The following is a 56,628-nucleotide window of genomic DNA, read 5'->3' on the forward strand; positions in this document are numbered from 1 at the left end:
GCGCGCGGGCGCCGCCGCCCCCCCCGCCTACCATGGGGGCCCCCCCGGGGGGCCCCCCCCCGGGGGGGGGGGCCCCCGCCCGGGGGGCCCCCCCCCCGGGGGGGGGGGGGGCCCCGCGCACCGCCCCACCGCTTGCCGAGGAGGAGCGTCATGGGCAGGAGCACGCAGGTCGGGCGCGCGCGGCCGGGCAAGCCGGTCGCGTCGCGCCCGCGCTGGGCGTCGGTCACCGCGCTGGTGACCGCGTTCGCGCTCGGGTTCGCGGTCGCGTTCCTGACCGGCTCGTGGACGTCGGGGCCGGACGCGACTCAGCGCCGGATCGCCGAGTTGCAGCAGGAGGAGGCACGGCGTGACGTCGAGCAGGTGGGGGCGTTGATCGAGCTCGCCAGGGGCGGCCGGGATCGCCTGGCACCGGTGCTGGGAGCGATGGCGGCGGAGAACGCGCCCACGCTCGACGACGTGCGCGGCTGGCGCGACGTGGTGGCCGCGGAGGTCCAGCGCTACGCCGAGACGCCGTCCGCCGGCAACGGGGTGAACGTCGCCCGCACCGGGCTGCGGACCGCCGTCGAGCAGCTCGCCGCCGCGGTCGACGGTTTCGCCGCCGCCGTCACCGCGTCCCCGCCCCTGGCGGACGACCTGCTGGGACTGGCTCGCGCGCAGCGCACGCTGGCCCTGCGCACCTGGTCGGTCGCCGCGCTGCAACTGGACGTGATCAGCATCGACGCCGGGAAGGGACACGTGCACGTCCACCTGCCCGCCGGACCGGACGCCGGCACGATCCCCGCCGACACGGCCCCGGAAGGCAGCGGGTGACCCACCCTCTACCCACCACACAGAACGGAAGCACACCCGTGTCACAGGACAATCGCCTGCACCGGGTTTGGACGTCGATCGGTGCGGCAGCCGTGCTGCTGCTGGCCGGCACCGACGTCGCCCGAGCCGAACCCGCGCCACCGGAGACCGTCACCACCGCGGCCGCGACCGCGGGGTGCGGCAAGGCCCCGACCCTGCGCAGCGGCACCCACACCATCCAGAGCGGCGGCAAGAGCCGCAGCTTCATCCTGAGCGTCCCCGACAACTACGACAACACCTACCCGCACCGGTTGGTCTTCGGGTTCCACTGGTGGGGCGGCACCATGAACGACGTCGCCTCGGGCGGGACCGACGGGGACGTCTACGCCCACTACGGGCTCCGCCGGCTGGCGAACAACACCGCGATCTTCGTCGCACCCCAGGGCATCGGCAACGGCTGGGCCAACTCGGGCGGCGAGGACGTCACGTTCGTCGACGACATGATGAGGCGGATCGAGGACGACCTCTGCGTCGACGCGGCGCAGCGCTTCGCCCTGGGCTTCAGCTACGGCGGGGCGATGAGCTACGCGCTCGCGTGCGCGCGGGCCACGTCGTTCCGCGCGGTCGCGGTCATCGGCGCACCCAGGGAGCTGAGCGGGTGCACCGGCGGCACCCAGCCGATCGCCTACATGGGCATCCACGGCATCTCGGACAACATCGCGTCCGGGCGGGCGTTGCGGGACCGGTTCGTCCGCAACAACGGCTGCACGGCGCAGAACCCGCCCGAGCCGGCGGCGGGCAGCGCCACGCACATCAGCACCGCCTACGCGGGGTGCCGGACCGGGTACCCGGTCGTCTGGGCCCCGTTCGACGGCGGGCACCAGCAGGGACCGGTGGACGGGTGCGCGGGCTGCGAGAGCGGCGCCCGGAGCTGGGTGAAGGCGGAGGTGTGGAAGTTCTTCACCGGTGAGCAGGCCCCGGTCCCGACCACGTTCCGACTGCGCGGCGAGGCGAGCGGCCGGTGCCTGGACGTCAACGGGGCCAACTCCTCCAACGGCACGCCGATGATCGTCTGGGACTGCACCAGCGGCGCCAACCAGCAGTTCACCCGCAACGGCAAGGCGCTCCAGGTGCTGGGCAAGTGCCTCGACGTGCCGACCAACGCGGCGGCGGGCGCGCGGGTGCGGATCTGGGACTGCCAGGGCGGCGCGAACCAGCAGTGGGACCTCAACGGCAATGGCACGATCAGCAACGCCCAGAGCGGGCTGTGCCTCGACGTCACCGGCGCCGGCACCGCCAACGGCACCGCGGTGGTCGTGTGGACCTGCCACACCGGCGCCAACCAGCGCTGGACCCGGGCCTAGGAGCCGGCGGCCGGCAGGGGCCGCCACCGGTCGGCGTCCCGGTCACCCCTCGTGGCCGGGACGCCGACGGCTCGGGTCAGGGCCGCTCCGGGTCGTCGAGCGGGCCGTGGTCGAACCAGTCGAACCAGGCCGTGCCCTCGGTGGCGTACATGCCGATCACCCGGCCCGTGAAGCCGGTGGCGACCTCCGTGGACAGGTACCTGCCGTCGAGCTCGGCCAGCGGCTCCGGGTCGTCCCCGACGTGGAAGGCGAGGTAGTCGGGCGCGGCGACGTGCAGTCCGGGCGACTCGCGCGACCACTCGCGGGCCGGGCGCGTCGTGATCGTGAGCGTCACCGGACCGGGCGGCACGGCCCGCGAGGCCACGCTCTGGCGCAGCGGGCCGATGCGGGCGATGACGTTCGCCTGCCCGTCCGCCACCTCCAGGTCGTAGTGGTGGCCCTCGTCCAGTCGCACCGACAACCCGGCACGACCGGGACCGTGGTCCAGGAGCACGGCGGTCCGGCTCTCGGGGTGCTGCTGACGTCGACCGATGAACGTGCAGCCCGGTCGGTCCAGGGTCGGGCCGGTGGCGTGCAGGGCGAGCCACCCCGGCCGTTCGGTCAGCGACCACGAGCCGGCCGGGCGCGACCGCGGCGAGATCCACCGGGGGTCGAGGTGGAGGGCGTCGAAGTCGTCCCGCCCCGGCGACACCTCCGCCGGCCGCGCGCCGCCGGGCGCTCGTTCCCGGAGGTTCACCGGACCGACCCGGGGCCAGCCGTCCTCCCACCGCACGGGCGTGAGGAACGTTTCCCGGCCCAGGACGTGGAACTTGGGGCTGTACCCGACCGGACGCGTCGCCAGCAGCACCATCCACCACTCGCCGTCCGGGGTGGTGACGAGGTCGGCGTGACCGGTGCTCTGGACGGGCTGGTCGGTGCTGCGGTGCGACAGGATCGGGTTGCCCGGGGCCGGTTCCCAGGGACCGCGCGGCGAGCGGGCACGCGCCACGGCCACGGTGTGGCCGCGTTCGGTGCCGCCCTCGGCGATCAGCAGGTACCACCACTCGCCGATGCGGTACAGGTGCGGGGCCTCCGGCCACTGCAACCCGGTGCCCGCCCAGGCCGGCACCGGCCCTTCCAGCACCTTCCCGGCCTCGGGGTCGATGCGGGCGACCTGCACGCCGGAGAAGCTGGGCCCGTGCGCGCCCGCGAACGCGCACCAGCAGTTCCCGTCGTCGTCCCACGCCAGGTCGGGGTCGATGCCGGGCAGGTCGATCCACACCGGGTCGGACCAGGGTCCTTCCGGCCGCTCGGCGGTGACGGTGAAGTTGCCGCCGTGCGAGGTGTTCGTGGTGATCAGCCAGAAGCGGCCGTCGTGGTGGCGGATCGTCGGGGCGTAGATGCCGTCGGACGCCATCGCGTCGGCCGGCAGCGGGAGCTGCGACGGGCGGTCCAGGACGTTGCCGATCTGCCGCCAGCCCACCAGGTCGCGGCTGTGGAAGATCGGCACGCCCGGGAAGTACTCGAAGCTCGAGCACACCAGGTAGTAGTCCTCGCCCACCCGGCACACGCTCGGGTCCGGGTGGAAGCCGGGGATCACGGGGTTGTCGTAGTACGACACCCCGCGCTTCGGTGGAGTCATCGTTTCCCTTGTTGTGCGGAGGCTTCAGCCCTTGAACGCGCCTTCGAGGATCCCGGCGACCATGCGGCGGCCCACCAGGACGAACAGCACGACGAGCGGGATCGTGGCCAGGAACGAGCCGGACATGGCCAGGCCGAGGTCGATGTCGAGGCTGTTCTGCAGCGCCTTGATGGCGATCTGGGCGGTGTAGCGCTCGGGCGACTTCAGCACGATGAACGGCCACAGGAAGTCGTTCCACGCGGTGACGAACCCGAACAGGCCCAGCACGAACGCCGCCGGCCGCACGATCGGGAACGCGATGCGCCAGAACACCTGCCCGGTGCTCGCGCCGTCGATGCGGGCGGCCTGCATCAGCTCGTCGCTGATCGTGGCCGAGATGTGCTGGCGCATCCAGAAGATGCCGAAGGCGCTGGCCAGGCCCGGGACGATCAGCGCCTGGAGGGTGTCGACCCAGCCCAGCCGCGACATGATCATGTACTGCGGGATGACCGAGAGCTGCGTCGGCACCGTCATGGTGAGCACGACGACGACGAACAGGGCGTTGCGCCCCCGGAAGCGCAGCTTCGCGAAGGCGAACCCCGCCAGCGAGCACAGCACCGCCTGCCCGACGCCGATCGCGGTGGCCACGGCGAGGCTGTTGAGCAGCGATTGCACGAACGGCACCGTGTTCAGGACCAGGCCCAGCAGGTGGAAGAAGTTCCCGCCGGGCACGATCTCCGGCGGCATCTTCGTCGCGGTCGCCGTGTCGGTCGTGGCGACGATGAACATCCAGTACAGCGGGAACAGGCACACGGCGGCAGCCACCGACAGCAGGAGGTAGGTCCACCAGCGGACCCGGCCGGGGCGCCGGCCACGCGTCGCGGTGCTCGTCATCGGTCCGCCTTGATCCGGGTGGACAGCACGAAGTTGATCGCGGCGATCACCACGACCATGACGAACAGGGCCACCCCGATCGCCGAGCCGTAGCCGAACTGGAACTGCCCGAAACCCTGCTCGTACAGAAACAGCGTCAACGTCTGGCACTGGCGCACCGCGCCGCAGGTCAGGCCCGAGCCGGTCAGCAGCGGCTCCGTGAAGACCTGCAGGCCGCCGATGGTGGACGTGACCACGGTGAAGATGATCACCGGCCGCAGCGAGGGGATGGTGATGTGCCGGAAGCGCTGCCACGGCCCCGCGCCGTCGATGGCCGCCGCCTCGAACACCGCCCGCGGCACCGACTGCAACGACGCCAGGTAGAGCAGCGTGGTGTAGCCGAACCACCGCCAGGTCACCATCGTGGCGATCAGGACGTGGCTGCCCCAGGTGGACTGCACGAAGTCGATCGGCTCGACGCCGACCAGCCCGAGCAGCCAGTTGAGCAGGCCGTAGTCGCGGTCGAAGAGCTGGGCGAACACGATCGCCGTGGCCGCGACCGAGGTGATGTAGGGGACCAGCACCGACATCCGGAAGAACAGCGCGAACCGCAGCCGGGCGTGGTTGAGCACGTGCGCCAGCACCAGTGCCAGCAGCAGCTGGGGGATGGTGGACAGCGCCCAGATGCTCACCGTGTTGCCCGCGGCGTTCCAGAACCGGGGGTCGGCGAACATGCGGGTGAAGTTGTCCGTGCCGATGAACACCTGGTCGCCGATGGGGTTCCAGTCGAACAGCGCCACGTAGAAGGTGAACGCGAGCGGGAACAGCCCGAACACGCCGAAGAGCACGAAGAACGGAGCGACGTAGGCGTAGGGCGACAGGCGCTCGGCGAGCCCCCTGCCTCGAGGCGAGGCAGGGGGCGGCAGGGCGGCCGAAGGCGCCGGGGTGAGCGTGGCGGTCACGGTCGTCACTCGCCGATGGCGGTCTTGATGTTGCGCACCGCGTCGTCCCAGGCGGTGGCCGGGTTGCCACCGCCCTGCTCGACGTTGGTGATGGCGTCGAGGAACTCCTGGCCGATGGCGGCGCTGTCCGGGCCGATGTAGAACGGCTTGAGGCCCAGCAGCGCGTCGGTGTAGATCTTGCCGGTCGGCGCGTCGGAGAAGAACGGGTCCTTGCTGTCGGCGAGCTTGGGGTCCTGGTAGACCGAGGGGGTCGAGGGCAGCGCGCCGACGCGGGCGAAGTGCTCCAGCTGACCGGCGGGCGACTGCATCTCCTTGATGTAGTTCCAGGCCGCCTGCGGGTTCTTCGCGCCCTTCGGGATGGCCAGGTAGCTACCGCCCCAGTTGCCGGAACCGCCGGGGATCCGGGCGATGTCCCACTTGCCCTTGGTGTCGGGGGCGGTGGTGCGGATGCTGTTCAGCATCCACGACGGCGCGGACACCGCGGCGTACGCGCCCTGGCCCATGCCGGCGCTCCACGCGCTCTCGAACGACGACTGCCCGGCGGTGATACCCGAGGTGGCCGCCTTGATGCCCAGGTCGAACGCCGCCTTCACCTGGGGGTTGGTGCTGTAGACCAGCTTGCGGTCGGCGCTGTAGTACTTCTCCGAGACCTGGTTGACCGCCTGGTAGAACACGCTGGTGGCGGCGTTGTCGGTGAACGCCTTGCCGGTGGCCTGCTTGTAGCGCTTACCGGTCTCGATGAACGCCTCCCACGTCGGCCACAACGCGCTCACGGCCTCGCGGTCGGTGGGCAGGCCGGCGGCGGCGAAGAGGTCGGTCCGGTAGGCCACGGCCATGCCACCCACGTCGGTGGGCACGCCGAGCACCTCACCGCCCTTAGCGACGCTCTGCTTCCACACCCAGTCCAGGTAGTCGCCCTTGATGTCGTCGGCCCCCAGCGTCCGGAGGTCGACGAAGTTCTGCGGCTGCTCGACGAACTGCGGCAGGTTGTCGCCCTGGATGAGCACCAGGTCCGGCACCTTCCCACCGGCCAGCGCCGTGGTCAGCGACTGGGCGGTCTCCGTCGAGGTGCCCACCTCGGTCAGCTTGATCTGCACGTCCGGGTGCTTGGCCTGGTAGGCGTCCACGGTGAGCTTCTGGTTGATCGCGGAGAACGACCAGAACTCGAACGACTTGCCGTCCCCTCCCCCTCCGCCTCCCGTGCCGGGTGTGCAGGCAGCGAGCAAGGCCAGGACCGCGGTGGCGCAGAGCAGGGGCAGGCGCAGTGACACGACGCTTCTCCAAGGTTGTGCGAGGAACAGGAGGCTCCGCCGCCGAACGGCCGGCCGGTGCGTGTCGGCGAGTGCGGGAACCCGGGTAGCGCGCCCGGCGAACCGCCGGGTCGAAAGTTTCGATCCAAACTCCGATTGTTAGCGCTCACGACAGTAAGCTGTGTCACAACCTTCGTCAAGAACCGTTGCACTACTTGGGTTTCCGCCAGGTGGAGCACTCCAGGCGTCGGTTCATCACCTCTCTTTGTGAGCGCCAACTTTCTAAGGTCACCGAGGTAAGGAAGCGGGGCCGTCGCTGCGGCTACGCGGTGAACTGCCACCAGTTGACGTTGAACAGGTAGCCGCTGCCGCCGGTGAACCGCAGGTACAGGTCGTGGGTGCCCGTCGCGCCGCTGATCGGGCACGACACCGTGGCCCAGCTCTGCCAGCCGCCGGTGCCGGTCACCCCGCAGCGCCCCACGACCGCGCCGCTCGCGCTGTCCAGCCGCACCTCGATCGTGCCGCCGGAACCGGCCGACGCCACCCGTGCGCTGAACGACCTCGCGCCCGAGCCGAACGCGACGCCCTTGACCTTGGTGTGGTCGCCGTTCTCGATCCAGCCGATGTTCATGCCGCCCTCGGTGGACGGTTCGGTCTCGATGCCCGAGCCCCAGGCGATGGTCTCGGCCTCCTGGCGCACGTAGGGGTTGAGGGTGCCCGCCTGCGGTGCGCCGCCGGTGGTCATGGTGATGGTCGGGATCGTGCCGTCGGCGTTGTAGTTGAACTTCTCCACCGCCACGGACCGGGTGAAGCCGCCCCCGCCCGGCAGGGCGCCGTTGTGGTAGAAGAAGTACGAACTGCCCTTGAAGTCCACGATCCCCGCGTGGTTGGTGAAGCTGCTACCCTGCGTGGGCATCACCGTGCCGCGGTAGGTCCAGGGTCCGGTCGGGCTCGGCGCGGTGGAGTAGGCGATGAACTCCGAGCAGCACTTCGCCGCGAACACGTTGTAGTACAGGCCGTTGCGCTTGTACACCCACGGCCCTTCCTCGTAGAGCGTGGGCCGGCTGGCGTCACCGGTGCGGGTGCCGAAACCGGCCGTGGTGAGCGGGATGCGGGTCGGGCTGCCGGAGAACGACGTCATGTCGGCGTTGAGCCGCACGTACCACAGGTTCGGGTTGCCCCAGTACAGGTAAGCCTGGCCGTCGTCGTCGATGAAGACGGTGGGGTCGATCTCGCCGTTCTCCACCAGCGGTCGGCCGATCGCGTCGCGGAACGGTCCGGTGGGGCTGTCGGCCACGCCCACGCCGATCGCCATGCGGCCGGTCGCCCGGTTGACGACGGGCACGTACCAGTAGAACTTGCCGTTGCGGTGGATCGCCTGCCCGGCCCACGCGTCCTTGCTCGCCCAGGAGAACGTGCCCACGTTCATCGGTGAGCCGTGGTCGGTCCAGTTCACCATGTCGTCGGAGGACCAGACCCGCCACTCCTTCATCGTGAACCAGGTCGAGCCGTCCTCGTCGTGCCCGGTGTAGAGGTACACCCGTCCGTTGTGGACCAGCGGCGCCGGGTCGGCGGTGTAGATGTGCTGCACGATCGGGTTGTCGGCCCTGGCGACCGCCGGAGCGAGGGCGAGGGCGCAGAGGATCGCGGTGAGCACGGCGACCGCCCGGCGCGGGTGGACTGACGACCTGGCCTTCAACGGAACCTCCGGGGGAGATCGGGCAGCGCACCTGAAGCGGGACCGTCCTGACGTCACGCCCATGCAACTACGACCCGCGGTTCGCGGTCAAAGCTAAAGTTGTGAGCGCTCACTTTAGCGGACCGTTATTCCGCTCCCGCCGGTTCCGCCAATAACCGCAGATGCCGACCGGGCTCGCCGAATTGCTCCGTTCAGCCCCTTGAACCGCACTTACGCATCGCTTCGGCTTGTGAGCGTGAACAACAGCGCGCCGGCCGGCTCACACCGAGGGTGCGCGCACCGACCTGACCGAGCCGCCGACCTGGACCGACATCGGCACGCGGTGCACGACGGGCGCGGCCTTGGAGCGCACGGGCCGCTCCGACGTCGCGAAGAGCACCTCCACCGCCTTCACGCCGAGCTCGTGGTGCGGGAGGGCGACGGTGGTGAGGCGCGGCCGGAGCCAGGAGGCGATCGGGTGGTCGTCGAAGGAGACCACGGAGACGTCGTCCGGCACGGACAGCGCGGCCTCGGCCAGCGCCTGGTAGGCGCCGAAGGCGAGTCGGTCGTTCAGGCAGAGCAGGGCTCCCGGGCGGTGGTGGCGCAGGATCTCCCGGGTCGTGTCGTACCCGTTCTCCGGCATCCACTTCGGGCACTGGTGCGCGCTCACCACCCCGACACCCGCGGCGGCGAACACCTCGCGCATGCCGATGAGCCGTTCCCGGGCGGCGATGCTGTTCGGGGGGACGTCGTCCAGGCCGGGGCCCGCGCCGATCACGTGCACGCCGTCGCGGTGGCCCGCGTCGACCAGCACCCGCGCGGCGGCCCGACCGGCTTCGACCTCGTCGGGCAGCACGGCCGGCATGGCCGAGCGCCCCGCCGGCAGGGCGTTGAGGAGGACGGCCGGGCCGTCGTCCAGGCCCTCGGGCAGGACGACCCGGCGCGTGTACATCGCGGCGAAGACGATGCCGTCGACCTGGCGGTCGCGCATCGCTTCGACCAGGGCGCGCTCGACGTCGGGGTCGCCGCCGCTCTCACCGGCGAACAGCATGAACCCCCTGCGGTGGGCGGCCTCCATCGCGCCTCGGATCATGTTCCCGGCCAGCAGCGAGCTCGCGACGGTGTCGGACACGAACCCGATCGTCCGGGTCCGCCCCGTCCGCAGGCCGACCGACAGGGTGTTGCGCCGGTACCCCAGCTCCTGCGCGGTCGAGCGCACCCGGTGCTCCACCTCCGCGGAGATGCGCAGGTCCCGGCCGCGGCCGGACAGCACGAGCGACACGGTGGTGGTCGAGACACCGGCCGCCTTCGCCACGTCGGCCAGCGTGATGCGTCGCCGTCCCACCCGCTCCTCCGTCCTCATAGGACCGCGCGGTGCTTGACACCCGACCGCGCCGTCCCGAAACTCCGGGAGGCTAACACGATTTAGCACGCCCGAGGGAGACGACGTTGTCCCGTGCACGACGAGTCCGCGCGCTCACCGCGACCGCCTTGGCGACCGCGGTCCTGGCCGGTTGCGCGCCACCCGGCGACGCGCGCCCGGCCGTCGCCGGCCCGGTCGCGACCGCGGTCTCCGCACCGGGTTGCGGCAGCTCGCCGGTCACCCTGCGGGCCCGTTTCGAGACCGGTTTCCCCTTGGCGAAAGCCCTCACCGAGGAGTTCACCCGGCAGCACCCGCACGTGACGTGGGACGTGCGGGAGGAGCAGTTCGCGGTGCTCACGCAGAACGCGCCGCGGCTGCTGGCGGACAACCCACCGGACCTGGCACGCCTGCCGCAGGTGTCCGACCTGGCGGCCGACGGCCTGCTGCGCGACCTGGACGGCTACGCGGCGTGGTTCGGGTGGGACGACTGGCCGGCCGCGCAGCTGCGGCCCCTGCGAGTCGGCCCGGGAGGACGACCGCGCGGCGAGGGCCCGCTGTACGCGATGGGCTTCTCCACGAGCGTGACCGGCGTGTTCTACAACAAGGACCTGGCCGCGCGGATCGGGTTCCGCGAGCCGTCGACGCTGGCGGAGTGGGACGACGCCCTGGCACGGGCGAAGGACGCCGGTATCACGCCGCTGGCGGGGTTCAACACGGGCGCGGCGGCCGGGCTCGCGTTCCCGTTGCAGGGCCTCATGGCCGCTCACGGCTCCCCCTCCGACGTCGACGCCTGGACCTTCCAGCGGCCCGGGGCGAGGATCGACACCCCGGCCAACGCCGAGGCCGCGCGGCACCTCCGGCGCTGGCTGCGCGCCGGGTACTTCGACCCCGACCTCAACGCGACCGACTACGCGCGGATGATCGACCGGTTCACCTCCGGCCGGGCGTTGTTCATGGTGGACGGCGACTGGGAGTCGGCGACGCTCGACCGGAGGATGCCGGGCCGGGTCGGCTTCTTCCTCGTGCCGCCCGCGCGGGCCGGTGAGCCGAGGGCGGCGATGGCCGGTCCCCCGACCTTCGGCATCCCGGCCGGCGCGGCGCACCCGGACTGCGCCGCGTACTTCCTGAACTGGGCGGTCACCGATCGCACGGCGCGTGAGACCACCGTGCGGGTGGGCGGTGCGCTCCCCCTCGGTCCGCCCGACGCCTACCTGCCTCCGGTCGACCCCGGGTCGGTCACGGCCGCCACGCTGGCCGCCGCCACCCGGGTCGTCGCGGACGGCACGGGCATGGACTTCATCGCCAACGCCACCGGCGCCATCCTCGCCGAGAGCTGGACGCCGGCCCTCCAGGAGCTGGCGGCGCACGAGGTGGAGCCGGAGGAGCTGCTGCGGCAGGTCCAGGCCGACTACACCGACCAGATCGGCCGGTGAGGTCGCCGTGAGACGGCTGGTCGGCTGGGCGTTCGTGCTGCCCGCCTTGGCGGTGTACGCGCTGTTCGTGCTCCGGCCGCTGGCTTCCACGGTCCGGTACTCGCTGTACCGCTGGGACGGCATCGGCCCGGCCACCTGGGTCGGCTGGGACAACTACCTCGCGGTGCTCGGCGACCCCGACGTCCACGGCGCGATCGGTCACGCGCTGGTGCTGGTCGTGCTCTTCACCGGGGTGCCGGTGCCGCTGGGGCTGCTGGCCGCCGCGGTCGTCCGCCGGGCCGCGCCGAGCGGGCCGGTGCGCCTGGTGCTCCTCCTGCCCCAAGCGGTGCCGCTGGTGGCGGCGGGGATCGCGTGGAGCCTGCTGCTGTCGTCCACCGGTGCGGTGAACCGGCTGCTCGACGCGGTGGGGCTCGGCGGTCTGACGCGGGCGTGGTTGGGCGAGTCGTCGACGGCGCTGGCCGCGGTGGGGTTGATCGGGGCGTGGGTCCTGCTCGGCCTGTGCACGACGCTGGTCCTGACGGGGGCGGAGCGCATCGACCCGGCGCTGTACGAGGCGGCGCGCCTGGACGGCGCGGGACCGTGGCGGGAGTTCCGCGCGGTCACGCTGCCCGGCGTGCGACGCGAGCTGGGCGTGTGCGTGGCGGTGACGGCGATCGCGGCCCTGGCGAGCTTCGACATCGTCTTCGTCACCACCCGGGGCGGACCCGGCGACGCCACGTCCGTGCCGGGTCTGGAGGTGTTCTCCCTGGCCTTCGCGCAGCGCGAGGTGGGGCGGGCGTCCGCGCTGGCCGTCGTGCTCGTGGTGCTGGTGCTCGCGGTGGTGGCGCCCGTGCTGCGGAGGTCGCGATGACCACCGGGCGACGGGAGCGGATCACGGGCAGGCTGGTGGTGCTCGGGCTGGTGGTCGTCACGCTCGTGCCGTTCGCGGACCTCTTCCTGACCGCGCTGCACCCGCCGGGCACGTACCCGCCGGGGTTCACCTGGCCGCGCGACCCGCACTGGTCGAACTTCGCGACGGCGTTCCGGGACGGCCGGGTGGGCGGGCTGCTGGCGTCGAGCGCGCTGGTCGTGCTCGGTGTGGTGCCGCTGACCGTGGCGCTGGCCGCGCCCGCCGGTTACGCGCTCGGGCACCTGCGGTTCGCCGGTCACCGCGTGGTGTCCGGGCTGTTCGCGGTGGGGCTGGTGCTGCCGCTGGAGGCGATCGTCACGCCGCTGTACCACCAGGTCCGGGACCTGGGTCTGCTCGACACGCGCGGCGGCCTGGTGGTGGCGCTGGTCGCGGTGCACCTGCCGTTCGCGGTGTTCTGGCTGCGGGCGCACTTCGCGGGCGTGCCACCGGAGTTCTCCGACAGCGCGCGGGTGGACGGCGCGGGGCCGTGGCAGGTGTTCCGGCGGGTGCACCTGCCACTGGCCCGGCCCGCGGTGTCGTCCCTGGCGGTCCTGCTGCTGATCTGGACGTGGAACCACTTCCTGCTGGCGATCGTGCTGGTCGACGACCCGGCGCGGCGGACGGCGGCGGGCGCGATCGGCGCGTTCCAGGGGCGCTGGGGCACGGACGTGCCGCTGCTGTGCGCGGGGTCGCTCCTGCTCGTCACGCCGCTGCTGGTGGTGTTCGCGCTGCTGCACCGCCGGCTGTCCGCCGACGTGACGTCGACCGTCCCGCGGTCGCCGCTGCCGAGCCACCGTTCCGCACGTTAGCCGGCGCGACAATCCCGGGTCAACGCTTCCGCGAGCGCTAAAATTGTTTGCGCTAACTTTAGCTCTGCGCGCCAATTCAGCACTCCGCAGCCACGTGGGCGAAACATTTGCGTTACGTCTTGACCCAGCGTGTGTCATCGTTCACAGTCGAAAGGGCACCACCGCACCCGCAGTGACGACTACACGGCCCGCCGGGATTCGATTTCGCACGGGCAGTTCTTCCCCAAGATTGTTAGCGCTAACAATCGCTGGGACCGCAGTCGGGCGGCGGGTGTCGACCAGTGCCCCCCTGCCACCGCGGACACCAAGACGCGCGGTGTTCTGATCCGTGAGGACACGTGATGAACCATTCGACACGAGCGGCCATTCGGCCGACGCCCCCGCGTCGGCCGAGAACAACGGCGTTGCTGCTCGTCGCGGGACTCGTCGCCACCGCGATGACGGTGACGGTCAACGGCCAGGCGCTGGCCGGCACGACGCTGGGCACGTCGGCGGCGGAGAAGGGCCGGTACTTCGGCGCGGCCGTCGCGGCGGGGAAGCTCGGCGACAGCACGTACACGACCATCCTGAACCGCGAGTTCAACAGCGTCACCGCCGAGAACGAGATGAAGATGGACGCGACCGAGCCCAACCAGGGCCAGTTCACGTTCACCAACGGCGACCGGATCGTCAACCACGCCCTGGGTCGCGGCATGAAGGTGCGCGGCCACACCCTGGCCTGGCACTCGCAGCAGCCCGGCTGGATGCAGCGCATGGAGGGCTCGGCCCTGCGCTCGGCGATGGTCAACCACATCACCAGGGTCGCGTCCTACTACCGGGGCAAGATCCACTCCTGGGACGTGGTGAACGAGGCGTTCGCCGACGGCACCAGCGGCGGTCGCCGCGACTCCAACCTCCAGCGCACCGGCAACGACTGGATCGAGGTCGCCTTCCGCACCGCGCGTGCCGCCGACCCCGGCGCGAAGCTCTGCTACAACGACTACAACACCGACAGCATCAACCCGAAGTCCACCGGCATCTACAACATGGTGCGCGACTTCAAGGCCCGCGGCGTCCCGATCGACTGCGTCGGCTTCCAGTCCCACCTGACCAACTCCGCGCCGTCGGACTACCGGGCCAACCTCCAGCGCTTCGCCGACCTCGGCGTGGACGTCCAGATCACCGAGCTGGACATCTCCGGCTCCAACCAGGCCAACGCCTACGCCGACGTCACCCGCGCCTGCCTGGCCGTGTCGCGGTGCGCCGGCATCACCGTCTGGGGCATCCGCGACAGCGACTCCTGGCGCACCGGCCAGAACCCGCTGCTCTTCGACGCCTCCGGCAACAAGAAGGCCGCCTACACCGCCGTGCTCAACGCCCTCAACGAGGGCGGGAGCCAGCCCGGGGTCATCGACACGACCGCGTGGTACGTGCTGGTGAACCGCAACAGCGGCAAGGCGCTCGACGTCTACAACCTCGCCACCAACGACGGCGCGCGGATCACCCAGTGGAGCCGCAACGACGGCAACCAGCAGCAGTGGCAGTTCGTCGACTCCGGCGGCGGCTACTACCGGGTGAAGTCCCGGCTGTCGGGCAAGGTGCTCGACGTCTACAACTTCTCCACCGCCGACGGCGCGTCCATCGTCCAGTGGGCCGACGGCAACGGCACCAACCAGCAGTTCCGGGTGGTCGACGCGACCGGCTACATCCGCCTGATCAACCGCAACAGCGGCAAGGCGCTGGAAGTCCAGGGCGCGGCCACCACCGACGGGGCCAACGTCGTCCAGTACAGCGACTGGGGCGGCGCCAACCAGCAGTGGCAACTCCTCCGCGTCGGTTGATCCGGCACGGCTCCCGGCGCACGGTGGGCGACCGCCCGCCGTGCGCGCGTCCGTCATCCCCCACCCCGAAGAAGAGGAGCACGCCCATGGCCGGGTCAGGCCAACACCCGCCCACCACCGCCACGCGCACCGGCAGGCGCCGCAGGCTCGCCGCGCTCGCCGCCGCCGTCGTCACCGTGCTGGTCGGCGGCTTGCTGACGGCGCTCGGCACGACGACCGCGTCCGCGGCGACCGTGGACACCACCGCGTGGTACGTGCTGGTGAACCGCAACAGCGGCAAGGCGCTCGACGTCTACAACCTCGCCACCAACGACGGGGCCCGCATCACGCAGTGGACCCGCAACGACGGCAACCAGCAGCAGTGGCAGTTCGTCGACTCCGGCGGCGGCTACTACCGGGTGAAGTCCCGGCTGTCGGGCAAGGTGCTCGACGTCTACAACTTCTCCACCGCCGACGGCGGCTCGATCGTGCAGTGGACCGACAACAACTCCACGAACCAGCAGTTCCGGCTGGCCGACTCCGACGGCGGCTACGTGCGGCTGATCAACCGCAACAGCAACAAGGCCGTCGAGGTGCAGGGCGCGTCCACCGCCGACGGCGGCAACGTCGTCCAGTACAGCGACTGGGGCGGCGCGAACCAGCAGTGGCAGTTCGTCCGCGTCGGCGGTTCCGGTCCGACGACCACGACGACCACCCAGCCCGGCGGCACGTGCTCGCTGCCGTCGACGTACCGGTGGAGCTCGACGGGCTCGCTGGCGAACCCGAGGTCCGGCTGGGTGTCGCTCAAGGACTTCACCTACGTCCCGTACAACGGCAAGCACCTGGTCTACGCGACCACGCACGACACCGGCACGCGCTGGGGTTCGATGAACTTCGGGCTGTTCAGCAACTGGTCCGAGATGGCTTCGGCACCCCAGCAGGCCATGAACATCAGCACCGTCGCGCCCACGCTGTTCTACTTCGCCCCGAAGAACATCTGGGTGCTCGCCTACCAGTGGGGCGGGACCGCGTTCAGCTACCGGACGTCGACCGACCCCACCAACCCGAACGGGTGGTCGGCGCAGCAAACGCTCTCCACGGCGAGCATCACCGGCTCCGGCACCGGCCCGATCGACCAGACGATCATCGGTGACAGCCAGAACATGTACCTGTTCTTCGCCGGTGACAACGGCAAGATCTACCGCCAGGTCATGCCGATCGGGAACTTCCCGGGCAGCTTCGGCTCGTCCTACACCACGATCATGAGCGACACGACGAACAACCTGTTCGAAGCGGTCGAGGTGTACAAGGTCCAGAACCAGAACCAGTACCTGATGATCGTCGAGGCGATCGGGTCGAGGGGCCGCTACTTCCGCTCGTTCACGTCCAGCAGCCTCGGCGGTTCGTGGACCCCGCAGGCCGCCACCGAGAGCAACCCGTTCGCGGGCAAGGCCAACAGCGGCGCCACCTGGACCAACGACATCAGCCACGGTGATCTGGTCCGCGTCAACGCCGACCAGACCAAGACCATCGACCCCTGCAACCTGCAACTGCTCTACCAGGGCCGCAGCCCCAGCTCCGACGGGATGGACTACGGCCTCCTGCCCTACCGGCCGGGTGTGCTGACACTGCAACGCTGACCGACCCCCGGCGCCCCGCACACCCCGTGCGGGGCGCCGGGCCGTTCGCCGCCCGACGCGGCGGGTAAGGAGTTGTCATGTCCGTCCCCGATGAACTCCCACGACGCCTCGCGCGCCGGCGAGGCCGGTGGTCGCGAGTGGCCGCGGTGACGGCCGCGGTCGTGCTCGGCGGGGTGATGGTGGTGTTCGGCTCGGCGACCAGCTCGGCGGCCACGGTCGACACCACCGCGTGGTACGTCCTGGTCAACCGCAACAGCGGCAAGGCGCTGGACGTCTACAACCTCGCCACCAACGACGGGGCCCGCATCACGCAGTGGACCCGCAACGACGGCAACCAGCAGCAGTGGCAGTTCGTCGACTCCGGCAACGGCTACTACCGGCTCAAGTCACGCCACTCCGGCAAGGTGCTCGACGTCTACAACTTCTCCACCGCCGACGGCGCGTCCATCGTGCAGTGGGCCGACGGCAACGGCACCAACCAGCAGTTCCGGCTGGCCGACTCCGACGGCGGCTACGTGCGGCTGATCAACCGCAACAGCAACAAGGCCGTCGAGGTCCAGAACGCCTCCACCGCGGACGGCGGCAACATCGTCCAGTACAGCGACTGGGGCGGCGCGAACCAGCAGTGGCAGCTGGTGCGGGTGGGTTCGACACCGACGACCACCACGACCCCGCAGCAGCCGGGCGGGCAGTACACCAACCCGGTGGTGTGGCAGGACTTCGCCGACGTCGAGGTCATCCGGGTCGGCGAGGTGTACTACATGACCGCCTCCACCATGCACTACTCCCCCGGTGCGCCGATCCTGCGCTCCTACGACCTGGTCAACTGGGAGTTCGCCGGCCACTCCGTGCCCTCGCTGGACTTCGGCACCAAGTACGACCTCACCAACGGGCAACGCGCCTACGTCAACGGCATCTGGGCGTCGACGTTGCAGTACCGGCCGAGCAACAAGACGTACTACTGGGCCGGGTGCATCGACTTCAACGACACCTACATCTACACCGCGACCAGCGTCGAAGGGCCGTGGAACCGGCACGCCCAGCTCGACCAGTGCTACTACGACGCGGGCATGCTCATCGACGACAACGACACCATGTACGTCGCCTACGGCAACGGCACCATCAGCGTCGCCCAGCTCTCCGCCGACGGCCGCAGCCAGGTCCGCTCCCAGCAGGTGTTCCAGACCCCGTCGAACATCGGCACGCTGGAAGGCGCGCGGTTCTACAAGCGCAACGGCAGCTACTACATCTGGCTGACCCGGCCCGCCAACGGCCAGTACGTGCTCAAGGCCAGCAACCCGTTCGGCCCCTACACCCTGCGACAGGTCCTGCTCGACCTCCCCGGACCGATCTCCGGTGGCGGCGTGCCCCACCAGGGCGGCCTCGTCCAGACCCAGAACGGGTCCTGGTACTACATGTCGTTCGTCGACGCCTACCCCGGTGGCCGCGTCCCGGCGCTGGCCCCGATCACCTGGACCGCCGACGGCTGGCCGACGTTGCAGACCGTCAACGGCCGGTGGGGCGTGAACTACCCCTCGCCGCTGCCCACCCGACCGGTCAAACCCCTCACCGGGACCGACACGTTCGCCGGCACCACCCTGGGGCCGCAGTGGGAGTGGAACCACGACCCCGACACCACCAAGTACTCGGTCAACAACGGCCTGACCCTGCAGACCGCCACCGTCACGGGCGACCTCTACGCCGCCCGCAACACCCTCACCCACCGCATCCAAGGCCCCACGTCGACCGCCACCATCGAACTGGACTACAGCGCGATGCGTGACGGCGACCGGTCCGGCCTGGCCATGCTGCGCCAGTCCTCGGCGTGGATCGGCGTCAGGCGCGACAACGGCCAGACCCGCGTCGTCATGACCAACGGCCTCGCCATGGACGGCAGCTGGCGCACCACCAGCACCGGCACCGAAGCCGCGAGCGCCGCGATCAGCGGTGGCCGGATCTGGTTGCGGATCAACGCCGACATCCAACCCGGCTCCAACCGCGTCGCCCGCTTCTCCTACAGCACCGACGGCGTGAACTTCACCGCGCTCGGCCCGAACTTCACCCTCAACAACACCTGGCAGTTCTTCATGGGCTACCGCTTCGGCATCTTCAACCACGCCACGCAAGCCCTCGGCGGCTCGGTCAAGGTGGGCAAGTTCGACCTGACCACTCCCTGACCCGACGGTGAGCGCCACGACCCCCTGCGGCAACCAGCCGCAGGGGGTTGACCCTTTTGCCCCATCGGCGAATTCGTTCGACTGCGGCGACAAGTCGAAATTTGCGAAACTAATTTCGAATTTTTGCGAAACTAGACCCGTCGCCACTGCGGTCAAGACGTTCGATACCACTGTTGTGAAAAACCGGTTAACCAACCGGGTGAGCTGCTACTTCATCCTCGACACAAGATCACCTTCTGGGCAACCTCGCGAGGTTCATGCATGTAAACCGCAGTACGACTGGTGAGTAGGGGAGCCTTGATTGACCTAACTGTTTCGACTAATACTGCTTAACGTTTCGAGTCGAACAGCGGGTGCGTCGGGACGACCACCCGCACGAGCGGGCATCGACCGCTCCTCCCCTGCCCAACCCACCCGCAGCAGTGCGGGTGCTCCCCAGAAAGCGCCAAACATGACGCTGACAGCGAAGTCAGTCTCACGAGTCGCACTCGTGTCGACGTTGGTGGCCGCCGCCGCGGGCGCCGCGCTCCTGGTGGCGTCGCCCGCCAGCGGCGCCGCCTCGACCCTCGCCGCGGCGGCGCAGCAGAGCGGCCGCTACTTCGGCACGGCCGTCGCCGCGAACAAGCTGGGTGACTCGACCTACGTCGGGATCCTCAACCGCGAGTTCGACATGGTCACGGCCGAGAACGAGATGAAGATGGACGCGACCGAGCCGAACCAGAACCAGTTCAGCTACAGCAACGGCGACCGGATCGTGAACCACGCCCGCAACCAGGGCAAGCGGGTCCGCGGCCACGCGCTGGCGTGGCACTCGCAGCAGCCCGGCTGGATGCAGAACATGTCCGGCACCTCGCTGCGCAACGCGATGCTCAACCACGTCACCCAGGTCGCCACCTACTACCGGGGCAAGATCTACGCCTGGGACGTGGTGAACGAGGCGTACGCCGACGGCAGCAGCGGTGGTCGTCGAGACTCCAACCTCCAGCGCACCGGCAACGACTGGATCGAGGCGGCGTTCCGCGCGGCGCGGGCGGCGGACCCGGGCGCGAAGCTCTGCTACAACGACTACAACACCGACAACTGGTCGCACGCCAAGACGCAGGGCGTGTACCGGATGGTGCAGGACTTCAAGTCCCGGGGCGTGCCGATCGACTGCGTGGGCTTCCAGGCGCACTTCAACAGCGGCAACCCGGTGCCCAGCAACTACCACACCACGCTCCAGAACTTCGCCGACCTCGGCGTGGACGTGCAGATCACCGAGCTCGACATCGAGGGCTCGGGTTCCTCGCAGGCGCAGCAGTACCAGGGTGTCGTCCAGGCTTGCCTGGCCGTGACCCGCTGCACCGGCATCACCGTGTGGGGCATCCGCGACAGCGACTCCTGGCGCGCGTCGGGCACCCCGCTGCTGTTCGACAGCTCCGGCAACAAGAAGGCCGCGTACAACTCGGTGCTCTCGGTGCTGAACAGCGCCTCGACCACCATCCCGACGACCACCGACACGACCGGCCCGACCACCACCACCACGTCGAACCCGGGCACCGGCGGCTGCACCGCGACCTACTCCGAGGGCCAGAAGTGGAGTGACCGCTTCAACGGCCAGGTCACGGTCTCGGGCACGGACAACTGGGTCGTCACGGTGACCGTCACCTCGCCCCAGCGGATCATCGCCACCTGGAACACCAGCCCGACGTGGGAAACCGCCAACGTGATGACCGCCCGCCCCAACGGCAACGGCAACACGTTCGGCTTCACCATCCAGCACGGCGGCAACTGGAGCTGGCCCAGCATCTCCTGCCGGGTCGGCTGACGTGAGGCGCGGCGGGAGGGCCCGACCGCCCCGGGTCCTCCCGCCGCGTTCGGCGTGACGACAGGCCAACAGTGGAAGGGGAACCCATGCGCAGCAGTGAATCCCGTGCGTCCCGATCGGCCGCGCTGGTGACGGCGGCGGCGCTCGTCGCGACCGCCGGGGCTCTGATCGGGTCACAGCCCGCGACCGCCGCGGCCGGGTGCCGGGTGGACTACGCGATCGCCTCGCAGTGGCCGGGCGGGTTCGGCGCCACCGCGGTCGTGACGAACCTCGGCGACCCCGTCACCGGGTGGCGGCTCTCGTGGGCGTTCTCCGGCGACGAGCGGATCACGCAGTCGTGGAACGGCACGCACACCCAGTCGGGCGCGCAGGTCACCGCGGTCAACGCGGCGTGGAACGGCTCCATCGCCACCGGGGCCTCGGTCTCGTTCGGCTTCAACGCCACGTCCAGCGCCCGCCCGACCACCCCGCAGGCGTTCAGCCTCAACGGCACCACGTGCACCGGCTCGACCACTACGACGACGACTTCGACGACCACCACCACGACATCCACCACCACAACGACGACCACGACGACCACGACGACGCCCCAACCGGGCCGTCCCATGATCGAGAACAACTTCGCCGTGACGCGTGAAGGCGCGTACGGCGACAACCGCTTCACGGTGTTCCGCCCGTCCGACCCGCAGGCCGTCGGTCGCACCCTCCCGGTGCTGGCGTTCGGGAACGGCGCGTGCGCCCACACGAACAACAGCGAGGTCACGCGGGCGTTGACGTTCGTGGCGTCCAAGGGCTTCGTGGTGGTGGACACCGGTTCGGTCGACGGCTCGCCCAACGGCGTGCCCAGCGGGTCGCCCATCCCCTCCCTGCTGACCGACGCGATCAGCTGGGCCGAGCGGGAGCAGAACCGGTCCGGCGCGCCGCTGCGGCAACGCCTCGACCTGACCAAGGTGGCCACCGCGGGCCACTCGTGCGGCGGTCTGGAGGCCCTCGTCGCCGCGCAGGACCGCCGGGTGTCCGGCGTGGTCTCGTTGAACAGCGGGTTCTTCGCCGACGGCTCGTTCGGCTACCCGCGCTCCGAACTGGGCAAGCTGCACACACCCGCGATGTTCATGGACGGCGGCTCCTCCGACATCGCCTACGCCAACAACCAGGCGAACTACGACCTGGCCACCGTGCCCGCGGTGCTGGCCAGGCAACCGCAGGCGGGCCACGGCGGTTTCATCAGCGGCAGCCAGATGGCCGACGGCATGACGACGGTGGTGCAGTTCCTCGACATGGTGCTCAACGGCAACCAGACGGCGCGCGCCTACATCCTCAGCCCATCGGGGCTGGCCGCCAAGGCACCCTGGGTCGTGGCCACGAAGAACTTCTGAACCCGGGTCTCACCTCGTCCCACCGTCACGAGGTGCGTCACGTCGGTGCGGGGTCGACGGGGTGACCGTCGGCCCCACCCGGCCGCACGCCTCCCCGTACCCCGCGGCCGGCCGTGACTGCGGTCGAACGCTCCCGCCGGCCGGGAACGCGGACCGGGGGAACCACGAGCCGAGCTGATCGGCATCGCCGCCGACGCCTGGCGGCGCGTTCCGCTCGGTCTACGTGCCGGAACCCGCGAAGCGGGGCGTCGGCCGCCGTGCCCGCGATCGTCAAGACCGGACCGGACGGCGTGGCCGCCGACATGTCCCCCGGTCAGTGCGCCGCGTCTGCCGCGCTGACCGGGGACTCGGCGTGCGCCTCCACGAGCCGCAGCGGCGGGCGGTCCCTCGGGTCGAGCACCCACCGACCGTAGCCCCGGACGGGCGTGCGCAGAGCCCGTGCCCGCCCGGTCCACCCGATCCGGGGTCGACCCGTCACGTCGAGCGAGGGCTGCCGCGGCTGAGCCGGAGCACGTCCGGCCGACCCAGCGCGGGTCGAGCGCTTGGGCGAGGGCGTGGATGAGGTCGTGGTGGGTGGTGGTGATCGGTCGGGTGGCGATGCTCTCGACGCCACGAGGCTGGGTGCGATGGCGAACAGCCGCAGCCGGTCCGCAGTCCCGGGGGCGAAGACCTGGCCGAGGTTCTTGCGCCACATCGCGACGGGGGTCAGCAGGTCGACGGGTCCGACGAGCGCTCCGGCGGTCAGGTCGGAGCGCCCGCCGAGGTACTTGGTCGCGGAGTAGATCACGAGGTCCGCGCCGTGGCGCAACGGGCTCTGGTTGACCGGGGTGGCGAAGGCGTTGTCTACGACGGTCAACGCGCCCGCGGCGCGGGCACGGGCGGAGATCGTCGCGATGTCGAAGACGTCCAGCGTCGGGTTACCGGGCGTCTCGAAGAAGACCACCCGGGTGCGGTCGGTGAGCACCTCGGGCACGCATTCGACCTCGTCGGCGCGACAGTCCGGGCGCGGTGGTCTCGGTCATGGCTCTCCTGCTCGTCGGACGTCGTGACGGACCGGCTCGACCGCCGACCGCCGGGAACCGGGCGCGCTCTCCGGTCACCGGTTGCCGGGCGTCGCGGCTCGGACGCCCTCGACCAGCGCGGCCGCCGCCGTCACGATGTCGGCCCCGCTGCTCCAGCGGCCCAGTGACAACCGCACCGCCCCGAGCGCTCGACCGGTGTCCACCCCCATGGCCGTCAGGACGGGTGAAGGGGTGTGGGTGCCGCTGTGGCACGCCGAGCCGGTGGAGGCGGCGATCGCCGGTGCGGCGGCGAGCACGTCGTGCCCGAGCACACCGTCGACGCTGATGTTGAGGGTGTTCGGCAGACGATCCCGTTCCGGACCGTTGAGGTGCACGCGTCCGGGCAACCCGTCGACCAGGTGCTGGTGCAGCCGGTCGCGCAGCGCCGCGACGCGGGTGGCGGCGCCGTCGGCGAGTTCGGCGACCGCCAGTTCCGCGGCGACGCCCAGCGCGACGGCGAAGGCGACGTTCTCGGTGCCGGCCCGCAGGCCGCGCTCCTGGCCGCCGCCGTGGACGAGCGGCTCCAGGTCCACGCCATCGCGGACGTACAGCGCGCCGATGCCTTTGGGCGCGTACATCTTGTGCCCGACGACGGTCAGCACGTCCACGCCGAGGGCCCGGACGTCGAGGGGGATCTTCCCGGCGGCCTGCGCGGCATCGCAGTGCACCAGCGCGCCTCGGTCGTGCGCGCGGGCCGCGAGCTCCGCGATAGGTTGCAGCGCACCGGTCTCGTTGTTCGCCGCCATCACCGACACCAGGACCGTGTCCTCGGTGAGGGCGGCGGTCAGCTCGTCCGGATCGACCACCCCGTCACGGTCGACGGGCAGCACCGTCAGCCGCACGCCGTGCAGGCGCCGCAACGCGCGGCAGCTCTCCAGGACGGCGGGATGCTCGGTGGCCTGGGTGATCACGTGCGCGTCCGGCCGGCCGGAAGCCAGCACCGCGCCGCGCACCGCGAGCGAGTTCGCCTCCGAGCCCGAGGCGGTGAACACCACCTCGTGGGGTCCGGCGCCGATCAGGTTCGCGACCCGCGCTCGTGCCCTCGCCAAGGCTTGCCTCGGTCCGGTGCTGTAGCTGTGGCCGCTGGAGGGGTTGCCGAACGCCTCGACCAGGTGGGGCGCCATCGCCTCGACCACGCGCGGGTCGACCGGGGTGGTGGCGTTGTAGTCGAGGTACACGGGTCCGTCGACCAGGCCCGGGTGCCGGGTGGGAGCCGCAGTCATACCATCCTCCATAATTTCATGGATTAGCGTATACGATGACGCGGCCTACGACACCTCCGAAGCGACACGCCGAGTTCGGGGATGGGTCTCGTACATCCGCACCGCGACGAGCACCCCGGACACCGCGGTGACGGCGGCGACCACCCCGACCGCCGCACGAAGACCCCACAGGTCGGCGACCACGCCCGCGAGCACGGCGCCGACCGCGAACCCGCCGTCGCGCCAGAGCCGGTAGACGCCGACGGCACGAGCGCGCCAACCCGGGTGGGCGACGTCGCCGATCGAGGCCAGCAGGGTCGGGTAGACCATCGCCGTGCCCGCGCCGAGCAGCACCACACCCACCAACCACGGGGTGAAGGCGCCGGCCAGGGCGATCACCGCCAGCGCCACCGCTTGGAGCAGCATGCCCGCGGTGATGAGGTGCTTGCGCCCCCAGCGGTCCGACAGCGGCCCGGTGGCCAACTGCCCCAGGCCCCAGACCGCGGGGTAGACCGCGGTGAGGATGCCGATGCGGGAGATCGACGTGCCGGCGGTGGCGAAGAGGACGGGGAACAGGCCCCAGGCCAGACCGTCGTTGAGGTTGTTGACCATCCCGGCCTGGCTGGCCGCCGACAGCGCCGGTTCGCGCAGGCTGGTGTGCACGAAGACCTGCCGGTCGGTCGGCTCGGCGGCGAGCCGGTCGTCGCGTCCGTCGGAGCGGGCGGCCTGCCCGGCTTCCGACAGGGCGTGTCCCCGGGTCTCCCGCACCAGGAACGTCGAGAGCCCCAGCCCGAGGGCCACGTAGGCCGCGCCGAGCAGGAACGGGGCCGGGCGCAACCCGTGGGTGGCGGCGAGGTAGCCGCCGGCCAGCGCGGTCACGGCCACGGCGGCGTAGCCCGCGGCCTCGTTGAGGCCCATCGCCAGGCCGCGGCGGGACGGGCCCGCCAGGTCGATCTTCATGATCACGGTGGTGGACCAGGTGAGGCCCTGGTTGACGCCGAGCAGCACGTTGGCGGCCACGACCCAGCCCCACGAGGGCGCCCAGATCAGCAGCAGCGGCACCGGGATCGCGAACAGCCACCCGGTCAGCAGCACCGGTTTGCGGCCGAACCGGTCGGAGCAGGTGCCCGCGAAGTAGTTGGTGGCGGCCTTGGTCAGGCCGAACGCCGACACGTAGGTCAGCAGGAAGGTGTAGCCGGTCAGGCCGAAGGTGTGCTCGGCCATCAGCGGCAGCACCGTCCGCTCCTGCCCCAGCACGCCGCCGACGAGCGCGTTCACCGCCACCAGCAGGCTGAACTGGGCGAGGTTGGCGCGGATGCCCGGTCGCGGCCCGCCTGCCCCGCTCATGCGGCGGAGTCCAGGCGCCCACCGGTGGCCCTGGCCCAGTCCTCGGGCCCGCCGGCCAGGACTACCAGGTCGCGGCGACCGGCCCGTTCGAGCACGCCGGCCGCGCTCATGGCGCGTTCCCCGTGTCCGCACATGACCACCGGCGGACCGTCGGGCACCTCCCCCGCCCGGCGCGGCAGGTCGCCGAGCTCCAGGTGCAACGCCCCCGGCAGGTGCCCGGCGCGGAACTCCGCGGCCTGCCGGACATCCAGCACCGGACGACCGCGCACGCCACCGGGGCCGACCACGCGGGTACCCGCGACGGGAAGCCCGGCGGCGGTCCGGGAGTCCACGCCGCCGGCGAGTTCGCCGGCCACGTTCCCGAAGCCCACCTTGGCGGCCTGCCAGGCGATCTCGACCCCGTCCTGATCGGGCGATCGCGCGAAGACCAGCGGCCGGTCGCGGGGCGCGAGCCAACCCAGCCACGGGGCGAACGCGGGCCGCAGCGGGATCGACAGCGATCCGGGCACGTGGGCCGCGGCGAACCCGCCGACAGGCCGGACGTCGACCAGCACCGCGCCCCGCTCCAGCAGTGCTCTCACCCGGGCCGGGTCCAGCGGCGGCGGGACCGCGGGGAGGTCGGACCCGTTGGTGGCCTTCTCCCGACCGGTGGTGCTGGTGCGCCCGGCACCCGGCGGGGCGGAGCAGAACGACCCGGCGCCGTGGGTCGGCCACACCGCGACCTCGTCCGGCAGCTCGGCGTGCCGGCGCAGCGCGGCGTGCCGGGCGCGGGCCGGCGCCTCGGTCCGGTCCGGGGCGACCAGGTCGGTGCGCGCCGCCGCGCCCACCAGCAGGGAGCCGCCGGTGAACACGCCGACCGGCCGCGCGCCGTCGAGCAGGAGGAACGACAGGTGCTCGGCGGTGTGGCCGGGCGTGCCCAGCGCTCGCAGGCGCAAGCCGCCCAGGTCGACCTCGTGCCCGGCGCGCAACCCGGCGTGGGGGAACGCCCGCTGGCCGGCAGCCGAGGCCAGGACCCGAGCGCCGTCGGTGATCGACAGCTGTCGTGCGCCGGAGAGGAAGTCGGCGTGCAGGTGCGTGTCGGCCGCGAACGCCACCTCCAGCCCGCGTTCGGCTGCGATCGCGCGGACGGCGCGCAGGTCCAGGCTGACGTCGACCACCAGCGCCCGACCGCCTCCGAGGTCGACGAGGTAGGCGGAGTTGCCCAGACCTTCGTCGACGAGCGCGACCACCATCTCGTCACTCACGGTGTCACCCCTGGTCCTGGTCGCGTGGGCGCGCGTCGCCACCACCCGTGGTTCTACACCATTCCAAAGAAAAGTGAAGGAGGATGCCTGACCAGCCACGAGGGGTGACGAGGAAGCAAGCCCACCCCGCACACGAAGCCCCTCACCAGCACGGACGTCCGCGAGCCGCACCCGAGCCGCTCGGCGGACGGCCCAACGCACCGAGCTCCGACTCCGCGCACCGACCGACAAAGACCACCACATCGGGCCGCTATGGATACCCGAGTGGCGGGACGCCGTGACTACTGCGGGTAGCAGACTTCGCCGCAGTCGCCTGCAATCTCCACCGACGGCTGAATGATCACCGCGACGTGATCCGCAGTTCCGAGCCGGTCGCCCTGTCGTTCCGAGTCCTTGCGACGTGCCGTTGTTCTAGTTATCTTTTGAACAAGGGATCTGTGGGGAGGTGCCGTGTCCGAGCGAACTGTGCGGGATGACCTGTTCGGTCAGCTCGCGCGCATCGGCAAGGCGGTCAGCAGCGCGAAGCGGCTCGAACTGCTGGAGATCCTGGGTCAGGGCGAGCGGTCGGTCGAGTCGTTGTCCGCCGCCACGGACATGTCCGTCGGCAACACGTCCAGCCACCTGCAAGTGCTGCGCAACGCCCGCTTGGTCCAGACCCGCCGGGTGGGCACGAAGGTCATCTACTCGCTCGCGGACGAGAAGGTGACGACCTTCCTCCGCAACCTGTGGTCGCTGGCGGACGACCGCTTTGCCGAGATCGAGCAGCTGATCCGCGCCTACCTGCGGGACGACGACACGCTGGAACGCGTGACCAGGCCGGAACTGGTGGCGCGCTCGTTGCGCGGGGACGTCTTCATCATCGACGTCCGACCGGCCGAGGAGTACGCGGCGGGACACATCCCCGGCGCGGTGTCGGTGCCGTTCGACGAGTTGGACGACCACCTGGCGGCGCTGCCGACCGATGTGGACATCGTCGCCTACTGCCGGGGTCCGTACTGCGTCTTCGCTCCCCGCGCCGCCCAGATCCTCGCCGAGCGCGGCTTCCGCGTGCTGGTGCTCGAGGACGGCATGCCGGAATGGCGTCAGGACGGGCTTCCCGTCAGCGTGTCCGGCGCCTGACCGAGGCACGACCGATCGGGATCACCAGCCGGTCGGACAACTGATCGTTCACGCACGACACGCACGGTCTGACGACGGCAGGTCGTCAGCCGCGACCGGCACGGGTCGGGGGACCCGCGCCGGCCTTGCCGGACCACTTCACGCCAGGCGACCGCCACGCGCACCACGTCGGTGTCGCGGTCGCGCACGTCGGTCCGGGCCGCATTTCGCTGAAGGACGACTTGGGGGAATCGTGAGAGCAAGAGGATTGTTGGCCGTCGCACTCGTTCTCGCGGCGAGCGCCGCGTGCGGTACCGGCGGGTCGACGGGGGCCGTGAACGATCAGGGCATCCCGACGCGCCTGCGGGTGGGGATCATCCCGAACGTGGCGCCCGATCAGCAGGCCGCCAGGTACGAGCCGCTGCGGGCCTACCTCGCGGACCGGCTCGGCGTGGACGTCGAGCTGTTCGTCGCCACCGACTACGCGGGGGTGGTGGCGGCACTGGCGGCGGAGAAGGTCGACGTGGCCTACGTCGGGGGGCTGACCTACGTCCAGGCCGAGGAGCAGACCGACCTCACCCCGCTGGTCACCGAAGTGGACGAGGAGACGGGCACCAAGGAGTACCTGTCCGGTGTCGTGGTCCGCGACGACTCGCCGTTCCGCAGCCTCGCCGACGTGCTCGCGGCGAAGGGGCGCTTCGCGTTCGGCGACGTCAGCTCCACCTCCGGCAGCCTCTACCCGCGGGTGATGCTCAACGCGGCCGGCGCCCGGTGCTCGACCAGGACGATCGACCAGTGCCCGCCGCTGTCGGCGGTGTCGTTCACCGGCGGGCACGACGCCACCGCGCAGGCCGTTGTCAACGGCTCGGCCGACGCGGGCGGTCTGGAAGTGCGCATCCTGCACCGGCTGGAACGCGACGGCCGGGTGCCGCGGGGCGCGCTGCGGCTGGTCGAGTCCCGGAAGGTCATCGGTTACCCGTGGGTCATGCGCAAGGCTCTGGGTGACGAGGCCGCGGCCGCCGTCACCGGAGCGTTCACCTCTCTCAAGGACCCGGTGCTGCTGGACCTGCTGGCCACCACGGGGTACGAGCCGGTGACCGAGGCCGACTACGCGTCGGTCAAGGAGCACGCCGAGGAACTCGGGCTGCTCACGGCCGCCCGCTGACCGCACCCGTCCGTCGTCGGCACTTTCCAGGGGAGGAAACGATGAACATCGAAGTGGACGGTGTGTCGGTCTTGTTCGCCGGCCGCGACGCACCCGCACTGGACGACGTCTCGCTGACCATCGGCCAGGCCGAGCACGTCGTGCTGCTGGGCCCCTCGGGGTCCGGGAAGACCACGCTGCTGCGCTGCCTGCTCGGGGCCGTCACCCCGCGCGCAGGCACCATCCGCGTGGGCGGGCTGGACCCGAGCTCCGCGGCGGAGCTGAAGACCCTCCGGCGCAGTTCGGGGATCGTGCGGCAGGGGAACGACCTCGTGCTCGGCCTGAAGGCGCAGACCAACGCGCTGCTGGGGACAGCTCCGTCGTGGGGGCTGCGCGAGTGGACCGCGGTCCTGCGCGGCACGATCCCCGGCCGGTTCGCGCAACGGGTCCACGCCCTGGCCGACGAACAGCGGATCCGGCCCTACCTCGGGGACCGGGTGGAGAACCTGTCGGGCGGACAGCGGCAACGCGTCGCGCTGGTGCGCGCCGTGCTCCCGGAACCACGGCTGCTCCTCGCCGACGAGCCGACCTCCGGCCTGGACCCGGTGACGTCGCAGGCCGCGATCGCCACCCTCCGCGCGGCGACCGGCGTGACGGTGGTGGTGTCCACCCACGACCTCGGCGTCGCCCGGCGGTTCCCGCGGATCGTCGCGCTGCGCGACGGCAAGGTCTGCTTCGACGGCCACGAGCTGACCGACCGCGACGCCGAGCGGATCTACGGCACGACGGCGGTGCCGGCATGAGCACCTCGGCCCGCACCGACGAGACCCAGCGCAAGACGGCGTGCGGCCCGGAGGTCCCGGTCGGCGGCAGCGGCTCCCCGCCACCGCCGCCCGACCCCGTCGCGCAGACCGCCGGGCCCAGGCGCCGCAGCACGACCTGGCTGGTGTTCGTCACCGCCCTGGCCCTGGTCGTGTGGTCGCTCGACGGCACGGACGTCAACCTCGCGAACCTGGTGGCGGGGTGGGAGGGAGCGCGCGGGATCCTCGGCGGGCTGTTCCCCCCGCAGGTGGACCAGGAGCTGGTGCGGTCGGTCGGGAGCGCCGCGCTCGAAACGCTGCAGATCTCGATCGCGGCCCTGTTCTTCGGCACGATCGGGGGCCTCGTGCTGGCGGTGCTGATGGCGGGCAACATCGGCGCTCCGCGTTGGCTCTCCGGCGGCGCCCGGCTGATCGCGACCGGCTGCCGCTCGGTGCCGGAGCTGCTGTGGGCGCTGGTGTTCGTCGCCGTGGTGGGCCTCGGTCCGGCCGCCGGCGTCTACGCCATCTCGGTGCACGCCGCGGGCCTGTTGGCGAAGCTGGTCTCCGAGCAGCTGGAAGCCGTCGACCCCGCGCCCGTCGAGGCGATGCGGCTGACCGGTTCGACCAAGTTGGCCACCGGCGTGCTGTCGATCATCCCCCAGGCCCGCAACAACATCGCCTCGCTGATCCTCTACCAGTGGGAGTGCAACATCCGCAGCTCGGCGATCATCGGGTTCGTCGGGGCGGGCGGCATCGGTCAGGCGCTGGGCATCTCGATGCGGTTGTTCCGCTACCAGGAACTGGCCACGCTGATGATCGCCCTGCTGCTGCTCGTACTGGCCGTGGACCAGGTCTCCCGGCGGTTGCGCGGTCGCATGGGCGCGGCCACCCGGTGAGCCGTCGACGTGGTCGGGCAGCTTCGCCGCCTGCCCGACCACGTCATGCGCCCACCCGGCCCCCGGTTCCGACTCTTCGCAGCGGTCTCTGGACACCCGACGCCACCGGCACTACTCTTCAAGAGTTCTCTAGATTAGAAGATGAGTCGTCGATCCGGCGTCCTTTCGGGCTGCACGACCCACTTCCGCGGGGTCCGCCACGGCGAGGCGCGTCCTCCGCCGCTCGTGCCCGACCAGCCCGCCCGGCGACCGCGGGGGGCGCCGGACGTGACCGGCGGACCGACCCGAGGAGCGGAATGAGCGGCTCACCGCAGAGGGCGGACCTGTACGAGAGCCTGGCAGGCATCGGGAAAGCCTTCTCGAACGGGAAGCGCCTGGAGATCATCGAGTTGCTGGCGCAGGGTGAGCGGAGCGTGGACGCCCTGGCGCAGGTGGCCGACATCCCGGCGACCTCCGTGTCAGCCCACCTCCAGGTCCTCAAGCACGCCGGCGTGGTGGCCGCACGGCGCGAGGGCACGAGGGTCCGCTACGGGCTCACCGGCGACGACATCGTGCTGCTCTACCACCTGCTGCTGCGCGTCGCCCGCAGCCACGTGCCCCGGGCCGAGCTGCTCCGGTCGGCGCACCTCGGCCCGTCGTCCGACACCGCTTCGATCACCCCCGAGCAGCTGTTCCTCCGGTTGACCCGCCGGACCGTCACCGTCCTGGACGCGCGGCCGGAAGAGGAGTACGCGGTCGGCCGAGTGCCGGGCGCGCTCTCCGCTCCCCTCGAAACCCTCCGCCGGACCGCGGCGGAACTGCCGACCGGGGCCGAACTGGTCGTGTACGGCCGCAGCGCGAACTGCACCCTCGCGCACCAGGCCGTCGGGGTGCTGACCTCCGTCGGCCGCCCGGCCGCCGTCCTGTCGGGCGGGCTCCTCGAATGGTGCTCCGCCCGTTATCCGATGGAGGCGGACGACAAGGCGCAGTAGCGGCCTCCTCGTGCGACACCGCTGCTCATGGACCTTGCGCCGAGGATCGACGTCCCTATACTAATCCACAGTTTCTTGTAACAAGGAATCTCTAGATAAGTGCACGACCAGAGCCCCCGCCTCCGGCTGCCGCCCGGTCGGCGGCTCGGGCGGGGAAACGCAGCCCGGGGACCCGGCCGACACCGACACCTCTGTCCACATCGGACACGCGCTTGCGGTGGCACTGCACCGGCACGGGATCGGCTTCCGCCCCGGTCGGGTGATCGAGGAGGTCCAGGTGGCGACCAAGGAGATCGTGTTCGCGGACGGCGGCTCCGAGCGGTTCGACTTCCCGATCGCGGTCCCGCCGCACCAGCCGCCACCCGCAGTGGCGAGCAACGGCCCGGGGGTGTGGGCGATCGGGGACAGCTCCTCGACGACCCTGCCCAGGCGGTCACCTTCGATGGAGCCGTCACGGAAGTTGCACCTGAAGAAGCAGGCCGATGAACGCGCGTGGTTGTAGCGCTGGAACGACTGACGGCGGGTAGCACCCCCTGGGGGCGGGCCGCCGGTCGCGGTGGCCCGCTCGCAGGATGAGGTCCGCCAGTCGGACCGGTCGACAATTCCACACCGCCGTTACTCGACAGCCGGAATACCGATTCCGGCCTATTCGCATGCCGCAAAAATGAGGACGAAAGACAACCTGTCGTCACGATTGACAACGGAGAGTGCCGTTCATACGCTGAAGAGAATTCGACTATTCGACCTGACGATCACATTCCGCGTCACGTCGACCAGGTCCGGTGCCCGACCTGTCTCCCGATCGATCAGTCACCACTGAGCAGGGGGAACGCATTCATGTCCACGACGTCATTCGTCGACGAACCGGAATACGTCATAGCGCGGACCGTCGCGCCACGTGCAACCGCGTTCCGCGAGGAGGGCGGCGCGGAGCGGCACCGGCGCGACGCCCGTGCCGCCACCGCCACGGCGCCCACCACCGAAGCCCTCCACGACTTCACCGGTCGCGCCGCGTGCGGCCTGCCTCTGTTCGACCAGGAGTCCCCGTCATGACTTCTCAGCGCGTCCTCGTCATCGGAGCCGTCGCCTACGACCCCAAGGTCGTCACCATCTGGGAGGGCTTCAAAGCCTGGTTCGCGGGCCGCGGGCTGGACACCGACTACGTGCTCTACTCCAACTACGAGCGCTTGGCCGAGGCGCACCTGGCCGGTCACGTCCACATCGCCTGGAACTCGCCGCTGGCGTGGGTCCGGGAGAAGCGGATGGCCGCCGCCCGGGGCAAGCAGCTCACCACGATCGCGATGCGCGACTCGGACTGCGACCTGATCTCGGTGGTCGTGGTGCGCGCCGACTCCGCCATCGAGCAGGTCGACGACCTGCGCGGGCACACGGTCGGTTTCGGCGCCTTGGACTCACCGCAGGCCACGTTGATCCCGCTGTCGCACCTGCGAGCGGAAGGGCTGACGCCGGAGCAGGACTTCGTGGTGCGCAACTTCGTCGTCCTCAGCGGCAAGCACGGCGACCACATCGGGGGCGAGCGCGACGCGGCCAAGGCGCTCATGGCGGGCGAGGTCGACGCGGCGTGCATGACCGAGGGCAACTACGCGCTGTTCCGCGGCGAGGGCACGTTGCCCGCCGACGGCACGAGGGTGCTGACCCGCACCGGCTCCTACGACCACTGCAGCTTCACCGCGGTCGACGAGCTGCCCGCCGACCTCGTGGAGCGCTTCCGCGAGCTGCTGCTGGGCATGTCCTACGACGACCCGGAGGTGCGACCGCTGCTGGAGCTGGAAGGGCTCCGCGCGTGGCTGCCCGGTCGCGGTGACTACGCCCGGCTGGAGGCGGCCGTGGAGGAGGCCGGGTTCTACGACGAGCACGGCGAAGTCCGCATTCCCGAGTACCGGTACTGAACGGAGTCCCGATGGCCCGCTGGCAGCCAGACCCGACGTTCTACCCGTCCCCGCGGATGGCCATGGAAGGCGCGCCCGAGAAGCACGCCTACGTGGTGACGCTCAACCCGACGCCCGACGACGGCCGGCCCGACGCGTTCAGCGTGCTCGACCTCGACCGCGACTCCCCCACCTACGGCAAGGTCGTCAACCGCCTGGAGATGCCGAACGCGGGCGACGAGCTGCACCACTTCGGCTGGAACGCCTGCAGCTCGCACCTGTGCCCGCACACGCCCCACCCGCACGAGCGGCGTCGCTACCTGCTGGTCCCCGGCCTGCGTTCCTCGCGCGTGCACCTCATCGACACCCACCCCGACCCGCTCAAGCCGACGATCGCCAAGGTGATCGAGCCCGAGGAGATCGCCGAGCGCGCCGGCTACAGCCGGCCGCACACGTTCCACTGCGGTCCCGACCGCATCTACGTCAGCGCGCTGGGAGCGCCCGACGGCGGCGGTCCCGGCGGGATCTTCCAGATCGACCACGACTCGTTCGAGGTGCTGGGCCGCTGGGAGCTCGACCGCGGACCGCAGCACCTGGCCTACGACTTCTGGTGGCACCTCGGGCACGACGTGATGATCACCAGCGAGTGGGGCACGCCCGACATGGTGGAGAACGGCCTCGACCCGGAACTGCTGCTGGCCAACAAGTACGGCCACGCCGTGCACGTGTTCGACCTGCGCACCCGCCGCCACCTCCAGACGCTCGACCTCGGCGAGCAGCACCAGATGGCGCTGGAGCTGCGGCCTGCGCACGACCCCACCAAGCCCTACGGCTTCGTCAACTCCGTGATCTCGACCGTCGACCTGTCCTCGTCGATCTGGGCGTGGCACCGGGACGACGACGGCGAGTGGGCCATCCGCAAGGTGGTCGAGATCGCGGCCGAGCCCGCCGAGGAGGACCGGCTGCCACCGGCGCTCAAGCCCTTCAAGGCCGTCCCGCCGCTGGTCACCGACCTCGTGCTCAGCCTGGACGACAAGTACCTCTACGTGGCCTGCTGGGGTACCGGCGAGCTGCGCCAGTACGACGTGACCGACCCCTTCAGCCCCGTCCACACCGGAACCGTCCGCTTGGGCGGCATCGTCGCGCAGGCGTCGCACCCCGCCGGTGGACCGGTCAACGGCGCGCCGCAGATGGTCGAGCTCAGCCGGGACGGCCGCCGGCTGTACTTCAGCAACTCGCTCTACCGCTCGTGGGACGACCAGTTCTACCCCGACGGCATCCGCGGCTGGATCGCCAAGGTCGACATCGACGCCGACGGCACCATGGCGCTCGACCCGGACTTCTTCGTGGAGTTCGACGGCGAGCGGCCACACCAGATCCGGTTGGAGGGCGGCGACTCCTCGTCGGACTCCTACTGCTACCCGTGACCGGCACCTGGGGCTGGCTGGGCCTGGCCGCGCTCGGCGCCTACCACGGCGTCAACCCCGCGATGGGCTGGCTGTTCGCGGTGGCCCGGGGCCTGTACGACAAGCGCACCCGCGCGGTCGTCCAGGCCCTGGGCCCCATCGCCGCCGGCCACGCCCTGTCCGTCGCGCTGGTGGTCGGCCTGTTCACCGCCTCCACCGTCGTGGTCGACCCGGACCACGTGCGGTGGGGCGCGGCGGTCGTCCTCGTGGGCTTCGGGGTGTTCAAACTGGCCAAACCCCGGTCCCACCCGCGGTGGTCGAGCTTCCGCGTCAGCGCACCGGCCCTGGTGCTCTGGTCGCTGCTGATGTCGACCGCCCACGGCGCCGGCCTGATGCTGCTGCCGCTGCTGCTGTCCGCCACGCCCTCGGAGGAGCACTCGACGCACCACTCACACAGCGCGGCGGGCCACGAGGCGGCCGGGGCGCAGAGTCCGGTCCTCGCCGACGGACCGGCCGACGTCCTGCTCGCCCTCGGTCTCCACACCGCGGCGATGCTCGCGGTGATGGGACTGGTCGCGATCGTCGTCTACCGCAAGGTCGGCCTGAACATCCTGCGCAAGGCGTGGGTCAACCTCGACCTGCTGTGGGCGGGGGTGCTCGTCCTCTCCGGACTCTTCCTCCTCCTCTGAGCACACCCGATCGACCGGACACCACCGCGTTCGCGAACCTCACGCGGCGCGGACTCGGGCGACCCCGCCTGACGTACCACGTGCGCGGCACTGCTCCACGGTGTCGGGGAAGAGCCGAGGTGGTGAGCCGGCATGGCCGACGACCACGTGGCGCGCTTCCTCGCGGGGTTCCGCGACCTGGCGCACGCGCGTTCGACGGAGATCCGGCAGACCACGAGCACCCACTCCGCCGACACCGGGTCGGTCCCGGTCACCCGCGCCGAACTGCTGGAGCTGATGAAGAACGGCTCGGTGATCGTGGTGACGTCAGGCCCGCCGACGCGGAAGTCGTCGCCTGCTGCGGCCCTTACCGCGTGCCGGCCCTTCAAGCGGTCCGGACGCTGCGCGAACGCGGTCGGCGCGCTCGGCGTCTCCAGGACGGCTTCCCCGAGTGGCGCCTGGCGGGCCTGCCCATCCGCAGACTCGCGGCCTGACCGCGGCGATGCGCGGCCACGTGCCGGAGGGGTGACGTGGGGACGGGTGCTCGGGATGATGGCGGTGTGGACGGGCGCGCGTACCTGGAGAAGCTGATCAGCGACCGGTTGGGCAGCGGGCTGGGCCAGTCGGCGGAAAGCCGCCTGGACGCGTTCGACCGGTCCGAGGTCCGAGGTGCGGCGATCGGGCTGGTGGCGGCGGGCGCGCTCGCGCAGGAGGACGCCGAGCAGGTGCTGGCCGACCTGGACGCGACGCTGACCGTGTTGGGGCGTCGCCGAGTGGTCCGGTACGAGGCGTCGGGCAAGGCGGGCGTGGCGCGGCCGGAGTGGCGGCGGGCCGTGGACGATCCGCCCGCTCCCGTGCTGCTCGACGTGATCAGCCTGGCCGGTCGCACCCTCACCGTCGGGGGCGTCGACGGAACCCTGGTGAGCCTGGAGCTGTGGTCGTCGTTCATCGTCGTGAACCTCGTGCACTTCGGCGTCGACCCGCGCCGGGCTCACGACCCGTTCGTCCCGTGGCGGGCCTGGGACGACGTGGGCACCCAGTACCACCCGCGCGGCAGCAGCGCTTCCGGCTCACGCGCCCAGATCGTCGACCGCCGGGTGTTCGAACCGGGCCCACCCCCCGACGCACGGGAGCTGACCCTGGTCGTGGACCACCCCGCCGGCCGCGTCACCGTCCCGATGTCGCTGCCGCCGAACTTCCGGTGATCCGACGACCACCGGGCGTTCCCCGCGGCCGGATTGCCGGTGAACACCCCGTTCGAACCGGAACCGGACGAACGGACATCCTCTGGAGGCAGCGACGCGTGGTACTCCCCCTTGTGCCTCGGAAGTCCCCGACCTGCGCCCTGGCACATCGCGCACCCACCCGACCCGTTACCGGTCACCGGAGGTGAGGAAACGACCACCGAAGAATGCGATCACGATCAGTGGAAATCCGCGCCACTGCTCGTTTCCGCATTGCTCGGGCCGGGGCGTCGGCGTTGCTCGCTGTCACCACTGCTCCACGACAGGGGGAACCACCACCGTCGATGGCTGATACGGGCTTGCTCCGGCGGTGCCGCGGGCCACCGCTCGGTGGAATGGAACGAGCTCGGGTTCCGATGTGCGAGAAGGAGTGCCATGGTGTCGGACGCCGTCGACTCCCAGGCCGCCGAGTCGACCTCGCGGGCCGCGGAACTGGCCGACGCGGGTGATCGAGCGGGTGCGAGGGCGCAGCTGGAGCGGGCGCTGCGCGCGGACCCCGGTCACGAGTCGGCCTGGCGGTCGCTGGCCACGCTGGTCGACACCGACGAGGAGCGCAGGTTCTGCCTGGAAAGGGCTCAGGAAGTCCGTCACGACCGGCACACCGCACGGCGGTTGAAGCGGTTGCACCACGTCCGGGCCCGCCCGCCCCGGGAGGTGGCCTGGCTGGTGGGACCGGGACCGGAGTCCGCGCGGCCTCCGGCGGTCGTGGCGGCGCCGGGTCCGCCGTCCCGACGCCCGCACCGCCGGTGGGTGGTCCTGGTCGACCTGGGCGACCCGACCACCACCGCGACGGGCACCTACTACAGCCAGTACGTCGGCGAGATCGGCATCCACCGCGACACCGGCGCCTACCTCGTGCGCAACCTGCTCCAGCTCGGCCTGCTGGTGCTGATCACCTACCTGGTGCTGTACTTCCCCCGCGACTCCACCGACGCGTTCGCCTTCCTCGCCGCCACCGTCACCGGCGCCGCCGTGATGCTGCTCAGCGCCATCTCACCACTGCCGGACGTCGACTACACCGTCGCCATCGAGTGGGCCTACTACGCCTTCATCCTCCTCGCCGCGCTCTGCACCGTCACCGTCCTGGTCGACGCACGGCTCGCCGGCACTTCCCACGAACGGGCGGGCCGCCGCCTCGTCCTCACCGCCCGCGTCCTCTACCCGACCTACGTGCTCGCGATCGTGGTCGTCTACTTCCTCGCCTTCGGCTGACGACCGGGCGGACGGCACGCTCGACGACTCGATCGTCGACCGACCCGGGCCGGTGGATCGTGGATACTGGGAAGATGGCCGGTGGACTCGTCGCCTGGGTGGAACAGCGCGCGTTGCACGGCTCGGGACGGTCGGCCGGTCTCGCCGCGGGCTACCTGTGCCGACGTTCGCGCTCCCGGGTGTCCCCCTACGCGGAGTCGCTCGTGCGGGTGATGTGCCAGGCTCCGGACGACCGGGTGGCGGGTCGGGCGCGGTCGGCTCTGGAGCGGGCGTGGCACGACCAACCGCTGTCACGGGAGCACATCTGGAACGGCATCCGGACCGTCGCGCGGGCCGAGGCGGAGAGGAATCGCCGCCACGGTCCCGACCTGCCGTGGGTCGCCGTCCTCGCGACGCTCGACGTCCGGCCCGACCTCGTGGACCACTACGACCAGCGGGAGCTGACCCGCAAGCTGCTGGGCACCCTGGCCGGCTCGGAACCGCTCTACGTCGTGGCCGCGTGCCGCCGCGTCCTGCGCGTACTGCCCACCGGGGCCGGCCGGGACCTCGTCTGCGAGCAGGCCATCGCCGGCAACGCCGAAGCCCGTGCCGCCGCGGTCGACGCCGAGTACCTGCCCGGCGAGCCCACGCGCGTTCCGCTCTTCCTGTTCTGCACCGAGCAGTGGGACCGATACGACCGGCTCGATCCGGGCGGCCGTGAGCTCCGCGAGCACTGCCACGGCTACTCGGACGTCGACTGGAACCGGCTCGACCAGGTCGCCGACCGCACCGGGCACACCCGCCCGATCCCCCCTCGACCACGCCCACGGGCCACCTCGAAGCCGTCCACATCCGCCCGCGCGACCGGCGGCACCGGGACGTCGGGCTCAGGGGGGTTCAGCACCGGCGGGTTCCACGGGGTGTGACGACCCGGCTGGACCTGGTCACGGTGAGGGCTGCGACCGGGCCGCCCGAGGTATTCGTGCCCGGCGAAGGCGGTCGGCATCACCGCCGCCAAGGGGACGCTTCCGGTTGACGGTCATTGTCCTTTACGACAGTCCACTGCATACACCGATTCGCCCGGGGGTGCGGTTCACTCCGTTGTCGAACAGCTCACCCGCGACGACGCCCTTGAGCACGACGTCCTCCACCGGCGGAATCGGGTCACCGTCCCGGACCACCAGGACGACCGCGTCGTCACCGACCTCCATCCGACGATCCTCCCACTCCCCCACCGCCGACACCTGACGAGGAACTTGCGATCGGGGTCGGTCCGCGGGCGACCAGACCCGGGCCCGACGCGAACGTCAGGCATTCGTCAGGTGCGCGTGACGAGATCCGCGGCATGATGGTGGGGCGACTCGCGGAGGGCGGTAACCGCCGCGAGTCGACCACTCATCCCCCGCCCGATCGAGCACGCGTCGGCGTCTCCGGCGGGATCACGGGGTCGACCGGGCGCGTGGTCGCCACTGCCACAACGGACGAGCACCTCGCGATCCCCGGCACCCGCGAACCCGTCCCTGACGTTCTCCTTGCGGTGCAACGGGATTCCTCCCGGCCACGGGAATCCCGACCTAGTCTCGGCACTGACCGCACCCGGGCGACGGAAGGGGACAGAACGGTGCTCGACCTCGACACCACGGCCGTCCAGGCCATCGACGAGCTGACCACCGCCACCGGCGTGGGGCGTCAGGGCGGCCTGCGGATCGCGGCGGCGAGCCGGACCCGCGACCGGGACTTCGACCTGTCGATCGAGCCGCACCCGGAGGTCGACGACGTGGTCGTCGCGCACGGCGACGCCCGCGTGTTCCTCGACCCCCGTGCCGCGCGGGCGTTGGCGGACAAGGTGCTCGACGTGCGCAAGCGCCACGCCGGGCGGTTCCACTTCGGCGTCTACCCCCAGGCTTGAGGAGTGCCCGTGCCGGCCACCACCCACGCGGTCATCGACGGTCCGGCCGCCGCTCGACCCGTGCCGCCGGTCGGGCACGACGTCACCGAACCGCTGATGGCCGGCGTGCGCGGGGTCGACCACCGGGTGGCAGCCTGATGCCCCGGCTGTCCCTGCGCTGGCGCGTCGCGGTGGTGCTCGGCATCGGCTCGCTGCTGCTCACCAGCGCGCTGGCCGCGCTGGTGTGGAACCTGACCTCGGGGTACATGCTCAGGCAGCGGGAGCAGAGCGCGATCCGGCAGGCGCAGGTGAACGTCCGCCTGGTCGACGAGGCGCTGCGCACCGGCTCCGACGGGCTGGAGGACCTGCTCACCGGCCTGACCACCGGGCCGGACTCCACCGTCCTGCTCTACCGGACCGGCCAGGTGCTGACCAGCGGCAGGCAGGTCGACCCCCGCGCGCTGCCCGACGAGCTGGTGGACCTCGGCCGCCGCGGCACGCCGGCCGGTCAGCGACTGGTCGTCGACGGCATCCCCGTGCTGGCGGTCAGCCTGCCCATCGACTCCACCGACGGCGCCTACGTCGAGCTCGCGCCACTGGTGCAGCTCGACCAGACGTTCCACTTCCTCAGCATCCTGCTGATCACCGGCACCGTGGTCAACGGCCTGCTCAGCGTCGCGCTGGGCTCGTGGGCGAGCAGGCGAGCCCTGCGCCCGCTGACGACGCTGACGGCCGCCGCCTCGCGCATCGCGGGCGGCGACCTCAAGGCCCGCCTGCCCACCCAGACCGACCCCGACCTCACCCACTTGGCGACCACGTTCAACGCGACCGCCGACGCCTTGGAGCAGCGGGTGCTGCGCGACGCCCGGTTCGCGGGCGACGTCAGCCACGAGCTGCGCTCACCCCTGACCACCATGGTCAACGCCGCCGCCGTGCTGCGCCGCCGGCGCGCCGAGGTCCCCGGCACCGCCGGCCGCGCGCTGGACCTGCTCACCTCCGAGGTCGACCGGTTCGCCGACATGGTGGTCGACCTGCTGGAGATCTCCCGCGCCGACCAGCAGGCCGACAGCACCGACCTGGAGGTCATCGACCTCGCCTCCCTGGTCGACAACGTCCTCGGCTCCCGCCCCGGCACCGAAGTCCCGGTCCACACCGGACCACCCGGTCCCCACGTCCTGGGCGACCTCCGCCGCCTGGACCGCGTGGTGGACAACCTGCTCGACAACGCCGAGCGCCACGCCGGCGGCGCGGTGCGCGTCGCCGTCCGCACCCGCGACGGCCGCGCCCGGCTGGAGGTCGACGACGCGGGCCCCGGCGTGCCGCCCGAGCTGCGCGACCGCATCTTCCACCGCTTCGACCGCGGCACCCGCGCCGGCAGTCGCGGCACCGACACCGGCAGCGGCCTCGGCCTGGCCCTGGTCGCCCAGCACGTCCAGCGCCACGGCGGCTCGGTGTGGGTCGAGGAACGGCCCGGCGGCGGCGCCCGCTTCGTCGTGGAGATACCGGAGGCACGTCAGTGAAGACGCCCGCGCTCCTGCTCGCCTGCCTGCTGCTCCCCTGCCTGCTGCTCCCCTGCCTGCTGCTCACGGCCTGCGGTGTCACCACGCAGGAAGAGCCGCAACCGTTGACGACCCCGACGGTGACCCCGGCCCCCACCCCGACGGTGACCCAGCGACCCGACTCCGCGAGCCCCACCTCGGCCCCGTCGACCGCGGAACGGACGCCGCCGACCACGCGCCCCGAGTGACGGTCGCGTGGCCGTGCCGCGGCGAGCGCCTGGACCGACGCGGGCTCAATCGCCCTGCCGCGCGTCCTCGCCGCCACGACCGCTCCGCGAGGGGACCTGCCGCTGCTCCTCGGCGATCTCCCGGCCGAGGAAGTAGTTCAAGGCCGTGCGGATCGCGGCGATCGCGGCGAGTTGACCGATTTCCTGGAAGCTCGGTGCGATCGCCGTCCGCAGGATGTCCCCGGCCAGCTGGAACTCCAGCCCGAGGACGAGGAAGCGGCCCAGCATGAGCCGGATCGAGGTGAACACCGAGGTGTCGCGGTACCGCAGACCCTCCACGACGAAGCGGACCACCGCCCACAGCGCCCCGGCCACGATGATCCCGGCACCGGCCACCTCCACCACCCGGACCACCAGGTCGATCACCGCGCGGAGCGTTTCCTCGTTCACCGCTGCACCTTCCGCGAGTGTGGTGCGGCCCGGTCTCCCGACCGCACCGGTTGCACTGAGGGCACCTTCAGGTACCCGTCGAGCGCGCTTCACCAACCCGCGGGTCGATCGACCCTCGTTCTCGTGATGGTCGCGTCACGCCGTGCAGTCGTCGCAGCGGTGCGGGCCGATCGCCCGATCCCGACCGGCCCAGCCCTTCACCAGCGCCCGGTGCCACAGCAGCACCCATTCCTCGCCCACGTCGCCGTTGAAGCCGCGACCGCAGTCGTCGCAGATCAGCAGGGTGGTGCCGTGCTCGACACGAATGGCGGTCACGATACCGGTGGTCAACTTTCTGGCTGGGGAGCGGCGCGGCGGACGTCAACCGCATTCGGCAGACGCCGCCTCGGGCGCTCCCATCGTCTCGCACGTTCCCCCCGCGACCAGGCCGAAACCGCGCCCGCCGCCTTGCGATTACCTTGCAGTCACACCGCGTGCGCTCCTGCACTTCCCCTCCGACCGGGAACGCGCGACCACGACAGCTGCCCGGGAGCGGTGTGCTGACCGGTTACGCGGTCGTGCTGTTCGCCTCGCGCTCGCGGCGGCTGCACCGCGCCCTGTCCCGGTGCGGTCGGTGCGACGAACCCTTGCGGCCCCACCGGAAGTAGGCCAGCGGTCCGACGAAGTTCACCGCGATCACCACGGTCATCGCCAAGATCCCCCGCCGCTGCGCAGGGGTCATCTCCAGCCGGGTCTTGTGCCTCTTCACACCAGCCAACCTCCTCCGGCGGCGCGGGCGGTCACAGGGTCATTGTGCCTCTGCGGCGGACGTAGTGCCCGGTGCGTCAAGGGCTTTCGACCGCATCCCCGAGGGGTGCCGGATGAGCTACTGAATGCCGAGGAAAGGAGTGGCCATGCACTGGTACTACGGCTACGGCGGCATGGCGTTGGTGTTCCTGATCGGGATCGTCGTGATCGGCGGTGTGGTCGCACTGGTCGCGCTGGCGCTGCGGCGGCCGAACGACGACCCGCGTTCCGCGCAGCGCATCCTGGAGACCCGCCGGGCCAGTAGCGAGATCGACGTGCCCGGCCGCCCGTGCGAGGGCGGAAGACCCTGCTCGGACGTGACCTCGGGCCGCGCCCGGGGCACGACGGCCCGAGAAGACCGGTCGGAGAGCAACGAGGATGAGGAGTTCGCGGTGAAGGTCGCAGTTGCCACCGAGCCGGGTGCGCTGCTGGAGGTCCGCGAGGCGCCGGTGCCGGAGCCCGCCGCCGGCCAGGTCGTGGTGCGGCTGGAGGCGTCCGGCATCCGCCACACCCGACATCCACGCCGCCAACGGTGAGTGGCCGGTCAAGCCGACCCCGCCGTTCGTGCCCGGCCACGAGGGCGTCGGCGTCGGCGGGGCCGTCGGCGACGGGGTGGACGGTGCGCTGGTGGGCACACGGGTGACGATCCCGTGGCTCGTCGTGCCCGTGCCCGACACCGTGTCCTCCGTGGACGCCGCACCGCTGACCTGCACCGGCGTGACCACGTGCAAGGCGGTCAGGGTCGCCGGGGTGCGCTCGGCCGAGCGGGTCGCGGTGTTCGGCATCGGCGGGCTCGGCCACCTGGCGTGCAGGACGCGCGCATCGCCGGCGGTTTCACCGTGGCGGTGGACGTCGAGGACGACGAGCTCGCCCTCTGCGAGGACGTCGTCACCCGGCTGGCGGCCGTCTCACGAGCCCTGGACAAGGCGGGCTTCGCCATCATCGCCACCGGCTTGGAGCAGTGCATCACCGCCGGGAGAACGGCGACGTCCTCGACCCCGCCCGACTGGAGAAGCTCTTCCTCTCCCTCTGACCGGCGGACGCGCCCCGCAGGTCGCCGGCCCGGACGGCGAACCCTTCACGGAGAGAGGGTTGAGGGCCACCCGGATGGGGTAACAGCGGATGCCGGGGCGCGCCCGCGCCCCGGTGGGAGTTCGGCAGCGTTGTCCCGTCGAGCACGCAGAGGACCACAGCCATGAGCAGCGACGCCCGCCCCGTCGGGAGTTCCACCGAGCACACCGGCAGCACCTCCGGTGGCAGTCGTGACGGCGGTGCGATCACCGGCCAGGTGAGCACCGTCCCCTCCGCCCAGGCGGTCGCGACCCCGATCTACGACGAGTTGGCCGCCCGCTTCGACCTGCCTCGCGGCCACGCGGGCGATGGGCGCGGGACCGAGTCGACCGACGCCGGGCACTCCCCTGCCGCGGAAGTGGACGAAGAACCGGCGGCCATGCGCCCGGCCTGCTGACCAGCGGTCCACGTGTCCGCCACGCGGTTGTGGCGCACAACCCACGGACGTTCATCTCTGGGTGCGTCCCGCCGACCGGTGCGTCTGCGGGCGGAGCGCGCAACGACCGGGCGTGGAGCGGGAGGCTTGGGTGCCGCACCGGATCCCGGAGCGCGTCAGCGGAGGGCGACGGTGAGCAGCACGGCGCTGTCGGCGAGGGCCGTCAGCCCGTGCCGGCTCCGCGGGACGGGACCGAAGTCGCCCTCCTCCAGGACGCGCTCGTCGTCGTGCGTGTGCAGGCGCACCCGTCCGGTCAGGACGTGCAGCGTGGCGGCAGGTGGCGCGTCGTGCTCGGCAAGCGCGGCGCCGTCGGCCAGTGCGATGAGCGTGACGCGCAGCGAGGTGCCGGTGACCAGGGTCCTCGCGGCCCGGCGGGAGTGGTGCCCGCGAGCCTGGTCGAGCAGGTCGGCGGCCGTCACGTAGACCCGGGTGACGTCGGGGTGTCCGGTCACTGCGCGCGCTCCCACCCGCGCCGCGGCGCGCGGTTGCCCAGTCGCGCGTCCCGGCTGCGGTAGACGATGTAGGGCCGGGTGAGGTAGCCCAGCGGCATGGAGAACACGTGCACCAGCCGGCTGAAGGGCCAGAACGCGAACAGCGCCCACGCGGACAGGGCGTGGAGCCGGAACCCGATCGGCGCCGCGGCCATCAGCTCGGGCTCGGGCTGGAAGGAGAAGATGGAGCGGAACCACGGGGACACCGTCTCGCGGTAGTCGTGGGGGTGCTCGGTGAGGTTGCCCAGGACGGTCGTGCCCAGGCCGAGCACGATCGTGCCCACCAGCAGCACGTACATCACCTTGTCGTTGCGGGTGGTGGCGGAGAACACCGGGCCGACGGTGCGTCGCCGGTAGACGAGGATGGCCGCGCCGGCCAGCGTGCAGACCCCGGCCAGCACACCGAGCACCACCGCGACCGCGTGGTAGGCGGCATCGCTGATCCCGACGGCCTCGGTCCACGACTTGAGCACGAGCAGGCCGCCGACGTGGCCGATCACGACCACCAGGATGCCGAAGTGGAACAGCGGGCTGCCCAGCCGCAGCAGCCGGTTCTCGTAGAGCTGGGAGGACCGGGTCGTCCAGCCGAACTTGTCGTAGCGGTAGCGCCAGACGTGGCCGACGACGAACACCGCGATCGACACGTAGGGCACCACCACCCACAGCATGACGTCCAGCGTGCCCGGTGACGACGTCGCGGCCTGGGCGACGAGCGAAGTGGTCATCGAGGGCCTCCTTGCGGCATGTACTCGGGAGGGGCGAAGGGCGCGAGGCCGACTTCCTCCTCCGGTGGCCCCTCGGCGGCCAGTCGGGCAACCGCCTCGTGCTCCCGCCTGCCCAGCGGGGGCAGGGTCTGCGAGACCGACTCCAGGACGTGCGCCCACGGCGAGCCGGACTCGCGCAGACCCAGGCGGATCAGTTCCAACCCGGCCCGGTGCTCGGTCATCAGCCGGAGCGCGACCGCCGCGTCGCCGGTGGCGGCGAACTCCAGCACCACGGCGAGGTGGTCGGGCAGCTCGCCGTCGCCGAGCTCCAGCCCGGCGGCGCGGTAGGCGTGCTTGAACCGCAGCAGGGCCATGCCGCGCTTGCGGGTGTCGCCGTAGGCGAAGTAGGTGAGGTAGGGGCTGAACCGCTTGCGGTGGTCGAACGTCGCCACGTAGTCCGCGGCCAGGTCGATCAGCGGCGTGGCCACGACGTGGTCCAGGAACGCCTCCAGCGGTGCGGCGAGCGCCCGGGGCAACGTCCGGGTCGCCGCCCGCAGGAGTGGCAGCCGCGCCACCAGCTGCTCGTCGGGGTAGCTCATCAGCAGCGACTGGACCTGCCAGGCGGTCGCCCGGTGCGCCTCGGCGACCGTCATGGCTTCGGATCCACCTCACCGGCGGGGTCGCCGCCCTCGTCGGCACGCCGTCCCGGCGGGAACAGACCCGCCGGGCGGCCCTTGCCGTCCCAGTTCAGCAGGTTGACCCGGTTTCCCTTGTCCACGGGTGCGGCGATGGTGTCGGTGGTCTGCCGGTCGCGCAACATCCGGAAGTTCTCGACCGCGATCGGTGAGGTGCCGCCGGAGTTCTCGCCGAACGGTCCGGAGCCGCCCATGCCGGGGCCGCCCTCATAGTCCAGGCTGCACTCCGTGGCCAGCTCCTCCAGCCCGTGCGCCTGTTCGGCGTGGGCGGGCGGGATGACGTAGCGCTCGTCGTACTTCGCCAGCGCGAGCAGCCGGTACATGTCGTAGACCTGCTCGCCGGTCATGCCGACCTCGGCCGCCACGGCTTCGCGGGGTTCGCGGCCGAGGTTGATGTCACGCATGTAGCTGCGCATCGCGGCCAGGCGGCGCAGCACGACGTTCACCGGTCCCACGTCGCCGGCGGTGAACAGCCGCGCCAGGTACTCGACCGGGATGCGCAGTGCCTCGATGGCGGCGAACAGGTTGCCGTGGTCCTCGGCGTCGTGGCCGGTGTCGCGCACCACGTCCACGACCGGGGACAGCGGCGGGATGTACCAGACCATCGGCATGGTGCGGTACTCCGGGTGCAGCGGCAGGGCCACCTTGAACTCGTTGATCAGCGAGTGGATCGGCGAGCGCTGGGCGGCCTCGACCCAGTCCCGCTGGATGCCCGCGCGTTCGGCCTCCCGGACCACCTCCGGGTCGTGGGGGTCGAGGAAGACCTGGCGCTGCGCTTCGTAGAGGTCCTCGTCGTCCGGGACGGACGCCGCTTCCAGGACCTTGTCGGCGTCGTAGAGGACCAGCCCGATGTAGCGCAGCCGACCCACGCACGTCTCGGCGCACACGGTGGGGATGCCCACCTCGATGCGGGGGAAGCAGAAGGTGCACTTCTCGGCCTTGCCGGTGCGGTGGTTGAAGTAGACCTTCTTGTACGGGCAGCCCGACACGCACATCCGCCAGCCCCGGCACCGGTCCTGGTCGACCAGCACGATGCCGTCCTCGGACCGCTTGTAGATCGCCCCGGACGGGCAGGAGGCGGCGCACGACGGGTTCAGGCAGTGCTCGCAGATCCGGGGCAGGTAGAACATGAACGTCTGCTCGAACTCGAACTTCACCTTGTCGGCGATGCCCTTGAGCAGCGGGTCCTTGTCGCCGTGGTCGGGTGCGCCGCCGAGGTTGTCGTCCCAGTTCGCCGACCAGGTGACCTTCGTGGGTTCACCGCTGATCAGCGACCGGGGGCGGGCGACGGGGGTGTGCTCCTGCGCGGGCGCGTTGGTGAGGTTGTCGTAGTCGTAGGTCCAGGGCTCGTAGTAGTCGTCGATGCCCGGCAGCTTGGGGTTGCTGAAGATGGTCAGCAGCTTGCGCAGGCGGCCACCGCCCTTGAGCTTGAGCCTGCCGCGCTTGTTCAGCGCCCAGCCGCCGCGCCAGCGCTCCTGGTCCTCGTACGTGCGCGGGTAGCCCTGGCCGGGGCGGGTCTCGACGTTGTTGAACCACACGTACTCCACACCGGTGCGGTTGGTCCAAGCCTGCTTGCAGGTGACCGAGCAGGTGTGGCAGCCGATGCACTTGTCCAGGTTCATCACCATCGCCATCTGGGCCATGACGCGCATCAGTAGTCCACCTCCTGGGCGCGGCGGCGGATCACGGTCACCTCGTCGCGCTGGTTGCCGGTCGGGCCGAGGTAGTTGAACGCGAACGAGAGCTGGGCGTAGCCGCCGATCAGGTGCGACGGCTTCACCAGCAGCCTGGTCAGCGAGTTGTGGATGCCGCCGCGCTTGCCGGACGTCTCGCTGCGCGGCACGTCGATCAACCGGTCCTGCGCGTGGTGCATGTAGACGGTGCCCTCGGGCATCCGGTGGGAGACGATGGCGCGGGCGACGACGACGCCGTTGCGGTTGACCGCCTCGATCCAGTCGTTGTCGGACACCCCGACCTTGGCCGCGTCCTCCTTGGACATCCAGATCGTCTGCCCGCCTCGCGACAGGCTGAGCATGAACAGGTTGTCCTGGTACTCGGAGTGGATGGACCACTTCGAGTGCGGGGTGAGGTACCGGACGGTGATGCCCAGCTCACCCCGCTCGCCCACGCGGGGTTCGTCGAACAGCGCGTGCATGTCCAGCGGCGGCCGGAACACCGGCAGCTGCTCACCCAGCTCGGCCATCCAGTCGTGGTCGAGGAAGAAGTGCTGGCGACCGGTGAGCGTGTGCCAGGGCTTGAGCCGCTCGACGTTGATCGTGAACGGCGAGTAGCGCCGTCCACCGGTCTCCGAGCCGGACCACTCCGGCGAGGTGATCACGGGTACCGGCGCGGACTGGGTGTCGGCGAAGGTGATCCGCTTGCCCTCGTGCTCGGCGGCCAGGTCGGCCAGCCGCGTCCCGGTCCTCTGCTCGACGGTGCGGAAGCCCTGGGTGGCCAGGTGGCCGTTGGTGGTGCCGGACAGCGCGAGGATCGCTTCGCAGGCGTGCACGTCGCGCATCAGCGACGGTCGGCCGTCTGCGGGGCCGCCGCGGATGGCGCCGTTCTTGTGCCGCAGGTACTCCACCTCCCGCCCGACCCCGAAGGTGACGCCCTTGGTGGTCGCGCCGAGCGAGTCGACCAGCGGTCCCAGCGCTCCCATCTTCGCGGCGATCGCGGTGTAGTCGCGTTCCACCACCGTGATCCTGGGCATGGTGACCCCGGGAACCGGCTCGCACTCGCCGGCCTTCCAGTCCCGCACCACGCCGTGGGGGGTGGCCAGTTCGTCGGGGGTGTCGTGCAGCAGCGGTGTGGCCACGACGTCCTCGCGCGTGCCGAGGTGGTCGGCGGCGAGCGCGCTGAAGGTCTCGGCGATGGCCTGGAAGGCCGCCCAGTCGGTGCGGGTCTGCCACGGTGGCGCGATCGCGGGGTTGAACGAGTGCACGAACGGGTGCATGTCGGTGGTGTTGAGGTCGTGCTTCTCGTACCAGGTGGCGGCGGGCAGCACGACGTCGGAGAAGATCGTGGTGCTGGTCATGCGGAAGTCCAGCGAGAGCAGCAGGTCGAGCTTGCCGACCGGCGCCTCCTCGTGCCAGACCACGTCCTTCGGCCGTGCGCCCGGGGGCGTCTCCTCGGCGCGCAGGGAGTTGTCGGTGCCGAGCAGGTGCTTGAGGAAGTACTCGTTGCCCTTGCCGGACGACCCGAGAAGGTTGGCCCGCCAGACGCTGAGCACGCGCGGGAAGTTCCGCGGTGAGTCCGGGTCCTCGCAGGCGAACCGCAGCCGGCCGGCCGTCAGCTCCGACACCACGTGCTCGGCGGCGGGCACGCCGGCCCGCTCCGCCTCGTCGGCCAGGTCGAGCGGGTTCCGGTCGAACGTCGGGTAGGACGGCATCCACCCCATCCGCGCGGACTGCGCGATCACGTCCGCGGTGGTCTTGCCCGCGAGCTGCCCGCCCGCGGTGGCGGAGGCGAGCGTGTCGGCGCCGAAGCGGTCGTAGCGGAACTGGTCGGTGTGCAGGTACCAGTACGCGGTCTGGATCATCTGGCGCGGCGGGCGCGCCCAGTCCAGGCCGAACGCGAGCTGGGACCAGCCGGTGATCGGCCGGCACTTCTCCTGCCCCACGTAGTGCGCCCAGCCGCCGCCGTTGACGCCCTGGCAGCCGGTGAGCGTGGTCAGCGCGAGGAACGCCCGGTAGATCGTGTCGGAGTGGAACCAGTGGTTGGCGCCCGCACCCATGATGATCATCGACCGACCGCGGGACTCCTCCGCGTTGGCCGCGAACTCCCGCGCGATCCGGGCCGCCGCCTGCGCGGGCACCCCCGTGAAAGCCTCCTGCCAGGCCGGCGTGCAGGGTTGCCCGGCGTCGTCGTAACCGCTGGGCCAGACGCCGGGGAGGCCGTCGCGGCGCACGCCGTACTGCGCCAGCAGCAGGTCGAACACCGTCGTGACCAGGTGCCCGTCCACCCGCCGCACCGGCACGCCCCGGCGCACGGTCCCGGCCGTGCCGCCCGGGGTGTCGAAGCGCGGCAGCTCCACCACCACCGACTCGCCGCCGTGCGCCGACAGCAGCGGGTCGACGTCGCCGAGGTCGAGGTTCCACCGGCCCGCGCCCTGCTCGCCGTAGCGGTGGCCCAGGGAGCCGCCGGGGATCACCGGTTCGCCCGTCGCCGAGTCGAGCAGCACGGTCTTGAAGGCCGCGTGCTCCTGGTCGGCGCGGTCGACGAGGTCGGCGGCGGTCAGGAACTTCCCGGGCCGGTGCACGTCGCCGTGGTCGTCGAGGCGGACCAGGAACGGCAGGTCGGTGTAGCGCTTGACGTAATCGGTGAAGTACGGCGTCGCTCGGTCGACGAAGAACTCCCGCAGGATCACGTGGCCCATCGCCATGGCCAGCGCGCCGTCCGTGCCGGGTCGGGCGGCCAGCCACTCGTCGGCGAACTTGACGTTGTCGGCGTAGTCCGGGGCCACGGCGACGACCTTCTGCCCCCGGTAGCGCGCCTCCGCCATCCAGTGCGCGTCGGGGGTGCGGGTCACCGGCAGGTTGGAGCCCCACATGATCAGGTAACCCGCGTCCCACCAGTCACCCGATTCGGGGACGTCGGTCTGGTCGCCGAACACCTGGGGGCTCGCCACCGGCAGGTCGGCGTACCAGTCGTAGAAGCTCAGCATGCAGCCGCCGAGCAGCGAGACGAACCGCGCGCCCGAGGCGTGCGACACCATCGACATGGCGGGGATCGGCGAGAACCCGGCGACCCGGTCCGGTCCGTAGGTCTTGATCGTGTGCACGTGCGCGGCGGCGACCATCTCGGTCGCCTCGTCCCACGACGCGCGCACGAGGCCGCCCTTGCCGCGCGCCGCCTTGTACCGCCTCGCCCGCTCGGGGTCGTCGACCACGTCGGCCCAGGCCAGGACCGGGTCACCGGTGCGCGCCCTGGCCTCCCGGTACATCTCGAGCAGCACGCCCCGCACGTACGGGTACCGCACGCGGGTCGGCGAGTAGGTGTACCAGGAGAACGCGGCGCCGCGCGGGCAGCCGCGCGGCTCGTACTCCGGGCGGTCCGGCCCGACCGACGGGTAGTCGGTCTGCTGGGCCTCCCAGGTGATGATCCCGTCCTTGACGTAGACCTTCCACGAGCACGACCCGGTGCAGTTCACCCCGTGGGTGGAGCGCACCACCTTGTCGTGGCTCCACCGGTCGCGGTAGAACTCGTCCGCTTGCCGACCGCCGATCTGGTGCAACGTCCGCAGGTCGTCGGACACGTCGGCCCTGGTGAAGAACCGGCGGGTCCGCACGAGGGCGTCGGTCAGCCCGCTGTCGAGGCCCGCGGTGCGGGAGCGGGGGTCGGCTTCCGTGCTCACGGGGCGGGCTCCTCTGACAATCGCCGGGCAGGGACTGATCGACAGGGTTGTCCCGACCCTAATGCCGATCCGGCGACCCCGCAGCGCAGCGCCGAGGCCGCTCCGGAAGGGGTGCGTTCCGGGTCGGGGTGCTCCCGCGTCCGCGGCGGCGCTGGTCGGCTCGCCCGTGGTCGTCCTGCTCGCGACGGGACCGGCGGAAGGCGGCGACCGGGGTCGGAGCAGGCTCCGGCGCGGAGTAGCCGCGGCCTTTCGAGCGAACCGCGGCCGGCGTCCGACAATTGCAGCGAAAGGCCCCTGGCGAGAAACCCGGCCGGGTCGCCCGTAGCCGGAGCGGAAATCCCGGCAGCCGACATGGAGTGAATTCCGCGCTCGACCGAGCAGAAGAGGCGCTGCTACCTGGTGTCCCAGCGGTTCGACGACGGTGCGCGCGGTCGGTCAGGTGCGGTTGCACCCGACGCCGGTACCGCGTTGCACCGTTGATACCACCGTGTTCGACCGGTTGGAACGGTTTTTAATTCCGCCGGAACTGTTCCTTGACGTTGTCTCGACCGGTTGCGATGCTTGATTCGCGCACAGGTGTCCTATCGTCCGCAGACAGGGGCATTGAATGGCCGTGGACATGTCCTTCCTGATCGCGGATTCCCATTATTACGAGCAGTGGGACACCATTGATCCCGGGGAGCGCTACGCACCCGTGCCGCTGCCGGACGGGTGGGAGCGGCGGCACGACGGCGCGTGGACCCACTGGGGACCGCCCGGCCTGGTCCTCCCGGACCAGGGTTGGAAGGTGCACGTGTCCAGCTCGCTGCGCAACGCGCGGTCGGTGCTGGCGATCGTTTCCGCGGTGTGCGCCGAGCTCGGGGTGCCGTTCAAGCACCTGGCGGGCGAGCGCACCTTCCTCATCGCGCACGACAAGCACGCCGCCCGGCCGCAGAGCGGCAAGTTCTGCACCCTCTACCCGCCCACCGAAGAGCGCGCGCGAGTGCTGATGGAACGCCTGTCGGCGGATCTGGCCGGGATCGACGGGCCGTTCGTGCTGACCGATCGGCGGTTCGGCGACAGCACGTGCGTGTCGTACCGGTACGGTGCGTTCCGCGGCCGCAGCAGGGTCGACGCGGACGGCAACCACGTGCCGACCATGACCCGGCCGGACGGGCAGGTCATGGACGACGAGCGCGGGCCCGCCTTCCACCTGCCGCCGGGCATCTCCGACCCGTTTCGCGAGACCACCCCCGCGCGTGCCGCCGGACCGGTCACCATGAACGGCTACGCGTTCGATTCCGTGCTGCGGCACAGCAACGCCGGTGGCGCCTACCGGTTCCGCACCGGCGACGGCGTCACCGTGTTCGTCAAGGAAGCGAGAGCGCACAACGGTTACACCGCGGACGGCGTTGACGCGAAGACCCGCTTGGCCGAGGAGTACCTGGTGCTGCGGGAGGTCCACGCCCGCGCGCCCGGCGTGTGCCCGCGGCCGGTGGAGCTGTTCCACCACTGGGAGCACAGCTACCTCGTCTCCGAGTTCATCCCCGGCGTGTCGCTGTACCGGTGGATGGTGACGAACAACCCCGCGGTGCTCGACCACGCGGACGCGGCGGCGTACGCCGGGTACCACGAGCGCTGCCTGGCACTCCTCGACCAGCTCGACGCGCACCTGCGCGCGCTGCACGACCTGGGTTTCGTGTTCGTCGACCTCAGCCCCACCAACGTCCTCGTCGACGACGAAGACCGCGTCCGGCTGGTCGACTTCGAGGCGGTGCAGCCCATCGACCGCGTGCGGCGGTACATGGGCACGCCGGGGTACCTGCACCCCGACCCGCGGGCCGCGGTCGCGCACGACCCGAGGGAACTGGACCGGTACGGGCTGTCCGCGCTGGCGCTGCTGCTGGTGTTCCCGCTGCACGAGGTGGCCGAACGCCACCCGGCCGCGCTCGACCACCTGCACGCGGACCTGGTCGACACCGCTCCCGTCGAGCCGCGGTTGTGGCGACGGGCCACGCGCGCCCACGAGCGGGCCGAAGACGCCCACCTGGCCACCCCGGTCGCCGTTCGGGCGGACCCGATCGCCGCGTTGCACGACCTGTCCGAGCGCACCGCCGACGCCATCGAGGCGATGGCGCAGCCGGACCACCCGGCTCGGGTCTACCCGACCATCCCGCTGGGGCACCAGACGAACACCCGGGCGTTGGCCGCGGGCACCGCGGGCGTGCTGCACGCGCTGCACCGCGCGGGTCGCGCGGCTGACCCGGCGGTCGTCCGGAGGCTGCGCGACGAGTCGTTGGCGGCGGCCGAGACCACCGCGCCCGGCCTGCTCCACGGCAGCGCGGGCATCGCGGGCGTGCTGGCCGAACTCGGTGAGGAGGACGCGGCCGGGAAGCTGCTCGCGGAGGCAGCCGCGCACAGCCTCAACCACACCTCCAGCACCGTGGGCGGCGGCGCGGCGGGCACTGCTCTGGGCTTGCTGGCCCACCACCGGCACACAGGTGAGCAGCGCTGGCTGGACCTCGCCTCGGGGCTGCTGGAGCGCGTGCCGGACGGTGACGAGCTCACCACCCGGCTGGGCGCGTCCACCCGCTCCGGGCTGGTCAGCGGACGGGCCGGTGTGGCGCTCGCGCTGCACCACCTGCACCGCGCCACCGGGGACGATCGGCTCTTCGCACGCGGCATGCGGCTGTTGGGCGAGGAGCTCGCCTACGCCGTTCCCCTGCCGGGCGGCGGCGTGGGCTTCCGCGTCGCCCGCAACGACCGGCGCGTCTACCCCTACCTGTTCGCGGGCAGCGCCGGTTACGCCTGGGTCCTCTCCCGCTTCCTCGCGCGCCGACCGGACGCGGAGTTCGGCGTGCCCGTCGACGTCGACCTCACCGCCACCGAGGTGCTGTCGCGGTGCCTGGACGCGTGCACGGCCCGCTTCACCGTGTTCCCCGGCCTGTTCCCGGGCCTGGCCGGTCTCGTGGCGACGCTGGCCGACGCGGGCAAGCGGCTCGACCGGCCCGACCTCGTGGACGCCGCGCTGACCAACGCCCGCGGCCTGTTCCGGTACGCGGTGCCGCACGAGGGCGGAGCGGGCTGGCTGGGCGAGCCGGGTCAGCGGATCTCCACCGACCTCTGGTCGGGCGGAGCCGGTGTCCTGGTCGCCCTGCGCATCCTGCTCGACGCCGTCCAGACTCCCCCGGCGGCACGTCGGGGGGACACCGATGCACCACCACCGGGCGAAAGGAGTGCCGAACATGGAGGAAGCCCTGTTCTTGCAAGCTGAGGTGGCGCAGGAGGACGAGCTCATGGCCTGCAACGTGCTGACCATGAGCAGTCGGGGCAGCGTCTGCCTGTGACCGCACCGCTCGTCGCCGCTTGCCGGGTGCCCGCACCTCGCTCCTGGACAAGCGGCGACGCGCGTTCGACGGGGGCCGCGGTGCTCCGTCCGCCCGCGCGGTTCGAGCGCCAGTCCCACCGCCGCACGCCGGCCGAAGGTTCGGCGACCGTTCGACCACCCGCGACGGCGAGCCGAGCGCAGGCCCTCGGGAGGCCCGGACCGCTCAGTCGCCGGGGTCGATCCACACGCCGGACTGCCGCGAAGAGGTGCCCCCACCCCCGGACGATTCCGAGCGGCCGGTGAAGATCTCGACGCCGGCGGCCACAGCGGTGCCGGCGAAGCCGAGGGCGAGGAGGGCGCACAGGAGCCGGATCCACAGGATGTGCTGCACGGGCTCACCCGCGCCGTTCTCGATGCGGATCTCGCCCGCCGCGGTGAAGGCTGCGTAGACCAGCAGGCCGACGCCGACCGCCATCATGACCACACCACCCACGCGCTGCCCGATGCCCGGACCGGGCGACCGCTCCTCGGCCATGGCCTCGACGCTACTCGGCCACCGCCGTCCCGTGAACGCCCGACCGCGCGGTTCTCCCGGATGTCGCAACCGCCTCGCGGTACCCGCCGGCGGACGACGCGCCCGGGACCCGGGTCAGGTCCTCGGCGCGAAGGAGAGCCGGCCCGAACACATCTCGTCGTGGGTTCCGTTGCCCCACACCACGTAGCGAGGTGACTCGCGCAGTTGGGGCGTCTGCTTGCGCAGGGTCGCGTCGTGGGTGCACGGGATGCGGAGTCGGTCGCCCGGTCGGACGGGCGGCGCGTGCGGTGTCCAGGGCGTAGTCGCACAGGAAGTTGGGCACGCCGGGGACGGTGAGGTGCAGCACGAGCACGGTGCGCTGGGCGTCCAGTTCGGCGAGAAGCGGGTCGAGGGCGGGTTCGCCGACGTCGGCGCCCCGTTGGTCGTGTGCGAACGCGTGCGCGCCGACCACTCCGGCGTCCGGCGGCGTGCAGTGGTGGTGGACGTCGATGCGGCGGTCGGCCCCGTGGCCCGCGGGTGGACCGGTGGCGGCGACGAGCCCTGCGGTCAGGACCAGCCCGCGACCTCCGCCGCGCCCACCGGGACCGCCTGCCGGTCGGGCGGGCGGCACACGTCGCGCGGCTCGCGCTGTCGTTGATGCGCCGGGTCACCTCTTCGTCGTCCACCGGCGCGCCGGGTTTCATGGCGGAGTCCTGCACCCAGCGCATGCACACGCCCTCCGGTGTGCGGCGGTACGGCCAGCGGTTGTCCATGTGCTCGAACGGACCGGTTTCCAGGCGGCGGGCGGTGACCGCTGCTCGGCGCCCTCGGCCAGACGGAGGTGGAGCAGGACTCTCAGCACGGCGAACCCACTTCCGTCGACGGATGAGTGACCGGGGACCGTGGTCCGAGCATCGTTTCGCCGACCCACGGGCGCAACGGCCTTGAGTCGATCGGGCCGATCGTTCACCCGGGGTGGTTCACCGCCGCCGTTGAACGCGGTCGGCAGCGAGACCGGCGCAGCACCGCGATGCCGCCACCAGGTCCGGACGCCTCCCCGGCGGGGTGCCGCTCGGAGCACCCGATCGCCACCCGTGACCGCTGCTGCCCGGTGGGTTCCGGCCGACTCGCCCACGGACTGCGCGAACGCCTGTCCACCAACGCCTGTCCACCAACGCCTGCCGCAGCGGGGCGCGGACATCGTTGCGCGAGTCAGGACAAACCGGTCTGCGCCCAG

At 71.4% G+C, this 56,628-nt stretch carries 54 protein-coding genes and 1 pseudogene (1 of these 55 only partly in view); 34 read left to right on the plus strand and 21 right to left on the minus strand.

The annotated features are described in order from the left end of the window. Positions 1 to 150 precede the first annotated feature (150 nt). Complete coding sequence (locus ACIQMJ_RS26260) at positions 151 to 810, plus strand: hypothetical protein (protein ID WP_499763645.1); 660 nt, start codon at positions 151 to 153, stop codon at positions 808 to 810. Between the two features lie 38 nt (positions 811 to 848). Continuing rightward, positions 849 to 2,153, plus strand: coding sequence for an RICIN domain-containing protein (locus ACIQMJ_RS26265; RefSeq protein ID WP_499763646.1), 1,305 nt, complete (start codon positions 849 to 851; stop codon positions 2,151 to 2,153). A gap of 76 nt (positions 2,154 to 2,229) precedes the next feature. On the opposite strand, the gene ACIQMJ_RS26270 is transcribed toward ACIQMJ_RS26265, so the two are convergent. The 6 genes from ACIQMJ_RS26270 to ACIQMJ_RS26295 form a co-directional block, all read right to left on the minus strand. Then, positions 2,230 to 3,774, minus strand: coding sequence for a glycoside hydrolase family 43 protein (locus tag ACIQMJ_RS26270; protein ID WP_499763647.1), 1,545 nt, complete (start codon positions 3,772 to 3,774; stop codon positions 2,230 to 2,232). A 24-nt stretch (positions 3,775 to 3,798) separates the two neighbouring features. Beyond that, on the minus strand, positions 3,799 to 4,647 hold the full coding sequence (locus ACIQMJ_RS26275; RefSeq protein ID WP_499763648.1) for a carbohydrate ABC transporter permease: 849 nt from the start codon (positions 4,645 to 4,647) through the stop codon (positions 3,799 to 3,801). Further along, positions 4,644 to 5,597 carry a carbohydrate ABC transporter permease gene (locus ACIQMJ_RS26280; protein ID WP_387500040.1) on the minus strand — a complete coding sequence of 318 codons (954 nt, stop codon included), beginning with the start codon at positions 5,595 to 5,597 and terminating at the stop codon, positions 4,644 to 4,646. The genes ACIQMJ_RS26275 and ACIQMJ_RS26280 overlap by 4 nt, the downstream gene beginning before the upstream one ends. Further along, on the minus strand, positions 5,594 to 6,859 hold the full coding sequence (locus tag ACIQMJ_RS26285; RefSeq protein ID WP_499763649.1) for an extracellular solute-binding protein: 1,266 nt from the start codon (positions 6,857 to 6,859) through the stop codon (positions 5,594 to 5,596). Before ACIQMJ_RS26285 ends, ACIQMJ_RS26280 begins: the two co-directional genes overlap by 4 nt. Positions 6,860 to 7,160: 301 nt before the next feature. Beyond that, positions 7,161 to 8,537 carry a glycoside hydrolase family 43 protein gene (locus ACIQMJ_RS26290; protein WP_499763650.1) on the minus strand — a complete coding sequence of 459 codons (1,377 nt, stop codon included), beginning with the start codon at positions 8,535 to 8,537 and terminating at the stop codon, positions 7,161 to 7,163. A 259-nt stretch (positions 8,538 to 8,796) separates the two neighbouring features. Beyond that, positions 8,797 to 9,861 carry a LacI family DNA-binding transcriptional regulator gene (locus tag ACIQMJ_RS26295; RefSeq protein WP_499763651.1) on the minus strand — a complete coding sequence of 355 codons (1,065 nt, stop codon included), beginning with the start codon at positions 9,859 to 9,861 and terminating at the stop codon, positions 8,797 to 8,799. A 104-nt stretch (positions 9,862 to 9,965) separates the two neighbouring features. Between ACIQMJ_RS26295 and ACIQMJ_RS26300 the strand changes: the two genes are divergently transcribed. From ACIQMJ_RS26300 to ACIQMJ_RS26335, 8 genes are all read left to right on the plus strand, one after another. After that, positions 9,966 to 11,312 (plus strand): ABC transporter substrate-binding protein, encoded by a 1,347-nt coding sequence (locus ACIQMJ_RS26300; protein ID WP_499763652.1) that lies wholly within the window; start codon positions 9,966 to 9,968, stop codon positions 11,310 to 11,312. A gap of 7 nt (positions 11,313 to 11,319) precedes the next feature. After that, entirely contained in the window at positions 11,320 to 12,162 is an 843-nt protein-coding gene (locus ACIQMJ_RS26305) for a carbohydrate ABC transporter permease (protein WP_499763653.1), read from the plus strand. Beyond that, the gene (locus ACIQMJ_RS26310; RefSeq protein WP_499763654.1) at positions 12,159 to 13,010 is read left to right on the plus strand and encodes a carbohydrate ABC transporter permease; all 852 of its coding nucleotides are present in this window, start codon (positions 12,159 to 12,161) and stop codon (positions 13,008 to 13,010) included. Before ACIQMJ_RS26305 ends, ACIQMJ_RS26310 begins: the two co-directional genes overlap by 4 nt. A gap of 437 nt (positions 13,011 to 13,447) precedes the next feature. Beyond that, the gene (locus ACIQMJ_RS26315; RefSeq protein WP_499763916.1) at positions 13,448 to 14,830 is read left to right on the plus strand and encodes a glycoside hydrolase family 10 protein; all 1,383 of its coding nucleotides are present in this window, start codon (positions 13,448 to 13,450) and stop codon (positions 14,828 to 14,830) included. Between the two features lie 86 nt (positions 14,831 to 14,916). Further along, positions 14,917 to 16,449 carry a non-reducing end alpha-L-arabinofuranosidase family hydrolase gene (locus ACIQMJ_RS26320; RefSeq protein WP_499763655.1) on the plus strand — a complete coding sequence of 511 codons (1,533 nt, stop codon included), beginning with the start codon at positions 14,917 to 14,919 and terminating at the stop codon, positions 16,447 to 16,449. Positions 16,450 to 16,526: 77 nt separating this feature from the next. Beyond that, positions 16,527 to 18,626, plus strand: a complete 2,100-nt coding sequence (locus ACIQMJ_RS26325; RefSeq protein WP_499763656.1) for a family 43 glycosylhydrolase — start codon at positions 16,527 to 16,529, stop codon at positions 18,624 to 18,626. 451 nt (positions 18,627 to 19,077) lie between these two features. Then, positions 19,078 to 20,433 (plus strand): glycoside hydrolase family 10 protein, encoded by a 1,356-nt coding sequence (locus ACIQMJ_RS26330; protein WP_499763657.1) that lies wholly within the window; start codon positions 19,078 to 19,080, stop codon positions 20,431 to 20,433. Positions 20,434 to 20,519: 86 nt separating this feature from the next. Then, on the plus strand, positions 20,520 to 21,809 hold the full coding sequence (locus tag ACIQMJ_RS26335) for a cellulose binding domain-containing protein (protein ID WP_499763658.1): 1,290 nt from the start codon (positions 20,520 to 20,522) through the stop codon (positions 21,807 to 21,809). Positions 21,810 to 22,122: 313 nt separating this feature from the next. On the opposite strand, the gene ACIQMJ_RS26340 is transcribed toward ACIQMJ_RS26335, so the two are convergent. The 4 genes from ACIQMJ_RS26340 to ACIQMJ_RS26355 all read right to left on the minus strand — a co-directional run bounded on the left by ACIQMJ_RS26340 (position 22,123) and on the right by ACIQMJ_RS26355 (position 26,663). Then, positions 22,123 to 22,782, minus strand: a complete 660-nt coding sequence (locus ACIQMJ_RS26340) for a PLP-dependent transferase (protein ID WP_499763659.1) — start codon at positions 22,780 to 22,782, stop codon at positions 22,123 to 22,125. Positions 22,783 to 22,905: 123 nt separating this feature from the next. Beyond that, positions 22,906 to 24,093 (minus strand): cysteine desulfurase family protein, encoded by a 1,188-nt coding sequence (locus tag ACIQMJ_RS26345; protein WP_499763660.1) that lies wholly within the window; start codon positions 24,091 to 24,093, stop codon positions 22,906 to 22,908. Positions 24,094 to 24,138: 45 nt separating this feature from the next. Then, positions 24,139 to 25,419 carry an MFS transporter gene (locus tag ACIQMJ_RS26350; RefSeq protein ID WP_499763661.1) on the minus strand — a complete coding sequence of 427 codons (1,281 nt, stop codon included), beginning with the start codon at positions 25,417 to 25,419 and terminating at the stop codon, positions 24,139 to 24,141. Continuing rightward, positions 25,416 to 26,663, minus strand: coding sequence for a rhodanese-like domain-containing protein (locus tag ACIQMJ_RS26355; protein WP_499763662.1), 1,248 nt, complete (start codon positions 26,661 to 26,663; stop codon positions 25,416 to 25,418). The genes ACIQMJ_RS26350 and ACIQMJ_RS26355 overlap by 4 nt, the downstream gene beginning before the upstream one ends. A 450-nt stretch (positions 26,664 to 27,113) precedes the next feature. Here ACIQMJ_RS26355 and ACIQMJ_RS26360 point away from each other — a divergent pair, with 450 nt between their 5' ends. The 14 genes from ACIQMJ_RS26360 (at position 27,114) to ACIQMJ_RS26425 (ending at position 38,896) form a co-directional block, all read left to right on the plus strand. Continuing rightward, positions 27,114 to 27,782, plus strand: a complete 669-nt coding sequence (locus tag ACIQMJ_RS26360; RefSeq protein WP_499763663.1) for an ArsR/SmtB family transcription factor — start codon at positions 27,114 to 27,116, stop codon at positions 27,780 to 27,782. A 232-nt stretch (positions 27,783 to 28,014) separates the two neighbouring features. Further along, the gene (gene phnD, locus ACIQMJ_RS26365; protein WP_499763664.1) at positions 28,015 to 28,926 is read left to right on the plus strand and encodes a phosphate/phosphite/phosphonate ABC transporter substrate-binding protein; all 912 of its coding nucleotides are present in this window, start codon (positions 28,015 to 28,017) and stop codon (positions 28,924 to 28,926) included. 41 nt (positions 28,927 to 28,967) lie between these two features. Beyond that, entirely contained in the window at positions 28,968 to 29,708 is a 741-nt protein-coding gene (locus tag ACIQMJ_RS26370) for a phosphonate ABC transporter ATP-binding protein (RefSeq protein ID WP_499763665.1), read from the plus strand. Continuing rightward, entirely contained in the window at positions 29,705 to 30,601 is an 897-nt protein-coding gene (gene phnE / locus ACIQMJ_RS26375; protein WP_499763666.1) for a phosphonate ABC transporter, permease protein PhnE, read from the plus strand. The genes ACIQMJ_RS26370 and phnE overlap by 4 nt, the downstream gene beginning before the upstream one ends. 296 nt (positions 30,602 to 30,897) lie before the next feature. Continuing rightward, on the plus strand, positions 30,898 to 31,572 hold the full coding sequence (locus ACIQMJ_RS26380) for an ArsR/SmtB family transcription factor (RefSeq protein ID WP_499763667.1): 675 nt from the start codon (positions 30,898 to 30,900) through the stop codon (positions 31,570 to 31,572). Between the two features lie 217 nt (positions 31,573 to 31,789). Continuing rightward, on the plus strand, positions 31,790 to 32,074 hold the full coding sequence (locus ACIQMJ_RS26385; protein ID WP_499763668.1) for a hypothetical protein: 285 nt from the start codon (positions 31,790 to 31,792) through the stop codon (positions 32,072 to 32,074). A 335-nt stretch (positions 32,075 to 32,409) separates the two neighbouring features. Then, positions 32,410 to 32,625, plus strand: coding sequence for a hypothetical protein (locus tag ACIQMJ_RS26390; RefSeq protein WP_499763669.1), 216 nt, complete (start codon positions 32,410 to 32,412; stop codon positions 32,623 to 32,625). After that, positions 32,622 to 33,482 (plus strand): phosphate/phosphite/phosphonate ABC transporter substrate-binding protein, encoded by an 861-nt coding sequence (locus tag ACIQMJ_RS26395; RefSeq protein ID WP_499763670.1) that lies wholly within the window; start codon positions 32,622 to 32,624, stop codon positions 33,480 to 33,482. The genes ACIQMJ_RS26390 and ACIQMJ_RS26395 overlap by 4 nt, the downstream gene beginning before the upstream one ends. Positions 33,483 to 33,493: 11 nt before the next feature. Further along, on the plus strand, positions 33,494 to 34,888 hold the full coding sequence (locus tag ACIQMJ_RS26400; RefSeq protein ID WP_499763671.1) for a selenium-binding protein SBP56-related protein: 1,395 nt from the start codon (positions 33,494 to 33,496) through the stop codon (positions 34,886 to 34,888). Beyond that, positions 34,885 to 35,556 carry a hypothetical protein gene (locus ACIQMJ_RS26405; protein ID WP_499763672.1) on the plus strand — a complete coding sequence of 224 codons (672 nt, stop codon included), beginning with the start codon at positions 34,885 to 34,887 and terminating at the stop codon, positions 35,554 to 35,556. The genes ACIQMJ_RS26400 and ACIQMJ_RS26405 overlap by 4 nt, the downstream gene beginning before the upstream one ends. A 132-nt stretch (positions 35,557 to 35,688) precedes the next feature. Further along, positions 35,689 to 36,126, plus strand: coding sequence for a hypothetical protein (locus tag ACIQMJ_RS26410; protein ID WP_499763673.1), 438 nt, complete (start codon positions 35,689 to 35,691; stop codon positions 36,124 to 36,126). Further along, positions 36,096 to 36,740 carry a hypothetical protein gene (locus tag ACIQMJ_RS26415; RefSeq protein WP_499763674.1) on the plus strand — a complete coding sequence of 215 codons (645 nt, stop codon included), beginning with the start codon at positions 36,096 to 36,098 and terminating at the stop codon, positions 36,738 to 36,740. The genes ACIQMJ_RS26410 and ACIQMJ_RS26415 overlap by 31 nt, the downstream gene beginning before the upstream one ends. 414 nt (positions 36,741 to 37,154) lie before the next feature. Then, positions 37,155 to 37,991 carry a hypothetical protein gene (locus ACIQMJ_RS26420; RefSeq protein ID WP_499763675.1) on the plus strand — a complete coding sequence of 279 codons (837 nt, stop codon included), beginning with the start codon at positions 37,155 to 37,157 and terminating at the stop codon, positions 37,989 to 37,991. Positions 37,992 to 38,065: 74 nt separating this feature from the next. Continuing rightward, on the plus strand, positions 38,066 to 38,896 hold the full coding sequence (locus ACIQMJ_RS26425) for a hypothetical protein (RefSeq protein ID WP_499763676.1): 831 nt from the start codon (positions 38,066 to 38,068) through the stop codon (positions 38,894 to 38,896). A 123-nt stretch (positions 38,897 to 39,019) separates the two neighbouring features. On the opposite strand, the gene ACIQMJ_RS26430 is transcribed toward ACIQMJ_RS26425, so the two are convergent. Next, on the minus strand, positions 39,020 to 39,181 hold the full coding sequence (locus ACIQMJ_RS26430) for a hypothetical protein (RefSeq protein WP_499763677.1): 162 nt from the start codon (positions 39,179 to 39,181) through the stop codon (positions 39,020 to 39,022). Positions 39,182 to 39,591: 410 nt separating this feature from the next. Between ACIQMJ_RS26430 and ACIQMJ_RS26435 the strand changes: the two genes are divergently transcribed. Genes ACIQMJ_RS26435 through ACIQMJ_RS26450 form a run of 4 tightly spaced genes read left to right on the plus strand, consistent with a single transcriptional unit; the run spans position 39,592 to position 41,605 of the window. Then, the gene (locus ACIQMJ_RS26435; protein WP_499763678.1) at positions 39,592 to 39,879 is read left to right on the plus strand and encodes an iron-sulfur cluster biosynthesis protein; all 288 of its coding nucleotides are present in this window, start codon (positions 39,592 to 39,594) and stop codon (positions 39,877 to 39,879) included. Positions 39,880 to 39,888: 9 nt separating this feature from the next. Beyond that, positions 39,889 to 40,017 carry a hypothetical protein gene (locus ACIQMJ_RS26440; RefSeq protein WP_499763679.1) on the plus strand — a complete coding sequence of 43 codons (129 nt, stop codon included), beginning with the start codon at positions 39,889 to 39,891 and terminating at the stop codon, positions 40,015 to 40,017. After that, on the plus strand, positions 40,017 to 41,378 hold the full coding sequence (locus tag ACIQMJ_RS26445) for a HAMP domain-containing sensor histidine kinase (protein WP_499763680.1): 1,362 nt from the start codon (positions 40,017 to 40,019) through the stop codon (positions 41,376 to 41,378). The genes ACIQMJ_RS26440 and ACIQMJ_RS26445 overlap by 1 nt, the downstream gene beginning before the upstream one ends. Then, positions 41,375 to 41,605 (plus strand): hypothetical protein, encoded by a 231-nt coding sequence (locus ACIQMJ_RS26450; protein ID WP_499763681.1) that lies wholly within the window; start codon positions 41,375 to 41,377, stop codon positions 41,603 to 41,605. Before ACIQMJ_RS26445 ends, ACIQMJ_RS26450 begins: the two co-directional genes overlap by 4 nt. Positions 41,606 to 41,650: 45 nt before the next feature. Here ACIQMJ_RS26450 and ACIQMJ_RS26455 read toward each other — a convergent pair whose 3' ends face one another. The 3 genes from ACIQMJ_RS26455 to ACIQMJ_RS26465 all read right to left on the minus strand — a co-directional run bounded on the left by ACIQMJ_RS26455 (position 41,651) and on the right by ACIQMJ_RS26465 (position 42,782). Then, entirely contained in the window at positions 41,651 to 42,034 is a 384-nt protein-coding gene (locus ACIQMJ_RS26455) for a DUF1622 domain-containing protein (protein WP_499763682.1), read from the minus strand. 135 nt (positions 42,035 to 42,169) lie between these two features. Further along, on the minus strand, positions 42,170 to 42,349 hold the full coding sequence (locus tag ACIQMJ_RS26460) for a hypothetical protein (RefSeq protein ID WP_499763683.1): 180 nt from the start codon (positions 42,347 to 42,349) through the stop codon (positions 42,170 to 42,172). A 232-nt stretch (positions 42,350 to 42,581) separates the two neighbouring features. Further along, positions 42,582 to 42,782, minus strand: coding sequence for a PLD nuclease N-terminal domain-containing protein (locus ACIQMJ_RS26465; RefSeq protein WP_499763684.1), 201 nt, complete (start codon positions 42,780 to 42,782; stop codon positions 42,582 to 42,584). A gap of 145 nt (positions 42,783 to 42,927) precedes the next feature. On the opposite strand from ACIQMJ_RS26465, the gene ACIQMJ_RS26470 reads away from it, so the two are divergent. The 4 genes and pseudogenes from ACIQMJ_RS26470 (at position 42,928) to ACIQMJ_RS26485 (ending at position 44,288) form a co-directional block, all read left to right on the plus strand. Further along, entirely contained in the window at positions 42,928 to 43,356 is a 429-nt protein-coding gene (locus ACIQMJ_RS26470; protein ID WP_499763685.1) for a hypothetical protein, read from the plus strand. Between the two features lie 28 nt (positions 43,357 to 43,384). Beyond that, positions 43,385 to 43,435: pseudogene (locus tag ACIQMJ_RS26475) on the plus strand (hypothetical protein); the annotation flags it as partial. Between the two features lie 230 nt (positions 43,436 to 43,665). Next, positions 43,666 to 44,019, plus strand: a complete 354-nt coding sequence (locus ACIQMJ_RS26480; RefSeq protein ID WP_499763917.1) for a metal-sensing transcriptional repressor — start codon at positions 43,666 to 43,668, stop codon at positions 44,017 to 44,019. After that, complete coding sequence (locus ACIQMJ_RS26485) at positions 44,016 to 44,288, plus strand: hypothetical protein (protein ID WP_499763686.1); 273 nt, start codon at positions 44,016 to 44,018, stop codon at positions 44,286 to 44,288. Before ACIQMJ_RS26480 ends, ACIQMJ_RS26485 begins: the two co-directional genes overlap by 4 nt. Before the next feature lie 155 nt (positions 44,289 to 44,443). Here the strand turns inward: ACIQMJ_RS26485 and ACIQMJ_RS26490 are convergent, their stop codons facing one another. Genes ACIQMJ_RS26490 through ACIQMJ_RS26510 form a run of 5 tightly spaced genes read right to left on the minus strand, consistent with a single transcriptional unit; the run spans position 44,444 to position 51,570 of the window. Beyond that, positions 44,444 to 44,779, minus strand: coding sequence for a cupin domain-containing protein (locus ACIQMJ_RS26490; RefSeq protein ID WP_499763687.1), 336 nt, complete (start codon positions 44,777 to 44,779; stop codon positions 44,444 to 44,446). Beyond that, complete coding sequence (gene narI, locus ACIQMJ_RS26495) at positions 44,776 to 45,543, minus strand: respiratory nitrate reductase subunit gamma (RefSeq protein WP_499763688.1); 768 nt, start codon at positions 45,541 to 45,543, stop codon at positions 44,776 to 44,778. Before narI ends, ACIQMJ_RS26490 begins: the two co-directional genes overlap by 4 nt. After that, complete coding sequence (gene narJ, locus ACIQMJ_RS26500; protein WP_499763689.1) at positions 45,540 to 46,175, minus strand: nitrate reductase molybdenum cofactor assembly chaperone; 636 nt, start codon at positions 46,173 to 46,175, stop codon at positions 45,540 to 45,542. The genes narI and narJ overlap by 4 nt, the downstream gene beginning before the upstream one ends. Further along, positions 46,172 to 47,869: a nitrate reductase subunit beta gene (narH, locus tag ACIQMJ_RS26505; RefSeq protein ID WP_499763690.1), complete on the minus strand. Its 1,698-nt coding sequence runs from the start codon at positions 47,867 to 47,869 to the stop codon at positions 46,172 to 46,174. Before narH ends, narJ begins: the two co-directional genes overlap by 4 nt. Continuing rightward, on the minus strand, positions 47,869 to 51,570 hold the full coding sequence (locus ACIQMJ_RS26510) for a nitrate reductase subunit alpha (RefSeq protein ID WP_499763691.1): 3,702 nt from the start codon (positions 51,568 to 51,570) through the stop codon (positions 47,869 to 47,871). The genes narH and ACIQMJ_RS26510 overlap by 1 nt, the downstream gene beginning before the upstream one ends. A gap of 607 nt (positions 51,571 to 52,177) precedes the next feature. On the opposite strand from ACIQMJ_RS26510, the gene lanKC reads away from it, so the two are divergent. Continuing rightward, on the plus strand, positions 52,178 to 54,823 hold the full coding sequence (lanKC, locus tag ACIQMJ_RS26515; RefSeq protein WP_499763692.1) for a class III lanthionine synthetase LanKC: 2,646 nt from the start codon (positions 52,178 to 52,180) through the stop codon (positions 54,821 to 54,823). Positions 54,824 to 55,100: 277 nt separating this feature from the next. On the opposite strand, the gene ACIQMJ_RS26520 is transcribed toward lanKC, so the two are convergent. Continuing rightward, positions 55,101 to 55,412, minus strand: coding sequence for a hypothetical protein (locus ACIQMJ_RS26520; protein ID WP_499763693.1), 312 nt, complete (start codon positions 55,410 to 55,412; stop codon positions 55,101 to 55,103). Between the two features lie 337 nt (positions 55,413 to 55,749). Between ACIQMJ_RS26520 and ACIQMJ_RS26525 the strand changes: the two genes are divergently transcribed. After that, the gene (locus ACIQMJ_RS26525) at positions 55,750 to 56,049 is read left to right on the plus strand and encodes a hypothetical protein (RefSeq protein ID WP_499763694.1); all 300 of its coding nucleotides are present in this window, start codon (positions 55,750 to 55,752) and stop codon (positions 56,047 to 56,049) included. A 554-nt stretch (positions 56,050 to 56,603) separates the two neighbouring features. Here ACIQMJ_RS26525 and ACIQMJ_RS26530 read toward each other — a convergent pair. Beyond that, positions 56,604 to 56,628: the end of a hypothetical protein gene (locus ACIQMJ_RS26530; RefSeq protein WP_499763695.1), read on the minus strand. It continues 557 nt past the right edge of the window; 25 of the gene's 582 nt are visible here — the last part of the coding sequence; its start codon lies beyond the right edge, outside the window; it ends in the stop codon at positions 56,604 to 56,606.

Origin of the sequence: Actinosynnema sp. NPDC091369, from assembly GCF_044757065.1 — a bacterium.
Taxonomy (GTDB): Bacteria; Actinomycetota; Actinomycetes; order Mycobacteriales; family Pseudonocardiaceae; genus Actinosynnema.

Excerpts from the sequence above, each read along its gene's own strand:
- lanKC (WP_499763692.1), top strand. The coding sequence starts at position 52,178 with ATGGCCGTGGACATGTCCTTCCTGATCGCGGATTCCCATTATTACGAG.
- ACIQMJ_RS26400 (WP_499763671.1), top strand. The coding sequence starts at position 33,494 with ATGGCCCGCTGGCAGCCAGACCCGACGTTCTACCCGTCCCCGCGGATG.
- ACIQMJ_RS26310 (WP_499763654.1), top strand. The coding sequence starts at position 12,159 with ATGACCACCGGGCGACGGGAGCGGATCACGGGCAGGCTGGTGGTGCTC.
- ACIQMJ_RS26345 (WP_499763660.1), bottom strand. The coding sequence starts at position 24,093 with ATGACTGCGGCTCCCACCCGGCACCCGGGCCTGGTCGACGGACCCGTG.
- phnE (WP_499763666.1), top strand. The coding sequence starts at position 29,705 with ATGAGCACCTCGGCCCGCACCGACGAGACCCAGCGCAAGACGGCGTGC.
- ACIQMJ_RS26320 (WP_499763655.1), top strand. The coding sequence starts at position 14,917 with ATGGCCGGGTCAGGCCAACACCCGCCCACCACCGCCACGCGCACCGGC.
- ACIQMJ_RS26350 (WP_499763661.1), bottom strand. The coding sequence starts at position 25,419 with ATGAGCGGGGCAGGCGGGCCGCGACCGGGCATCCGCGCCAACCTCGCC.
- ACIQMJ_RS26335 (WP_499763658.1), top strand. The coding sequence starts at position 20,520 with ATGCGCAGCAGTGAATCCCGTGCGTCCCGATCGGCCGCGCTGGTGACG.
- ACIQMJ_RS26485 (WP_499763686.1), top strand. The coding sequence starts at position 44,016 with ATGAGCAGCGACGCCCGCCCCGTCGGGAGTTCCACCGAGCACACCGGC.
- ACIQMJ_RS26390 (WP_499763669.1), top strand. The coding sequence starts at position 32,410 with ATGTCCACGACGTCATTCGTCGACGAACCGGAATACGTCATAGCGCGG.
- narI (WP_499763688.1), bottom strand. The coding sequence starts at position 45,543 with ATGACCACTTCGCTCGTCGCCCAGGCCGCGACGTCGTCACCGGGCACG.
- ACIQMJ_RS26520 (WP_499763693.1), bottom strand. The coding sequence starts at position 55,412 with ATGGCCGAGGAGCGGTCGCCCGGTCCGGGCATCGGGCAGCGCGTGGGT.
- ACIQMJ_RS26420 (WP_499763675.1), top strand. The coding sequence starts at position 37,155 with ATGGTGTCGGACGCCGTCGACTCCCAGGCCGCCGAGTCGACCTCGCGG.
- ACIQMJ_RS26380 (WP_499763667.1), top strand. The coding sequence starts at position 30,898 with ATGAGCGGCTCACCGCAGAGGGCGGACCTGTACGAGAGCCTGGCAGGC.
- ACIQMJ_RS26470 (WP_499763685.1), top strand. The coding sequence starts at position 42,928 with ATGCACTGGTACTACGGCTACGGCGGCATGGCGTTGGTGTTCCTGATC.
- narJ (WP_499763689.1), bottom strand. The coding sequence starts at position 46,175 with ATGACGGTCGCCGAGGCGCACCGGGCGACCGCCTGGCAGGTCCAGTCG.
- ACIQMJ_RS26395 (WP_499763670.1), top strand. The coding sequence starts at position 32,622 with ATGACTTCTCAGCGCGTCCTCGTCATCGGAGCCGTCGCCTACGACCCC.
- ACIQMJ_RS26270 (WP_499763647.1), bottom strand. The coding sequence starts at position 3,774 with ATGACTCCACCGAAGCGCGGGGTGTCGTACTACGACAACCCCGTGATC.
- ACIQMJ_RS26445 (WP_499763680.1), top strand. The coding sequence starts at position 40,017 with ATGCCCCGGCTGTCCCTGCGCTGGCGCGTCGCGGTGGTGCTCGGCATC.
- ACIQMJ_RS26410 (WP_499763673.1), top strand. The coding sequence starts at position 35,689 with ATGGCCGACGACCACGTGGCGCGCTTCCTCGCGGGGTTCCGCGACCTG.
- ACIQMJ_RS26260 (WP_499763645.1), top strand. The coding sequence starts at position 151 with ATGGGCAGGAGCACGCAGGTCGGGCGCGCGCGGCCGGGCAAGCCGGTC.
- narH (WP_499763690.1), bottom strand. The coding sequence starts at position 47,869 with ATGCGCGTCATGGCCCAGATGGCGATGGTGATGAACCTGGACAAGTGC.
- ACIQMJ_RS26330 (WP_499763657.1), top strand. The coding sequence starts at position 19,078 with ATGACGCTGACAGCGAAGTCAGTCTCACGAGTCGCACTCGTGTCGACG.
- ACIQMJ_RS26425 (WP_499763676.1), top strand. The coding sequence starts at position 38,066 with ATGGCCGGTGGACTCGTCGCCTGGGTGGAACAGCGCGCGTTGCACGGC.
- ACIQMJ_RS26315 (WP_499763916.1), top strand. The coding sequence starts at position 13,448 with ATGACGGTGACGGTCAACGGCCAGGCGCTGGCCGGCACGACGCTGGGC.
- ACIQMJ_RS26430 (WP_499763677.1), bottom strand. The coding sequence starts at position 39,181 with ATGGAGGTCGGTGACGACGCGGTCGTCCTGGTGGTCCGGGACGGTGAC.
- ACIQMJ_RS26275 (WP_499763648.1), bottom strand. The coding sequence starts at position 4,647 with ATGACGAGCACCGCGACGCGTGGCCGGCGCCCCGGCCGGGTCCGCTGG.
- ACIQMJ_RS26370 (WP_499763665.1), top strand. The coding sequence starts at position 28,968 with ATGAACATCGAAGTGGACGGTGTGTCGGTCTTGTTCGCCGGCCGCGAC.
- ACIQMJ_RS26325 (WP_499763656.1), top strand. The coding sequence starts at position 16,527 with ATGTCCGTCCCCGATGAACTCCCACGACGCCTCGCGCGCCGGCGAGGC.